Source organism: Streptomyces violaceorubidus, from assembly GCF_000717995.1.
In the GTDB taxonomy this organism is placed as follows: domain Bacteria; phylum Actinomycetota; class Actinomycetes; order Streptomycetales; family Streptomycetaceae; genus Streptomyces; species Streptomyces violaceorubidus.
In genome coordinates this window covers 1-52,469 of the sequence record NZ_JODM01000037.1, presented here as the reverse complement: position 1 = coordinate 52,469, position 52,469 = coordinate 1, and the positions used below count along the sequence as shown (strand labels likewise).

The following is a 52,469-nucleotide window of genomic DNA, read 5'->3' as shown; positions in this document are numbered from 1 at the left end:
CGCACCAGCGTCCTGTTCGCCATGCTCCGCGACGGAACCTTCTACGAACCCCGAACCCCACAGCTCGCTTGACGAAAGACATAGAGGCACCCCCCGGGGGATGCCCGTTCGTGTCTGTCTGTGCCCGAACACTTCTGCTTGCCGTTTACATTCCGGAAAACCGGGCGTAGCCTCCGAGCGAAACCACAGGTTCGGGCAGGTTCGGGCACAGGTCGGAGGTGAACGGTCATGTACGCACCGGAGCGGCAGCAGGAGATCCTCCGGCTCGCCCGGGACGGCGGTCGGGTGGACGTGGTGTCGCTGGCCGAGGAGTTCCAGGTGACGGCGGAGACCATCCGCCGGGACCTCAAGGCACTCGACCGCGCGGGTCTGCTCCGCCGGGTGCACGGCGGCGCGATCCCGGCCGGCCGGCTCGACTTCGAACCGGACCTCACCGAGCGCGAGTCCACGGCCGCCGACGAGAAGGACCGCATCGCCAGGGCGGCCCTCGCGGAACTGCCGACCGAGGGCACCCTGATCCTGGACGCCGGTTCCACGGTGGCCCGCATGGCCGCGGCGATCCCGCCGGAGGCCTCGCTGACCGTGGTCACCCACAGCCTGCCCATCGCGGCCCGCCTCGTCGACCACCCCGGCATCCAGCTCCACATCGTCGGGGGGCGGGTGCGGCACCGTACACGCGCCGCCGTGGACGCCTGGGCGCTGCGCGCGTACGGCGAGATCCGCGCCGACGTGGCCGTGGTGGCGGCCAACGGGTTCTCCGTGGAGCACGGCCTGACCACCCCCGACCTCGCCGAGGCCGCCGTCAAGCGGGCCGCCCTGACCGCCGCCCGGCGCGTGGTGCTGCTCGCCGACTCCTCCAAGTACGCCCAGGAGCACTTCGCCCGCTTCGGCGCCCTGAGCGATGTCGACCTGCTGATCACCGACCAGGGACTCACCCCCGAGGACGCGGGCGACATCGAGCGCGCCGGCACGGAAGTGGTACGCGCATGATCCTGACCGTCACCCCGAACCCGTCGCTGGACCGCACCTACGAGGTGCCCTCCCTCGACCGCGGCGAGGTCGTCCGCGCCACCGGCGAGCGGGTCGACCCCGGCGGCAAGGGAGTGAACGTCTCGCGCGCGGTGACCGCCGCCGGGCAGCGCACCGTCGCGGTGCTGCCGCTGGGCGGAGCTCCGGGCGCACTGGTCGCCGACCTGCTCGACGCGCAGGGCATCGAGGTCGCGCCGGTGCCCATCACCGGGCCCACCCGGTCCAACATCGCGCTCGCCGAGGCCGACGGCGTTCTCACCAAGATCAACGCACCGGGCCCCGAACTCTCCCCGGCCGAACGGGAACTGCTCCTGGAGACCGTACGGCGGCAGTCGCCCGGCGCGGACTGGATCGCCTGCTGCGGCAGCCTGCCCCGCGGACTCGCCCCGTCCTGGTACGCCGACCTGGTGGCCCGCGCGCACGCCGCCGGTGTCCGCATCGCCCTGGACACCTCCGGACCGGCGCTGCTGCGGGCCCTGCGGGAGCGGCCCGACGTCGTCAAGCCGAACGCCGAGGAGCTGGCCGAGGCCGTCGGGCGTCCGCTGGCCACGGTCGGCGACGCCGTGAAGGCCGCCGAGGAACTGCGAGAGCTGGGCGCCCGTTCGGTGCTCGCCAGCCTGGGCGCCGACGGGCAACTGCTCGTGGACGACGCGGGCACCTGGTTCGGCACCGCCCGCGTGGACACCGTACGCAGCAACGTCGGCGCCGGGGACTCCTCCCTGGCCGGCTTCCTCGTCGCCGGCGGCGCGGGCCCCGGTGCCCTCGCCTCCGCCGTCGCGCACGGCGCCGCCGCCGTCCGGCTGCCCGGCAGCGTGATGCCGACGCCGCACGACCTGGACCCGGCCGCCGTGACGGTCACGTCCGAGGTGCCGGTGAACCGCGTACTGAGAGAGCCGGTGTCATGAACCCCGGTCTCCTCCGCCGCCCGGCCCGCGGTTCTCTCCCCGGGGCCGTCCCCCGTCCCCACTGCTGTGCCCCCGTCCCCCTCCCCGCCCCCGCCCCTCACCCCACGTTCCGGGCGATACGCGAGCTAAGGAGCCCGCGATGAGCGACATGATCACCGCGGACCTGGTCGACCTCGACCTGTCCGCCGACACCAAGGAAGCGGCGGCGCGTGCCCTCGCGGAGCGCATGGTGGCCCTGGGCCGGGTGACCGACCTGGAGGGCTTCCTCGCCGACGTGGCCGCCCGTGAGGCGCAGATGCCGACCGGCCTCGACGGCGGCATCGGCATCCCGCACTGCCGCAGCGAGCACGTCACCGAGCCGACGCTCGCCTTCGGGCGCAGCGCGGCCGGCGTCGACTTCGGGGCGGCGGACGGCCCGGCCGACCTGATCTTCCTGATCGCCGCTCCGGCGGGCGCCGACGACGCCCACCTGACGATCCTCTCCTTGCTGGCCCGGCAGTTGATGAACGCCGACTTCACCGCGGCGCTGCGCTCGGCGGGCGACGCGGCGGCCGCCGCCGCGCTGATCCGCGGGGAGAAACCGACACCGGCCGCGGGCACGGGCGCGACCGCGGACACCACGGGCACGGGCGCGACTGCGCACACCACGGACCCAGTCGCGACCACAGACACCACGGGCACGGGCGCGACCGCGGACACCGCGAACACCGGCGCGGCCACAGACACCACGGACACCGGTGCGACCGCGGAAACCGCGAACACCGGTGCGACCGCGGGCACCACGGACACCGGTGCGGTCTCGGCGGCGGCCTCCGCCGAGACCGCACCGGGCAGCACCGGCCGGGATTCCGCGGGCGGGGCCGACCGCCCCTTCCGCATCGTCGCCGTCACCTCCTGCCCCACCGGCATCGCGCACACCTACATGGCGGCCGAGTCGCTGGAGAACGCGGGCCGCGAGGAGGGCGTCGAGGTCGTCGTCGAGACCCAGGGCTCGGCCGGGTTCACCCGGCTCGACCCCGCGGTGATCGCGGCGGCCGACGGCGTGATCCTCGCCCACGACGTCGCCGTGCGCGAGAAGGACCGCTTCGCCGGGAAGCCCACCGTCGACACCGGCGTCAAGGCCGCCATCAACCGGCCCGGCGAGCTGATCGGCGAGGTCCGCGACAAGGCGGCCCGCGGCGAGGTCACCTCCGCGTCCCCGGGCGCGACGCCCGTCGAACGCGGCGGGGAGTCCGGCGAGGGCTACGGCACCAAGCTCCGCAAGTGGCTGATGTCCGGCGTCAGTTACATGGTCCCGTTCGTCGCCGCGGGCGGTCTGCTGATCGCCCTGGGCTTCGCGATCGGCGGCTACGAGATCAACAAGGCGCCCTCCGTGACGGACCACTTCGTGTGGACCCAGGCGGACAGCTGGGCGGCGCTGCTCTTCCAGATCGGCGGCGGGGCCTTCGCCTTCCTCGTCCCGGTGCTGGCCGGGTACATCGCCTACGGCATGGCCGACCGGCCGGGCCTGGTCCCCGGCTTCGTCGGCGGTTCGATCGCACTGACCATCAACGCCGGGTTCCTCGGCGGCCTCGCGGCCGGTCTGATCTCCGGCGCGGTGGTGCTGGCGATCCAGCGGGTGCCGATACCGAAGGCGTTGCGCGGCATCATGCCGGTGGTGGTGATCCCGCTCGTCTCGGCGGCGGTCGTCGGGTTCCTGATGTTCGTCGTGATCGGCAAGCCCATCGCGTCCGCGCAGTCCGGGATGACCGACTGGCTGGGCGGACTGTCCGGCACCAACGCCGTCCTGCTCGGCGCGCTGCTCGGCCTGATGATGTGCTTCGACCTGGGCGGTCCGGTCAACAAGGTCGCCTACACCTTCGCCACCGCGGGCATCGCGGTCGCGGACCCCAGTGACTCGGCGATGAAGATCATGGCGGCGGTGATGGCGGCCGGCATGGTCCCGCCGCTGGCGATGGCCCTGGCCACCACGGTGCGCGGCCGGCTCTTCAACGCCGCCGAGCGCGAGAACGGCAAGGCCGCCTGGGTCCTGGGCGCCTCCTTCATCTCCGAGGGCGCGATCCCGTTCGCCGCGGCCGACCCGCTGCGGGTCATCCCGTCCTCGATGGTGGGCGGCGCGGTCACCGGCGCCCTGTCGATGGCCTTCGACGCGACGCTGCGGGCCCCGCACGGCGGCATCTTCGTGGTCCCGCTGATCGGCAACCCGCTGCTCTACCTGGTCGCCGTCGCGGCCGGTGTCTGTGTCACCACGGCCCTGGTGATCGTCCTCAAGGGGCTGCGCAGGCCGGTGACGGGCAGCGCGGCCCAGGGAGCGGGCGGGGGCACGGACCCGTCGGCGCCGACGCCGGGAGCCAAGGAGCCGGTGGCCGCGTAAGAGATGCCCGGGACGGGGGCGGGGCGGGCTACGGGGACACCTGTGCCGCGCGCCGCTCCATCGCCCGGCGAGCCGTGTCCTCGCTGTCGTACACCTCGCACATGTGGCGCCCGTCCGGAGTGGCGGTGTGCTCGACCTCCCACAGGGAGACCTCCACGCCGTCGCGCAGCAGGAACGCGTGCTCGTAGAGCGAGAAGCCGATCCGGGCCCGGCCCGCGCGGCCGGGCCCGCCGAAGGCCTGGACGATCTGGTGCCCGCACGCCGTCGACAGCCGGTCGGCCAGGTCGGCGTCGGGCCGGTCCGCGTTCTCCGCGCGGCGCAGCAGCCGGCGGGCGTGGTCCGCCGAGGCGTCGGGGACGTAGGCGTGGCGCGGGATGGGGACGGGTGAGAGCCGCACCTGTACCGGCAGCTCGAAATCGGGGGCGTCGGGCGGCAGGGCCAGCCGGGAACCGGCGGCGTGCAGCTCCTCCTCGTCCACGTAGACCTCGTGCTGCGGCTCGCTGCCCGGGGCGGTGTTGTGGACCAGCTCCCACAGCGTGAGCGCCGAGCCGTCGGCGAGCAGCCAGGTGTGCCGGTACGTCTCGCGGTGCAGCCCCGCGCTGTGGTGCGCGGAGTGCAGCGAACCGTCGTGCGCCAGCGCGCAGTCCAGTCGCCGCAGGATCTCGTCGGGCAGCTCGAACGAGTTCAGGGCACGACCGAGCAGCCGCATGAGGTGCTCCTCCGGAGACTCGGGCGACTCGGGTGGTTCGTACGCTGCCGTCTCGTACGGAACGCTCAAGGTTTCTCCCGGCGTTGCTGCATGTCACCTTGTGGGTGCATACCGTAGCCCCTCGGTCGGACATCATGTTTGGGAACCGAGAAAACGTCCGCACGAAAAACGCGTGGGCCGCGCGAAAAGTTTCCGCGCGGCCCGACGAACCGTCAATAATCCCTGCTCACCGACCGATCAGGCGGCGTCCTGGGTCCACTCGCTCCAGGGCATGTTCCAGCCGTTGAGACCGTTGTCCGGCGCGATCGTGTCGTCCGGGGAGTTCTTGACGATGACGACGTCCCCGATGAGCGAGTTGTCGTAGAACCACTTGCCCGGGGTGTCGCCCTGCGCCCCCTGTGCGTCCGCCAGTCCGACACAGCCGTGGCTGGTGCCCTGGGAGCCGAAGGGCGGATTGTCGGGGTCGTACCAGTAGTTGCCGTGGATGAAGGTGCCGGACTGGCTCAGCCGCATCGCGTGGGGCACGTCCGGTATGTCGTACTCGCCGCCGAACCCGACCGTCGAGCCGTTCATACGCGTCTGCTCGGACTTCTCCGAGATCACCATCTGCCCGTTGTACGTCGGGTTCGCGGCGCTGCCCGCGGAGATCGGGACCGACTTGAGGATCTCGCCGTCGCGCACCACCGTCATGGTCTGCGTGTTCACGTCCACCGTGGAGACCTGTGCGCGGCCCACGGTGAAGGTCACGGTCTTCTTCTGCACGCCGTAGAGGCCGTTCGCGCCCTCCACCCCGTCCAGGTCGATCTTCATCGTGACCTTGGAACCGGCCTTCCAGTACTCCTCGGGCCGGAAGTCCAGCCGCTGCGCGCCGAACCAGTGGCCGACCACCTCCTGCCCGCTGCTGGAGGTGACCGAGATGTGCGACTGCACGCTCTTCCTCTCGGTGATCGCCTTGTCGAAGGTGAACGACACCGGCATCCCCACCCCGACCGTGCTGCCGCCGTCCGGGGTGTACGTGCCGACGAAGCTGTTCTCCGACGAGACGGTCGTGAAGACCGAGTCGGCGGCGGCCGTGCGGCCGTTGGCGTCCTTCGCCTGTGCGGTGATCCGGTACTTCGTGCCCCGCTCCAACTGCTCCTTCGGCTTCCAGCTGCCCCCGTCGCCGGACACCGCGCCCGGTACGGCGGCCCCCGTCTCCGCGACGGTCATCCTCACCTCGGTCAGCTTGCCGTCGCTGACCTTCACGCCGGTCGCGTTGATCGAGGCGCCGGTCGACCCGTCCTTGGCCGAGATCACCAGCTTCGCGACCGAGGTGTCGGCGGACCCGGCGCCGCCCTTGCCGTCCTTCTCGTCGTCGGCGCTGGCGCTTCCGCCGCAGGCGGTGAGGGTGAGGGCGCCGACCACCAGGGCGGCACAGGCCCCCAGTACGCGCCGCGTGGCTATGTCCGGCGTTGTCACGGGCTGCTCCAGATTCGGGTGTGGTGCGGTGTTCGCTTCAGGCGTGTAGAGGTGCCCGGCCGCCCGTGGGGTTCCCACCGGCCGCCCGGAACGCCGACGCGTGACAAAACCCGGACAATCGCAACGCAGCCGGGTCAACTTCCCCTGGTCACAGCCCCGTACACCGTCGCGCGCCCCTCCTCACGGCGCTTCCCACGCCGCTTCCCCCACCATTTCTCTCACTGCTCCTCTCGCCGCTCCTCATCCCTCCCGTCGCACCTCGCCGTACAGCTCCCCGTACGACGGCCAGGCCCCGCCCGGACCGTCCACCGGGTCGGCGGCCCGGAGGGCGCGCACGATCGCGCGCGTCACCACGTCCGCGCCCGCCGCCAGCACCTCGTTCAGCGCGAGCGGCTGCCCGGCGTCGAGCGGACGCTCCCCGGTCGCGAGGGCGAACACCGTGTCTCCGTCGCTGAGCAGGTGAACGGGCCGCACGGCACGGGCGATGCCGTCGTGCGCGGTGCCGGCCAGCTTCTGTGCCTGCGCCTTGGACAGGTCGGCGTCGGTGGCGACCACGGCCAGCGTGGTGTTCAGCGGCGGCGGCGCGTTGCGCGCGGCGACCTCGGCCAGCCGCCGCCCCGCGGCCTCGTGGACGTCCGGCGCCGGGTACTCCACCCGACCGCCCCGGAACAACTCCCCGTACAGCACCCCCGTCTCCGGATCCGTCGCCGACCCCGCCGCGTTGGCCACCACCAGCGCTGCCACCGTGACCCCCGAGGCGAGCACGGTGCTCGCGGTGCCCACACCGCCCTTCAGCGTGCCGACCACGGCACCCGTGCCCGCCCCGACACACCCCTCGGCCACCTCGGCGCCCGGCGTGCTCGCGTGCGCCGCCTCCGCCGCCGCGTACCCGGTGGCCGCGTCCGGCCTGGCCCGGAAGTCGCCCCCGCGCCCCAGGTCGAAGACGCAGGCCGCGGGCACCACCGGCACCACGTGCGCCGGGTCGGGACCGACCCGCACGCCGCGGCCCCGCTCCTCCAGCCAGGCCATCACGCCCGAGGCCGCGTCGAGCCCGTAGGCGCTGCCGCCGGTCAGCACCACCGCCTGGACCCTCTGCACCAGGTTGCGCGGATCGAGGGCGTCGGTCTCCTTGGTGCCGGGTCCGCCGCCGCGCACGTCCACACCGGCGACGGCGCCGCCCTCCGGCGCGAGCACCACCGTCGTCCCCGTGAGCCACCCGTCCCCGGCCCGCGTCGCATGCCCCACCAGCAGACCGGCGACGTCCGTCAATGCGTCAACTGTCATTCCGCCAGTCTCGTCCAGCCACCGGCGACGGCACGGGAGCCGAGGGGGAGTCGACCGGAAGCCGCCTGGGAGCGAGCCGGGACCCGACCGGGACCCCGGCCGGGCTCCGGCCGCGCCTCAGGCCGTCGGCGCCTCCTCCCGGCGCTCCCGCTCGGTGCGCAGCGCGGTCAGCGCCACTCCGGCCGCCACGGTCAGGGCCAGGACGATCCCCGCCCCGAGCACCGCCTCCGCGCCGAGGAAGGTGCAGCCGAGCACCAGGAGCGCGCCCGCCGGCAGCACGACCTGCTCGGCGAGGCCCACCTTGAAGTGCCGTGCGTGCAGGGCCCACACCGTGAGCAGGAACACCGACGTGGGCAGGGTCACCGCGGCGGACGCCGCGACCTCGGAGATGTGCGCCTTGCCCACGGCCTGCTCCACCGCCACCTCCAGTCCCGCCCCGATCGCCGCCGCCGAGGCGAACACCAGATAGTGGCCGTAACCCCACAGGAAGGACTGTCTGCTGGACTTCAGATAGCTGTGGACGGGCACCACGAAGTAGATCCACCAGGCCGCGAAGACGATCAGCAGTCCGCCGGCCGCGATCGGGAGCACCTCGCCCAGCGCGTCGTTCTCCTCGATGCCCGACTTCACCGCGACCGTGGCCGCGGCGATGGTCTCGCCGAGGACGATGATCGTGAGCAGCCCGTACCGCTCGGAGATGTGGTGCGGATGCCACGAGGACGGGTGCTTGCGCTCGGCGTACGCCGGCACGCACAGCTCCAGCACCACCATCACCAGGAACAGCCAGCCGCGGTCGCCCTCCGGCAGGAACAGCAGCCCCAGCCAGCCGATCTGGCAGAGCAGCACGCCGACCGAGTAGCTCCGGGCCATGGTGCTCTCCGGGGCCGCGGCGGACCGGCCCGCTCTGAGCCACTGCGCCGCCATGGCGACCCGCATGATCACGTAGCCGATGACGACGGCCACCCAGTCGTGGTCCTCGAAGGCCCGGGAGACCCCGGCCGCCAGGACCAGCACACCGGCGATCTGGACCAGCGTGACGACCCGGTAGAGGACGTCGTCGTTGTCGTAGGCCGAGGCGAACCAGGTGAAGTTCATCCACGCCCACCAGATGGCGAAGAAGATCATCGCGTAGTTGAGGACGCCCTCGCCGGCGTGCCCCTCCGCGACCGCGTGCACCAGTTGGACGCCGGCCTGGGCGATGGCGACGACGAAGCAGAGGTCGAAGAAGAGCTCCAGCGGCGTGGCGACGCGGTGCGGCTCGTGCCGGTGGCGGGCCTTCAAGCGGCGCACCGGAGGGTGGCCGTCGGGCGGCGGGCCGGCGGGCGCGCTTGCGGAGGAGGAAGTGGACATCATGGCTCCCAGCACAGCAGACGACGGTGCGGATGTGCTCGCGGACTCCCTCCGCCGGGACGAGCGGGGCGGAGGGGACGCCGTCCACGGGGCGAGCCGTACCCTGGGAGCATGAGTACCACCCCCGAACCCGAGCCCCGCGCGCCCCGGCCCGCGCTGGTCTTCGACGACCCGCTGGACCAGCAGAGCTCGGACGACACCGACCGCGGCTGGGGCGAGCGGTCCGAGGGCGACAGTGCGGCCGACCTGAAGCGCTTCCTCGACGAGAAGCCGCCGCACCACCTGTGAACCGCGGGCGCGAGCGCTATGAGCGGTCGTGCCCCGAGCCGCGCTGGGCGATCAGCGCGTCGCGGATCTCCTTGAGCACCTCCAGCTCGGAGACCTCGATGATCTCCTCCGCGCTCTCCTTCGCCTTGCGGCGGGCCTCCTGCCGGGCCAGGTACTTCGACATGGGCAGCACCATCAGAAAGTAGACGACGGCCGCCGTGATCAGGAACGTCAAGGTGGCGCCCAGCACCGAGCCCCAGAGGATCCGCACGCCCGTGGCGCTGTCGCCGGTCCCCGTGCACGGGCCCTTCAGGCAGGAGCTGTAACTGTCCAGGCTCTGCGTGCCGAACGCCCCGACCAGCGGATTGATGACCCCTTCCACCACCGAATTGACGATCTTGGTGAAGGCGGCGCCGATGACGACCGCCACCGCCAGGTCGATGACGTTGCCGCGCATCAGGAAGGCCTTGAAGCCCTGCCAGACACTCGGCTCGTTCTTCTCGCTCACGGTGGGGGCACTCCTCGCTTGAACAGGTGCAGGAACCAAACGCTCCGCAACCTACGACAGCGTTGGGCCGTCCTGTCCAATCCTGTCCCTCGAACGAGGGACTTGACCCGCTCAGCACAGGGTCACCGCCAACCGTTCCGTGGTAGCCGCGCCGACCAGTCGGTGGGCGGTGGCGCGCGGCACCGAGACGACGACCAGCGCCCCGCCCACCGCCGCTTCCGCCACGGGCTCCGGCACCTTCGCCACCCGCACACCGCGCGCGAGCACGGAGGCGTCGCCCGCACCGCCGTCACCGGCGGCGACGACGTCGACCCGGTCGCCCGGCCTGAGCAGCCGCACCGTGCCCGCATCGGCGATGCGCACCGGCGCCGCCACGAGCCGGTCGCCCGGCCGCTCACCCACCGGACCGCCCACCGGGCCCCCCACCGGATCGGCCACCGGGTGTCCACGGGCCCGCCGCGTGTCCTGGCCGCCGGCCCCCGGATGCGGGCCCGCCGCCACCAGCGCGGCGGCGGTGACCGCGAGCCCGGCCGCCAGGGCCCGCCGTCGGTGTGCGACGAGCCGGTGCAGGGCGCGGCGCCCGCCACGCACCCGCACCGGGGCGAAGGGCGGCACCTCACGGGTGGGCGGCGCGTCGCCGCCGGGCGGAAGAGAGGAGCGAAAGGGAGAGACGGCGGAAGAGGGCGTGAAGGCGGGAGAGGGAGAGACGGCGGAAGAGGGCGTGAAGGCGGGAGAGGGAGAGAAGGCGGTAGCGGGGGCGAAGGCGGAAGCGGAAGGCACGGCGGAAGCGGGAGAGAAGGCGGGAGAAGAAGAGGGCGGGGAGGGACGGAACACGGTGACCACCACCTGTGACGAGGGACCGGCTTGCGCTCCCACGATGGGGCTTTTTGCCGCGGTCCGCCGAAACCCGTGGATCACGGACCGGTTGTGGACAACTCCCTCACCGGAACGGGTTGTTCCGAAGTCCGTTCACCCCCGCTGCCCCTACGGCAGCGTGATCCCCGGATCCATCCCGCCCAGCGCCGCCCCGCACGGGCAGTCCCGCTCCCCGGTCGACGGCAGCGCCGCCACCGCGTCGAACAGCACACCCCGCAGCCGGTCCACGTTGGCCGCGAACACCCGCAGCACCTCCTCGTGCGAGACGCCCTCGCCGCTCTCCGCGCCGGCGTCGAGGTCGGTCACGAGGGTCATCGAGGTGTAGCAGAGCTCCAGCTCACGGGCGAGGGCCGCCTCCGGGTGGCCGGTCATGCCCACCACCGACCAGCCCTGCGCCCGGTGCCACAGGGATTCCGCGCGGGTCCCGAAGCGGGGCCCCTCCACCACGACCAGGGTGCCGCCGTCCACGGGCTCCCAGTCCCGCCCCCGTGCCGCCTTCAGCGCGGCGGCCCGTCCGGTGGGGCAGTACGGGTCGGCCAGCGACACGTGCACCACGTTGGGCACCGTGCCGTCGGGCGTCGGCAGCCCGTCGAAGTAGGTCGACGGGCGGGACTTCGTGCGGTCGACGAACTGGTCCGGCACCAGCAGCGTGCCCGGCCCGTACTCGGGCCGCAGGCCGCCGACGGCGCACGGGCCGAACACCTGGCGCGCGCCCACCGAGCGCAGCGCCCACAGGTTGGCGCGGTAGTTGATCCGGTGCGGCGGCAGATGGTGGCCGCGACCGTGCCGGGGGAGGAAGGCGACCCGCCGGCCGGCGATCTCGCCGAGGAAGAGGGAGTCGCTGGGCGGCCCGTACGGGGTGTCGACCCGGACCTCGGTGACGTCGTCGAGGAACGAGTAGAACCCGGAGCCGCCGATCACACCGATCTCGGCCCGCACGTCCTTGGCCTGCATGTCCTGGGCCCGCATGTCCTGGGCCCGCACGTCCTGGGCCCGCATGTCCTGGGCCCGTACGTCCTCGACCCGTACGTCCTCCCCCCGGACATCGGCCCGCGAGTCCTCGGCCTTCACCTTGTTCGCCATGCCCGCACCCTAACCGCCCCGCGGCACGCCGAGGACCCCGCCGTCGGACGACGACAGGGTCTCGTGGGAACCGGGTGTGAACCGGGTGCTACGCGGCCGTGGAGCCCGCGGAGGAGCTGCCCGAGCCCGAGGACGACGACGCCGAGGACGACGAGGACGAACCCGAGTCCGAGGACGACGAAGAAGCCGAGGACGAGGCCGCCTTCGAGGACGACGACGCCGGCGAGCTGCTGGACGAGCTGCCGCGGCTGTCGTTGCGGTAGAAGCCGGAGCCCTTGAAGACGATGCCGACCGCCGAGAAGACCTTCTTCAGGCGTCCCTGGCAGTTCGGGCACTCGGTCAGGGCGTCGTCGGTGAACTTCTGCACCGCCTCGAGGCCCTCGCCGCACTCGGTGCACTGGTACTGGTACGTCGGCACTGTCTTCCTCCTGGCACTCTCACTCGATGAGTGCTAACGACGGTCTATAGTGACCTATTCCTCGGGATCAGTCCACTGTGGCGGGCGCGCGGTGACCGACACCACGTGCGACCGTGCGGCCGTGGGGCCGGGGTGCCAGCCGCGAGCGCAGCGCCACCAGGACCATCAGCGCCAGGACCGTGCCGCCCATCGGCACCAGGAATCCGGCGCCGTCCCGGAACCGGTCCTCCAGCTGTCCGGCGACGGTCACGGCCGCCGCCTGGCCCAGCGCGACGGCGCCGGTCAGCCAGGTGAAGGCCTCGGTGCGGGCCCCCGCCGGGACCAGGCCCTCGACCAGGGTGTAGCCGGTGACGATGGCGGGCGCGATGCACATGCCGACCAGCAGGCCGAGGCCCGCCAGCACGAGCACCGAGTGGGCGGCCCACAGGCCGGACGCGGTCAGCGCGAGGGCGGCGTAGCCGACCAGGAGGCGCCGCTGCGGGGCGACCTTCCAGGCGACGGCGCCGCAGGCCAGGCCGGAGATCATGTTGCCCGCCGCGAAGACGCCGTACAGGACGCCGTTCAGGCCGGGCTCGCCGATCGACTCGGTGAACGCCGCCAGCGACACCTGCATGCCGCCGAAGACGGAACCGATGCCCAGGAAGGCGACGATCAGTACGCGTACACCGGGGACCCGCAGCGCGGAAACGTGCTCCACGCGCGCGTGCTCGCCGTCGGCGCCGTCGGCGCCACCCACGACGGGCTGGGTGCTCTTGCGCGCGGCGAACAGCAGACCGCCCACCAGGGTGAGCGCGGCCTCCGTGACCAGGCCCGCGGCGGGGTCGACGGCGGTGCACAGGGCGGTCGCCAACAGGGGACCGAGGACGAAGGTCAGCTCGTCGGTGACGGACTCGAAGGCGGCCGCCGTGCTCAGCAGCGGGGAGTCCTTGAGCCGTGCGGCCCAGCGGGCCCGCACCATGGGCCCGACCTGCGGCACCGACGCACCGGTGGGCACCGCCGCGAGGAACAGCGCCCACAGGGGCGCGTCCGCGAGCGCGAGGACGGTCAGGGTGAGGCCGGACGCGGCGTGCACGAGCACGCCGGGCAGCAGGACGGCGCGCTGCCCGTAGCGGTCGGCGAGCCGGCCGCTGTACGGGGCGAACACGGCCATGGAGACGCCGGTGACGGCCGCGGCGGCGCCCGCGACGCCGTAGGAGCCGGTGGTGTGCTGCACCAGCAGCACGATGGAGAGCGTGAGCATGGCGAACGGCTGGCGTGCCGCGAAGCCGGGGAGGAGGAACGTCCAGGCGCCGCGGGTGCGCAGCAGCTGCCCGTATCCCGGACGGGTGACCGTGGATGCCACGGCCCGTGCCTTTCTGCCGCCTGGTAGCGCGGTCCCGCTGCATGGTGGTCGTCGTACGGGAGCGCCGAGAGCTGTCCACTCGCGCGGACTGCGGTAGATGCCGGAGCCCGCGTGGATGAGGGGGCGATCCGGCCGCCATACGGTCGCGCCAGCTCTGCTTCAGGCAGAGGTGGTTCGATCAGGTGCGGCCTTCATCGTACAGGGGGTGGGACGGTGTGACCTGTGAAAGAGAGCACCTTCCGTCCCGTCACCTGCGATTGCCGCGTGCGCCTTCGGTGTCGGTCGTGCCGAGCCAGCCGGCCAGCTTGCCGCCGTGGCCGACCGCGCGCAGCCGCGCCTCGGCGGCGTCCCGGACGGGGTCCGTGGCGACCACGAGGAGTTCGTCCCCGCGGCGCAGCCCCGTGGTCGGCAGCGGCACGAAGGACGTCCCGTCGCGGACGACCAGGGTGACCGCGGCCCCGGTGGGCAGCCGCAGCTCGTTGACCTCGACGCCGTGCATCTTCGAACCCTCGGGGATCGTCACGGACAGCAGGTGCCCGCGCAGCCGCTCCAGCGGCGCCGACTCGATGCCTAGGTCGGCCGTCTCGTCCCCCTTGCCCAGGTGCAGCTTGCGGGCCAGCCACGGCAGCGTCGGCCCCTGTACCAGGGTGTAGACGACGACCAGGACGAAGACGATGTTGAAGATGCGGCGGCTGCCCGCGACGCCCTCCACCATGGGGATCGTCGCCAGGATGATGGGCACCGCGCCGCGCAGCCCGGCCCAGGACATCAGGGCCTGCTCCTGCCACGGCACCCGGAAGGGCACCAGGCACAGCACGACGCTCAGCGGGCGCGCGACCATGGTGAGCACCAGCCCGATGACCAGGGCGGGCAGGATGTCGTCGCCCAGTTCGTGCGGGGTGACCAGCAGGCCGAGCAGGACGAACATGCCGATCTGGGCGAGCCAGCCGAGCCCGTCGGCGAAGCCCCTTGTGGCGGGCCAGTGCGGCAGCCGGGCGTTGCCCATGACCATCGAGGCGAGGTAGACGGCCAGGAAGCCGCTGCCGTGGGCCATCGCGCCGGCCGCGTAGGCGGCGATGGCGATCGACATGACGGCGATGGGGTAGAGGCCGGAGGCGGGCAGTGCCACCCGCTTCAGCCCCCACGACCCCAGCCAGCCGACCGCCAGTCCGATGGCCGCGCCGATGGCCAGCTCCAGGGCGATCTCGCCGATGAGCACGTACCAGTGCGTGATCGGGCCGGCCGTGGAGAAGGCGACCACGAGGATGACCACCGGGGCGTCGTTGAAGCCGGACTCGGCCTCGAGCGTGCCCGTTATCCGCTTGGGCAGCGGGATCCGACGCAGCACGGAGAAGACGGCCGCGGCGTCCGTGGAGGAGACCACGGCCCCGACGATCAGCGCCTGCCGCCATTCGAGACCGGTCAGGTAGTGCGCGCCCGCCGCGGTCACGCCGACGCTCACCGCGACTCCGCCCAGGGCCAGCGCGGAGGCGGCCGGCAGGGCCGGTTTCGCCTCTTTCCACTTCGTGCCGAGTCCGCCCTCGGCCAGGATCACCACGAGGGCCCCGTAGCCGATGACCTGGACCAGTTCGGCGTTGTCGAACTTGATGTCGCCGATGCCGTCCTGGCCCATGGCGACGCCGATGGCCAGGTAGACGAGCAGGCTGGGGAGCCCGCTGCGCGAGGAGATCCGGACCGCCGCCACGGCGATGAGCAGGACGAGCGAGCAGACGAGCAGGAGCTGGTTGAGGTGGTGGACAGTCAGCGGCCGTTCCCTTTCCCTGGCGCACAGCACGGATCACAGCACGGATCACAGCGCGGGTGAGCACGCCCGCGCGGCGCGCGAGGCGTACACCGGCGCACCCCTATGGCACACGAATCCGCCATGCTCTGCGGACAACTACTTCGTTACCTTACCTAACTCTTGACGCTTTCTTGACGCTCGGCTTGGCAAGATCGAACGCCCGTGCGTCCCTCTACCCGACTCCGCGTCATGGCGGAGTCGGGCCTGCGCCTACAGTTGCTCCAGCGCTCGGCGCTCAGCGCTCGGCGTCCAGCCTCGGTACGAAGCACAGCCCGCCCCTGCCGCTCGTGTTAGGACAGCAAGGACAGCGATGCCCCCCACCACCACCGCCCCCACGGGTCAGCAGCCCGGCACGTCCGGAAGGAAGAAGGCGCGCAAGGGGCGCAAGGGCCGCCTGCTCGTCCTCGTGCTGGTCCTGGCCCTCATCGGCGGCCTCGCCTACGGGGCGTACTGGTCGGTCAGCACCGTCCGCGCCTCCTTCCCGCAGACCAAGGGCTCGATCACGCTGGGCGGCCTGTCGGGTCCGGTCGACGTCAAACGCGACGGGTACGGCATCCCGCAGGTCTACGCCTCCAGCGAGGAGGACCTGTTCATGGCGCAGGGCTACGTCCAGGCGCAGGACCGGTTCTACGAGATGGACGTCCGCCGGCACATGACCGCCGGGCGCCTGTCGGAGATGTTCGGCAAGAGCCAGGTCGACAACGACGAGTTCCTGCGCACCCTGGGCTGGCACCGGGTGGCGAAGAAGGAGTACGACGAGAAGCTCTCGGACTCCACCAAGAAGTACCTCCAGGCCTACTCCAAGGGCGTCAACGCCTACCTGAAGGGCAAGGACGGCGCGGACATCTCCCTGGAGTACGCGGCCCTCGGGTTCACCAACGACTACAAGCCCCAGGAGTGGACCCCGGTCGACTCGGTGGCCTGGCTGAAGGCGATGGCCTGGGACCTGCGCGGCAACATGCAGGACGAGGTGGACCGCGCGCTGATGACCAGCCGCCTCGGCCCCAAGCAGATCGCCGACCTCTACCCGGCGTACCCGTACGACCGCAACAAGGCGATCGTCCAGGAGGGCCAGTACGACGAGCTCACCCGGACGTTCGACGGCGGCGACGGCGGTTCGTCGGGCAGCGGTGGCGGTGACGGCACCGGGACGGGCACGGGCACGGGAACCGGCACCGGCACGGGAACCGGCACCGGCACGGGAACCGGCTCCGGCAGCGCCCTCCAGGGCCAACTGGCGGGCCTCCAGGAGGTCCTGGACGACGTGCCCACCGCCGTCGGCGTGAACGGCAACGGCATCGGCTCCAACTCCTGGGTCGTCTCCGGCAAGCACACCATCACCGGCAAGCCGCTGCTGGCCAACGACCCGCACCTGTCGCCGTCCCTGCCCTCGGTCTGGTACCAGATGGGCCTGCACTGCCGCACGGTCTCCGACAAGTGCCGCTACGACGTGGCCGGATACACCTTCGCGGGCATGCCCGGGGTCGTCATCGGCCACAACCAGAAGATCGCCTGGGGCCTGACCAACTCCGGCGCCGACGTCACCGACCTCTACCTGGAGAAGATCACCGGCGAGGGCTACCAGTACGACGGCAAGGTGGTCCCCTTCGAGACGCGCGAGGAGACCATCAAGGTCGCCGGCGGCGACTCCAAGAAGATCGTCGTCCGCGAGACGAACAACGGCCCCCTGCTCTCCGACCGCGACGACGAGTTGGTGAAGACCGGCAAGAAGGCCGCCGTCGGCAGCTCCGCCCCCGACCGCGGCGACGGCTACGGCGTCGCCCTGCGCTGGACGGCGCTGGACGCGGGCACCACCATGGACGCCGTCTTCGCGATCGACCGCGCCCAGAACTGGGACGACTTCCGCGAGGCCGCCACGCTGTTCGACGTGCCCTCGCAGAACCTGGTCTACGCCGACAGCGAGCACATCGGCTACACGCTGCCCGGCCGGATCCCGGTGCGCGCCGAGGGCCACGACGGCTCGGTCCCGGCGCCGGGCTGGAGCCCCAAGTACCGCTGGACCGGCGAGTACATCGACCAGGACGAACTGCCCTACGAGTACGACCCGGACCGCGGCTACATCGTGACCGCCAACCAGGCCGTGGTCGACAAGGACAAGTACCCGTACACGCTCACCACGGACTGGGGCTACGGCGCCCGCAGTCAGCGCATCACCTCCCTGATCGAGCAGAAGATCAAGGACGGCGGCAAGATCTCCACCGACGACATGCGCCAGATGCAGCTCGACAACAGCAGCGAGATGGCCAAGCTGCTCGTGCCCCAGCTGCTGAAGATCGACATCGCCGACAAGGACGTCCGTGAGGCGCAGAAGCTGCTGGAGGGCTGGGACTACACCCAGGACGCCGACTCGGCCGCCGCCGCCTACTTCAACGCGGTCTGGCGCAACGTCCTCAAGCTCGCCTTCGGCAACAAGCTGCCCAAGGAGCTGCGGGTCGAGGGCCAGTGCCTGTGGGTCGACCCGGTCAACACCACCGGCCCGGCGGACGAGACCAACAAGGTCCGCGAGTGCGGCCAGCGCGAGGCGGGCCAGGCGCAGCCGGACGGGGGCGACCGCTGGTTCGAGGTGGTCCGCACACTGATGGAGAAGCCCAAGAGCGACTGGTGGACGACGCCCGCCTCGGGCACCCGCAAGGGCGCCGACCACAACCGCGACGACCTGTTCAAGCGCGCCATGATCGACGCCCGCTGGGAGCTGACCGCCAAGCTCGGCAAGGACATCGACAGCTGGAACTGGGGCCGGCTGCACCGCCTGTTCCTGAAGAACCAGACCCTGGGCACCGAGGGCCCCGGCTTCCTGAAGTACGCCCTCAACCGCGGCCCCTGGAAGCTCAGCGGCGGCGAGGCGGCGGTCAACGCCTCCGGCTGGAACGCGGCCGGCGGCTACGGGGTGATCTGGGTGCCGTCCATGCGGATGGTGGTCAACCTCGGGGACCTCGACAAGTCCCGCTGGATCAACCTCACCGGCGCCTCCGGACACGCCTACAGCGCCCACTACACCGACCAGACCGACAAGTGGGCGAACGGCGAACTGCTGCCGTGGTCCTTCTCCAAGAAGGCCGTCGACGAGAGCACGAGCGACACGCTGCTGCTCAAGCCGTAGCCCGCGTCCGTCGCACGGGAAACGGCCTCCACGCGCGCGTGGAGGCCGTTTCCCGTGCGCCCGCCGTCAGCGGAACCTGCGCACCCCCGACGGCGTCACCACCGCGTCCACCGGCCGGTCGTGCGGCTGGGCGGGGACGCGCGCGACGACCTCCCGGTCGTACAGCAGCACCAGCAGCGCGGGACGGGCGCCCGCCGCCTCCAGGCGGGCCAGAACCCGGTCGTAGGAGCCGCCCCCGCGCCCCAGGCGCAGGCCGCGGCCGTCCACCGCGACCCCCGGCAGCAGCACGACGTCCGCCCGCGTCACCGCGTCCGGCCCCAGCCGCTCACCGGCGGGCTCGTACAGCTCCATCCGCCCGCCGTGCCGCACGCGCGCGAGGGAGTCCTCTCCGGTGTACTCGCCCCAGTCCAGGTCGTTGTCCGGCAGCAGCGCGGGCAGCAGGACGCGCACCCCCCGCGCGCACAGCGCGTCCAGGAGCGCGAGGGTGCCCGGCTCGGCGCCCACGGAGACGTACGCCGCCACGGCGCGCGCCCCCGCCACCTCCGGCAGCCCGAGCGCCCGCGCGGCCAGCGCCTCGGCGGCTTCCCGCACGTCGTCGGGCGTCAACCCCTCCCTCGCCGCGAGGAAAGCCCGCCGCAACGTCCGCTTGTCAGGTTCGTCCACTGGGCCGAGATGAGACATCGGTGACTCCCGTACCGCGCTAATGCGCTCATATGAGCGCCTATGATCCCGAGTCACAGATTCTCCCTATAGGCACCGGATATGGTGGCGCGCATGACTCAGTCCCACCCCAGGATCAGCAAGGCTGTCATCCCAGCAGCCGGTCTCGGTACCCGGTTCCTGCCGGCCACCAAGGCCACTCCCAAGGAGATGCTGCCGGTCGTCGACAAGCCGGCGATCCAGTACGTGGTCGAAGAGGCCGTGGCCGCGGGCCTCGGTGACGTCCTCATGGTCACGGGCCGCAACAAGCGCCCCCTGGAAGACCACTTCGACCGCAACTACGAACTGGAGTCTGCCCTCCAGAAGAAGGGCGACGCGGGCCGCCTGGCCAAGGTCCAGGAGTCCAGCGACCTCGCGATGATGCACTACGTCCGCCAGGGCGACCCCAAGGGCCTCGGCCACGCCGTGCTGTGCGCCGCCCCGCACGTCGGCCACGAGCCCTTCGCGGTCCTGCTCGGCGACGACCTCATCGACCCGCGCGACCCCCTGCTCCAGCGCATGATCGACGTCCAGGAGCAGTACGGCGGCAGTGTGATCGCCCTCATGGAGGTCGCGCCGGAGCAGATCCACCTCTACGGCTGCGCGGCCGTGGAGAGCACCACCGACGGCGACGTCGTCAAGGTCGGCGGACTGGTCGAGAAGCCCGACCCGGCCGACGCCCCGTCCAACTACGCCATCATCGGCCGCTACGTCCTCGACCCGCACATCTTCGACATACTCCGCACCACCGAGCCCGGCCGGGGCGGCGAGATCCAGCTGACCGACGCCCTCCAGCAGCTCGCCGCGGACGAGTCCGTGGGCGGCCCGGTGCACGGCGTCGTCTTCAAGGGCCGCCGCTATGACACCGGCGACCGCGGCGACTACCTGCGTGCCATTGTCAGACTCGCATGCGAACGTGAAGACCTGGGCCCGGACTTCCGGACCTGGCTTCGCAGCTACGTAGCCGAGGAGATGCAGGGACGTTGAGCAGCAGCGCACACCGTGACACCGGCCACGACCACGCCGCCGCGGGCCCCGGTCCGGACCGGCTGTGGTCGGTGCAGGACCACCTGGACGACGTCCTGGCCACCGTCCGTCCCCTGGACCCGATCGAGCTGAACCTGCTCGACGCCCAGGGGTGCGTCCTGGTCGACGACATCACGGTGCCGCTGTCCCTGCCGCCGTTCGACAACAGCTCCATGGACGGCTACGCGGTGCGGGTCACCGACGTCGCGGGCGCCAGCGAGGAGTTCCCCGCCGTCCTGGAGGTCGTCGGAGACGTCGCCGCAGGCCAGGCCGACCCGATCACCGTGGGCCCCGGTCAGGCCGCCCGCATCATGACCGGCGCCCCGCTCCCGCCCGGCGCCGAAGCCGTCGTCCCCGTCGAGTGGACCGACGGCGGGCTCGGCGAGGGCCCCGTGGCGGGCATGCGCGCCCGCAGCCTCGCCCCCGAGGGCGCCGAGGGCCACGTCCACGTGTACCGGCCGGCCGAGGCACGCGCCCACGTCCGCGCGCAGGGCAGCGACGTCCGCTCCGGCGACCGCGCCCTGGCGGCCGGCACCGTCCTCGGCCCGCCGCAGATCGGCCTGCTCGCCGCGATCGGCCGGGGCACGGTACGGGTGCGCCCGCGCCCGCGCGTGGTGGTGCTCTCCACCGGCAGCGAACTCGTCCAGCCCGACGAGCAGCTGGCGGCCGGTCAGATCTACGACTCCAACAGCTTCGCCCTCACCGCCGCCGCCCGGGACGCCGGTGCCATCGCCTACCGCGTGGGCGCGGTCTCCGACGACGCCGAGACCCTGCGGGCCACCATCGAGGACCAGCTGGTGCGCGCCGACCTGATGGTCACCACCGGTGGCGTGAGCGTCGGGGCGTACGACGTGGTCAAGGAGGCGCTGGCCCACGTCGGCGACGAGGACGAGCCGGGCGGCGGCGTGGACTTCCGCAAGCTCGCCATGCAGCCCGGCAAGCCCCAGGGCTTCGGCTCCATCGGCCCCGACCACACTCCGCTGCTCGCCCTGCCGGGCAACCCGGTGTCGTCGTACGTCTCGTTCGAGCTGTTCGTGCGTCCCGCGATCCGCACCCTCATGGGTCTGCCCGACGTGCACCGCCCCACGGTCACCGCGTACCTGGCCGCGGACAAGGCGCTGACCTCGCCGAAGGGCCGCCGCCAGTTCCTGCGGGGCAGTCACGCCGACGGATCGGTCACCCCCGTCGGCGGCTCCGGCTCCCACCTCGTGGCCGCCCTCGCGCACGCGAACGCGCTGATCGTCGTCCCCGAGGACACCGAGTCCGTCGAGCCCGGTGCCGAGGTCGAGGTGGTCCTGCTCGGCTGAGCGGGCTCCGATGGCGGTACCGTGTCGCGCACAGCAGGCCCACGCGCCGCACCGCGCCGGGCCAGGACCGGGAGCCCCACACGAGCATGAGTACGCAGGACCGACCGCCGAGCAGCGGACAGGACCCGCAGGACCGGCTGACGCACATCGACGAGGCGGGCGCCGCCCGGATGGTCGACGTCTCCGGCAAGGACGTGACCGCACGCACCGCCCGCGCCAGTGGACGCGTCCTCGTCGCGCCCCGCGTGGTCGAGCTGCTGCGCGGCGAGGGCGTGCCGAAGGGCGACGCCCTGGCCACCGCCCGGATCGCGGGCATCATGGGCGCCAAGCGCACCCCCGACCTGATCCCCTTGTGCCACCCGTTGGCGGTCTCCGGTGTGAAACTGGACCTGTCGGTCGCGGACGACGCCGTGGAGATCACCGCCACGGTGAAGACGACGGATCGCACGGGCGTCGAGATGGAGGCGCTCACCGCGGTCTCCGTCGCCGCGCTCACCGTGGTCGACATGGTCAAGGCGGTCGACAAGGGAGCGGTCATCACGGACGTCCGGGTGGAGCAGAAGACGGGCGGCAAGTCCGGCGACTGGACCAGGTCATGACGCCGGACGACGGCGCCGGTGGGGCCCTTTCCGGGCCGTACGCCGCCCTGGTCGTCACGGCGTCCAACCGGGCCGCCGCCGGTGTCTACGAGGACAAGGGCGGACCGCTGGTCGCCGAGGGCCTGCGCCGCTTCGGCTTCGCGGTCGACGGACCCCGGGTCGTCCCCGACGGCGACCCCGTGGAGGCCGCCCTCCGCGCGGGCGCCGAGGCGGGCTACGACGTCATCGTCACCACCGGCGGCACCGGCGTCTCGCCCACCGACCGCACCCCCGAGGCGACCCGGGCGGTGATCGACTACGAGGTGCCGGGCATCGCGGAGGCGATCCGGGCGTACGGCCGGGACAAGGTGCCGACGGCGGCGCTCTCCAGGGGACTGGCCGGAGTGGCGAACGGCACGCTGATCGTCAACCTCCCGGGCTCCTCCGGCGGGGTGAAGGACGGCCTCGCCGTGCTGGAGCCGCTGCTGAGGCACGCCGTGGACCAGCTGCGCGGCGGCGACCACCCGAGACCCGCCAGCGGTGGGGGTGCGAGCTGAACAGCCCCTCCTGGCCCGCGGAGCTGAGGGACGGCGACATCGTCCTGAGGCCGATAAGGCTGCGCGACCAGCGGACCTGGCGCGAGGTCAACCGGCGCAACCGGGACTGGCTGCGCCCGTGGGAGGCCACCATCCCGCCGCCCGGGCCCGGCGGCCCGATCGCGCACCGGCCGACCTACCGGCAGATGGTGCGGCACCTGCGCTCCGAGGCCCACGCGGGCCGGATGCTGCCGTTCGTCATCGAGTACCAGGGGCGCCTGGTCGGCCAGTTGACGGTGGCCGGCATCACCTGGGGCTCGATGTGCTCCGGACACGTCGGCTACTGGGTGGACGAGGCGGTGGCCGGCCGCGGGGTGATGCCGACGGCCGTGGCGCTGGCCGTGGACCACTGTTTCCGCACCGTCGGACTGCACCGCGTCGAGGTCTGTATTCGTCCCGAGAACGCGCCGAGCCGCCGGGTGGTGGAGAAACTCGGATTCCGGGAGGAGGGCCTGAGGCCGCGATATCTGCACATCGACGGAGCCTGGCGGGACCACCTCGTCTTCGCGCTCACCGCGGAGGAGGTGCCCGAGGGCATGCTGCGGCGATGGCACCGGTCACGGCACCGCGGCACACCGAACGCCGGGAACAGCGGCAACACCGGTACCACCGGTGGTGCCGGCACCACCGGAAATTGAATAAACGTTCGAAATTGATCGGGTCACGACCATCCGAAAGCGGATAATTTCGCGGTCCTGGCAGTCTGCTGATCGGATCGATCACAAGAAAAGTTCGAAATATCAGCCAGATCGTGCGACACACCGGCTCAATTGGCGGATGGCCTCACGCAAACCCCTCTACCGTGTGAGACGTGAGCAGCAGCGGCCTCATCTACGCAGTCATCGTCGGGGCCTGGGCCGCCTACTTGGTGCCGATGTGGCTCCGTAGGCAGGACGAGCTGAACGAGGCCCGTCCAACGGAACGCTTCAGCACCGCCATCCGGCTCCTGTCCGGACGGGCGGGCATGGAGCGCCGGTACGCCAAGGACCTGCGGTCGCGCTCCGCCGACGAGGCGGAGTCCGACGCCGACGCTCCGGACGCCGTCACCGACTCGGTGGACGTCCGGGCCTTCGCCGTGTCCAGGACCCGACGGCACACCCGACCGGTCCCACCGCGGCAGACGGCGGAGCGGCCCGAGGCGGCACGCCCGCAGACGGGCGGCCCCGAGCGCGGCCCGAGACCCGGACCGTCCCCGGAAGCCGGCGACTCCTCCGGCACCGGCGCCGCACCGGCGCGGGCACGGGTGCCGCAGGCCCGGCGCGCACCCGTCTCACCGGCGGCCGCGGCCCGGGCCCGGCGCAGCAAGGTGCTCGCACGCCGCCGGCGCACGACCGTGATGCTGTTCCTGGCCTTCACCCTCGGCGCGGTCGTCGCGGCGGTCGGCGGGCTCGCCTTCCTGTGGGCACCAGGAGTGCCCGCGGTGCTGCTCAGCGCCTACATCGCCCACCTGCGCGCCCAGGAGCGCCGCCGCTTCGCCTTCCAGATGGACCGCCGCCAGGCCGAGGCCGCCGCGCAGCGACTGCGCGACCGCGACCCCCGCCCGCGCCGGCGCGGGCCCGCCCCCTCGGCCCCCGGCACCGTCGGCGACCTCGACGCCGAGGAGCCGGACGAGGGGCCCGAGGCGGAGCCCGCCGCCGGGATGTCGGCGCTCGCCGCGGACCGGCGGGCACTGGTCGAGCAGACCGACCACGCCGAGTGGGTGGACCAGCAGCGAGAACGCCGAGGGCGCCCGCAGGGCGACAGCTGGGACCCCGTCCCGGTGCCCCTGCCCACCTACGTCACCGCCCCGGTCGCCCCCCGCGCCACACCCGACGTGGACCTCGCGGCGCCGGACGCGTGGAGCTCGGCCCGCTCCAGTGCCGTGGCCCCCGACCGGGAGGGCGCCGCCCCCGCCGCCGGGCCGGACCGGGACCGCCCGGCGGACGCACCGGCCGAGGAGCGTCCCGAGACCCCGGGCCGCAGCGACGCCCGCCGCGCCGCGTCGGCCCGCCGGGCCAGGGAGCGGGGCCGCACGCCGCTCTTCGACCAGTACGAGGACGGCGACCGTCCCCGCGCGGCCAACGAGTAGCCGTAAGGGATTTTTGAGCAGGCCGGACGGGGTGCTAGAGTTTCACTCGTTGCAAGGGCCTGTGGCGCAGTCCGGTAGCGCACCTCGTTCGCATCGAGGGGGCCAGGGGTTCAAATCCCCTCAGGTCCACGCACATTGACGAAGGTCCCGTCCGATCATCACGATCGGACGGGACCTTCGTCGTTCCCGACAACCGTCCCGGGAGCGGTTCCGTTCTCGTTCTCGGGACGGCCCTGGCCGGGTGTCCGCGCCGCCGCCGTGGGCCCGGGCGGCCCGGCGGTGGCGGGAGGGCCTCAGCGGACCTGGAGGGCCTTCGCGTAGCAGAGGCTCTCCTCGTGGAAGCGGTAGTAGCCGAACTTTTCGCACGGCTCGTACCCGCTCGATGTGTAGAGGGCCACGGCCTCCGGCTGCTTGGTGCCGGTCTCCAGCACCATCCGGGTCCTGCCCGCCGCGCGGGCGTCCTCCTCCAGGGCGGCCAGGATGCGGCGCGCCAGCCCGCGCCCGCGCACCTGCTCGATCACGAACATCCGCTTGAGTTCGGCGTCCCCGTCGAGATTGCCCTCGTCGTTGGCGTCCTGGCTGCGCCAGCCGCCGGAGGCGACCGGGGTGTCGTTCTCGTCGTACGCGATCAGGTACAGGCCGTTCGGCGGGGTGAAGTCCGCCGGGTCCAGGTGCGTGGCGTCGCCGCCGTCGCCGTAGCGCAGGTCGTACTCGGCCTGGACCTCGTCGTTGAGCTTCACGGCGTCGGGGTGGTCGAAGGGGACCCGGCGTATGTTCATGCTTCCTACCGTATGTCGATGCGTAGTCCGGAGGGGGACATCGTCCAGTGTGCCGGTATCGTGCCGGGATGCTCACCGTGACCTCCGTCAACGTCAATGGCCTGCGCGCCGCCGCGAAGAAGGGCTTCGTGGAGTGGCTCGCCGACACCTCCGCCGACGTGCTGTGCCTCCAGGAGGTGCGGGCCGAACCCCACCAACTGCCCGAACACGTCCGTACGCCCGAGGGCTGGCATGTGACGCACGCTCCCGCCGCCGCCAAGGGGCGCGCGGGTGTCTCCCTCTACACGCGCCGTGAGCCCGACGCCGTCCGCGTCGGTTTCGGCTCGGCGGAGTTCGACACCGCCGGCCGCTACGTCGAGGCCGACCTGCCCGGTGTGACGATCGCCTCGCTCTACCTGCCCTCCGGCGAGGTCGGCACCGAGCGCCAGGACGAGAAGGTCCGCTTCATGGGGGAGTTCCTCGCCCACCTCAAGGGCCTGCGCGAGCGTGCCGCCGCCGAGGGGCGCGAGGTCGTCGTCTGCGGCGACTGGAACATCGCCCACCGCGAGGCCGACCTGAAGAACTGGCGCGCCAACAAGAAGAACTCCGGGTTCCTGCCGGAGGAGCGGGAGTGGCTGAGCCGCGTCCTCGACCCGGCCGAGGGCGGGTACGTGGACGTCGTGCGCGCGCTGCACCCGGACGTCGAGGGGCCGTACTCGTGGTGGTCGTACCGGGGGCGGGCCTTCGACAACGACAGCGGGTGGAGGATCGACCTCCACGCCGCCACCCCGGGCCTGGCCGCCAGGGCCGTCAAGGGGTACGTCGAGCGGGCCGCCACGCACGCCGAGCGCTGGTCGGACCACGCGCCGGTCACGGTGGTCTACGGCCCCTGACCACCGGGGCCAGGGCCTACTCCGACCCCTTCCGTATCCGCCGGTCCAACGCCAGCGACAGTTCCGCCTCCACCACGCTGCGGGCCAGTGGGCGCAGGCGGTGGAGTTCCCGTTCGGGGGCGTGGCGCAGGATCAGGTCGGCGAAGAGTGCGGCGAGGGCGTCGGCGTGTTCGCGGACGCGGGCGCCGGCCTGGAGGACCTCGCCGAGCGGGATGCCCTCGCGGACCAGGGCCGAGGAGACCTCCAGCAGGCGGTGGCTGATGTGGACGAGTTCGTCGCCGTCGGTGCCGAGGTAGCCCAGCTCCATCGCGGCGGCCAGGTTCTCCGGGGTGACCTCGCCCTCGAAGCGGGCGGCGAGTTCCTCGGGGGTGAGGCGGACCGGGGTCTCCTCGGTCGGCTCGCCGAGGCCGAGCAGGTCGCCGACGTCCCGGCCGTGGTCGAAGGCGTCGGCCAGTTCCGCGATGCCGTTCAGGGTGTGGCCGCGGTCGAGCAGCGCCGCGATGGTGCGCAGCCGGGCCAGGTGGTGGTCGTCGTACCAGGCGATGCGGCCCTCGCGGCGGGGTGGCGGGATCAGTTTGCGTTCGCGGTAGAAGCGCAGGGTGCGCACCGTGATGCCGGCCAGCCGGGCCAGTTCCTCCATGCGGTATTCGCGCTTCTCGGTCACGCCGTCGACCCTATGGCGTACCGCCGGTAACTTTCTTCCGCCCGACCCCTACCCATGAGTACGGAGCTGCTCTACGCTCCCATTGCGCCAGTGTTCACTGGCAAGGTTCCAGACGGTTCCAGGTTCCAGACGGTCCAGGCAAGCGTGGAGGCTCAGGGATGGCCGAGCACGAGCAGGTTCACGAACACGTACGGGTGGCGGTGATCGGGTCCGGCTTCGGCGGGCTGGGGGCCGCCGTGCGGCTGCGGCACGAAGGGATCACCGACTTCGTCGTACTGGAGCGGTCCGGCAGCGTCGGGGGCACCTGGCGGGACAACAGCTACCCCGGCTGCGCCTGCGACGTGCCGTCCCACCTCTACTCCTTCTCCTTCGCCCCCAACCCCGAGTGGCCGCGCACCTTCTCCGGGCAGGAGCACATCCGCGCCTACCTGGAGCACGTCACCGACACCTTCGGGCTCCGTCCCCACCTGCGCTTCGACTCGGAGGTGAAGCGGATGGCGTGGGACACCGAGCAGCTGCGGTGGGAGATCGAGACCGTGCGCGGCACGCTCACCGCCGACGTCGTCGTGTCCGCCACCGGGCCGCTGTCCGACCCCAAGATCCCGGACATCCCGGGGCTCGACTCCTTCCCCGGCAAGGTCTTCCACTCCGCCCGCTGGGACCACGACTACGACCTCACCGGCAAGCGCGTCGCGATGATCGGCACCGGCGCCTCCGCCATCCAGATCGTGCCGTCCATCCAGCCGAAGGTGGGCCGGCTCACCCTCTTCCAGCGCACCCCGGCCTGGGTGATGCCCCGCATGGACCGGGCCATCAGCGGCGTCGAACGCGCCCTGCACCGGGCGGTGCCCGCCACCACCAGGCTCCGCCGCGGGCTGCTGTGGGGCATCCGGGAACTCCAGGTGCAGGCGTTCACCAAGCACCCCAACGAGCTGGGCTTCGTCGAGCAGATCGCCAAGCGCAACATGGGCGCCGCGATCAAGGACCCGGCCCTGCGCGCCAAGCTCACCCCCGGCTACCGCATCGGCTGCAAGCGGATCCTGCTGTCGAGCACCTACTACCCGGCGCTCGCCCGGCCCAATGTGGACGTGGTCGCCGGGGGCCTGAGCGAGGTGCGCGGGTCGACGCTCGTCGCCGCCGACGGCACCGAGGCCGAGGCGGACGCGATCATCTTCGGCACCGGCTTCCACGTCACCGACATGCCCATCGCCGAGCGCGTCGTGGGCGCGGACGGGCGGACGCTGGCCGAGACGTGGAAGGGCGGCATGGAGGCGCTGCGCGGCGGCACGGCGGCCGGCTTCCCCAACTTCATGACGGTCATCGGGCCCAACACCGGCCTCGGGAACTCGTCCATGATCCTGATGATCGAGTCCCAGCTGAACTACATGGCGGACTACCTGCGGCAGTTGACCGTCCTCGGCGGCCGCACCGCCCTCGACCCGCGCCCCGCCGCCGTGCGCAACTGGAACCACCGGGTGCAGGAGCGCATGAAGCGCACCGTGTGGAACACCGGCGGCTGCACCAGCTGGTACCTGGACGCGAGCGGCCGCAACACCACCGTCTGGCCCGGCACCACCGCCGAGTTCCGGCGCGAGACGCGCCGCGTGGACCTCGCCGAGTACCAGGTGCTGCGCCCGGCTCCCGCGAAGGCCGCCGACGCGGACGCCGCGGCGAGGGCCGCCGACGCGGACGCCGAGGTGAGCGCGTGAGCCGCCTGCTGCACGTCGCCGACGGGCCGTACGCCCCGCCCGTGCCCGCCCGCGAGCTGACCGTCACCGCCGCCGACGGCGCCCGGATCCACGTCGAGGTGCACGGCCCCGAAGGCGCGCCCGCGGTCGTCCTCGCGCACGGCTGGTGCTGCTCCACCGCCTTCTGGGCGGCGCAGATCCGCGAACTGGCCGCCGACCACCGCGTCATCGCCTACGACCAGCGCGGCCACGGACGCAGCCCGGCCAACCCGGCCTACGGCACCGAGCCGCTCGCCGACGACCTCGAAGCCGTCCTGGACGCCACCCTCGCGCCGGGCGAGCGGGCCGTGATCGCCGGGCACTCCATGGGCGGGATGACGCTGATGGCCGCGGCGGGACGGCCCGCGGTGCGCGAGCACGCGGCGGCCGTCCTGCTGTGCAGCACGGGCAGCGCGCGGCTGGTGGCGTCCGCCACCGTGCTGCCGATGCGGGCGGGCCGGGTACGCACCTGGCTGACCCGGCGGATCCTGGGCTCCCGGGCGCCGCTCGGGCCGGTCACACCGCTCGCCCGCCGGATCCTCAAGTACGGGACGATGGGCCCCGGTTCGGGTCCGGACATGGTCGAGGCCTGCGCCCGGATCGTGCACGCCTGCCCGAGCCGGGTGCGGCACGGCTGGTCCCAGGTGCTCGACCTGCTCGACCTCGACCACGGCGTACGGGAGTTGCGGATGCCGGTGGAGATCGTGGTCGGTACGGCGGACCGGCTGACCCCGCCCGTGCAGGCCCGTGCGCTGGCCGCCGCGCTGCCCGACTGCGTGGGCCTGACGGAACTGCCGGGGCTCGGCCACATGACGCCGGTGGAGGCCCCGGACCTGGTCAGCGGCAAGATACGGGCCCTCGCCGCCACCTACATACCCAGCGCACGCGGTGAGCGTGCCGTACCCGTCGAGGAGAGCGCATGAGCAGGGTGAGCCTGGAAGGACGGGTCGCCGTCGTCACCGGAGCGGCGCGGGGCGTCGGGGAGTTGATGGCCCGCAAGCTGTCGGCGCGCGGGGTGAAGGTGGCCCTGGTCGGGCTGGAGCCCGACGAACTCAAGCAGGTCTCCGCCCGGTTGCACAGCGACAGCGACCACTGGCACGCCGACGTCACCGACCACGAGGCGATGGCCCGGGTGGCGGCGGAGGTCCAGGAGCGGTTCGGCAAGGTCGACATCGTCGTCGCCAACGCCGGTGTGGCCACCGGCGGTCCCTTCGTCGACTCCGACCCGGAGTCCTGGCGGCGGGTCATCGAGGTCAACCTGATCGGCTCGGCCGTCACCGCCCGCGCCTTCCTGCCCGCGCTGCTGGAGAGCCGCGGCTACCTGCTCCAGATCGCCTCGCTGGCCGCCCTCACCCCCGCCCCGATGATGAGCGCCTACTGCGCCTCCAAGTCCGGTGTGGAGGCGTACGCGCACAGCCTGCGCGGCGAGGTCGGGCACCGGGGCGTGAAGGTCGGCGTCGGCTACCTGTCCTGGACCGACACCGACATGGTGCGCGGCGCCGACCAGGACGACGTCATGCGGGAGTTGCGACAGCGGCTGCCCTGGCCGTCGAACAAGACGTACCCGCTGGGCCCGGCGGTCGACCGGCTCGTGGAGGGCGTCGAGCGCCGCTCCGCGCACGTGTACGGGCAGTGGTGGCTGCGCGGCATGCAGGGCGTGCGCGGCTGTCTGCCGGCCGTCATCGGCACCGTCGGGCAGCGCGAGATGCGGCGCTTCGGCGACCGGCTCAACGGCCTGCGGGTGGGCCTGGTCGGGGCCGGTGGAGCGGCCGACGAACAGCGCCGGACCAGTACGACTACGGTCCGTAAGTGATCGACATGCGCACGGTCACGGCCCGTGTGAATCTGATCGAGCGCCCGGCCGATCCGGTCGGGCCCGATCACCACAGGAGTGAGCCCACATGGGTATGAAGGACCAGTTCCAGGACAAGGCCGAGCGCATGCAGCAGCAGGGCAAGCAGCGTGCCGAGCAGGCGCGGGACCAGTTCCAGAACCGCGACCGCCGTCGCGACGAGGACGACATGGACCCGTCCTCCCCGGCCGCGCGCCGCCGCGAGTCGGAGCACCCGAACCCGTCCTCGCGCCGCCGCGACGAGGACGAGCGCCTCCAGGACAGCTTCGACGCCTGACGCGCCGCCGCTGAGGTGAGAGGGCGCCCCCCGGTCGTCACGGGTGGGCGCCCTTTCCCGTGCTCCCAGGGGTTTCACGGGGCGATTCCCACTCCCGCGGCGGCAGCGGCGGACGCGAGCGGTCCGGTACGGCGTCATAACCGGGCGGCGTGGCGGGCGGGTTGGTCTCCAGCAGCTCCAGGGCCAGCCGCACCGCCTCGTCCAGGACCGGATAGCGGCCCTCGGCCCAGTCCAGCGGTGTGCGCAGCGCCTCGACGTCGGGGGCGACGCCGTAGTTCTCCACGGACCAGCCGTAGGCGTCGAACCAGGCCGCGTTCATCGGCACCGTGATCACCGAGCCGTCGCCGAGCCGGTGCCGGCCGGTCATGCCGACCACGCCGCCCCAGGTGCGCTGCCCGACCACCGGGCCGAGGCGCAGCAGCTTGAACGCGGCCGTGATCATGTCGCCGTCCGAGGACGTCGCCTCGTCGGCGACCGCGACGACCGGACCGCGCGGCGCGTTGGAGGTGTACGACACCGGCTGGGCGTCCCGCGTCAGGTCCCAGCCCAGGATGGTCCGGGTCAGTTTCTCGATGACCAGCTCGCTGATGTGTCCGCCCGCGTTGCCGCGCACGTCCACGATGAGCGCGGGCCGGGACACCTCCATGCGCAGGTCGCGGTTGAACTGCGCCCAGCCGGAACCGCCCATGTCGGGGATGTGCAGGTAGCCGCACCGGCCGCCGCTCAGCTCCCGCACCACCTCGCGGCGTTTGGCCACCCAGTCCTGGTAGCGCAGGGGGCGTTCGTCGACCAGCGGGACGACGGCGACCCGGCGGGAGGGGCCCCGGCATCCCTCGCCGGGCGAGAAGGTCAGCTCCACCGTCGTACCGCCCGCGCCCGCCAGCAGCGGGGAGGGGCCGAGGACCGGATCGACCGGGCGGCCGTCGACGTGGGTCAGGACGGCTCCGTCGCGGATGCCCGTGCCGGCCAGCGGGGAGCGGGCCTTGGAGTCGGAGGAGTCGCCCGGCAGGATCCGCTTGGCCACCCACCGCCCGTCCCGGCAGACGAAGTTGGCGCCGAGCAGGCCCTGCCAGCGCTGGTAGTGCGCCGGGCCCTCGTTGCGCCGGGCGGCGACGACGTAGGCGTGCGAGGTGCCCAGCTCGCCGAGCACCTCGCGCAGCAGGTCGGCGAACTCGTCGGGGGAGGCGACCCGTTCGAGCAGCGGGCGGTACTGGTCGAGGACCGCGTCCCAGTCGATGCCGCACATGCCGGGGTCCCAGAAGTAGGCGCGGATCAGCCGCCCCGCCTCGTCGTACGCCTGGCGCCACTCGGCGGCCGGGTCGACCTCGTGCAGGATGCGGCGCAGGTCGATCCAGGTGGTCGAGTCTCCGTCGCCCGCCTCGGTCGCCGGTACGGCGCGCAGCTCGCCCTCGTCGAGCACGACCAGGCGGCTGCCGTCGCCGCTGACCCGGAACCAGTCGAGGTGGTCGACCAGTTCGGACTTCTTCGCCTTGGCCAGGTTGAAGTGTTCCAGCGTGGGCCGTTCGCTCGGGTCGGCCGGGTTGGCGAAGGTCTCGCCGAGCGCGCCCGAGATCGGCCAGCGCAGCCAGACCAGGCCGCCGCCCGCGACCGGCTCCAGCGCCGAGTACTTGGAGGCGGTGACCGGGAACGGCGTCACCCGGTTCTCCAGCCCCTCGACCTCGACGGTGACCGCGCCGCCCTCGCCGGGCTCGTCCTCCAGGGGGTCGAGGCCCCCGGCCGCGGGGCGGCCCTCGGGGTTGAGGGCGAAGGGGGAGGGGGTGGCGGAGGACAGCGGCACCAGGTAGGGGCGGCAGCCCAGCGGGAAGGACAGGTCGCCGGTGTGCACGTCGTACACCGGGTCGAAGCCGCGCCAGGACAGGAAGGCGAGGTAGCGGCCGTCCCGGGTGAACACCGGGTTCTCGTCCTCGAAGCGGCCGTTGGTGACGTCGACGACGAGGGTGCCCTCCGGGCCGTCGATCCGGGCCATCTTGATCTGCCGCAGGGTGCGTCCGATGCCGGGGTGCGACCAGGTGAGCCAGGTCCCGTCGGGGGAGAAGGCGAGGTCGCGCACGGGGCCGTTGACGGAGCGGATCAGCTCGGTGACCCGGCCTCCGGCGGTCGCGGGGGTGCCGGGGGCGCCCGGTGCCGCGGTGCCGCCGATGCGCGGGTCCGCGTCGGCCGGTCCGATGCCGGGGTCCGCGTCGGCCGGTCCGGCCGGTCCGGAGCCGGGGCGGGCGTCGTCGCGGGGGATGCCTGGGCGGGGGGCTTCGGCCGGGGGGCCGCCTGCCGTCGTGTCTCCTGCGACGGGGCCGCCTGCCGTCGTGCTGTTGACCGGCGTGCCGCCGGGCGTCGGCTCGCTGCCCGGGGGTTCGCTGCCCGGGGGTGCGCTCGGGGTCGGGTCGCTGTCCGCGGGGTCGCTTGCCGTCGGCTCGCTGTTCGTCGGTTCGCTGTTCGTCGGCTCGCCTTCGGCGGGGCTGTCTCCCCCCGTACCCGTACCCGTACCCGTGCCCGTGCCCGTGCCCGGCTCGTTGCCCTCCGCCGCGTCCGCCGCGTCCGCCGCGTCCGCCGCGTCCGCCGCGTCCGCCGCGTCCGCCGCGTCCGCCGCGTCCGCCGCGTCCGCCGCGTACCCGGCGTCCACCGCCTCCAGCGTCCGTGTCACCTCCGTGTCCGGCTCCGCGACGTCGAGGATCAGCAGCCGTCCGTCGTGCGAGGCGACGGCGAGGCGGTCGCCCGCGGGGTCCGAGACCAGCTCCAGGACCCGGCCGAGGCGTCCGGAGGCCAGCCGTCGGGCCGCGCGGCCTCCGGTCGCCCGGGGCAGGTAGGAGATCTCGACGGCGTCCTCGCCCTCCGCGTCCGTCACGTACGCGATCCGTCCGCTCTCCCCGAGCATCTCCGGCAGCCGCACCCGTACCCCCGGGGTGTCCGCGATGGTGCGGGCCGGGCCGTCGCGGTGGGTGAGCCAGTACAGGCTGCCGCGTACGACGACGGCGCTCGCGCGGCCCGTCTCGTCGACCGAGACGCCGCCCACGTGCTGCGCAGCGGGCACCTGGTACGTACGCCGTCCCGCGCGCGGCCCGCTCAGCCGCACGTCGAGCCGGCGCGGGGCCGAGCCGGGCGCGAGGTCCTCCACGATCCACAGGTCGCCCGCGCACTGGTACACCACCCGGGTGCCGTCGCTCGACGCGTTGCGGGCGTAGAACGCGTCGTGGTCGGTGTGGCGGCGCAGGTCGGTGCCGTCGTGGGCGCAGGAGTAGAGGTTGCCGACGCCCTCGTGGTCGGAGAGGAAGGCGATCCGGCCGCCGACGAACAGGGGGGCGGCGAGGTGTCCGCCGAGGTCGGGCAGGAGCCGCTCGCCGTGCAGCCAGAGCCGGCCGGTGGCGCCGCCCCGGTAGCGCTTCCAGGCGGCAGGCTCGTGCGGCGGGGTGCCGGTCAGGAGGAGGATTTTGCGCTCCCCGTCGAGATCGGCGGCCTGGATGTCGGTGACCGGCCCCCAGGGCAGCTTGCGGCCGGGGTCGCCGTCGGGGGTGACCTTGTAGGCCCATGTGAGGTGCGAGAAGGGCTCGCCGTGCGAGGCGACGGCGAGGACGGCGGTGCTCCCGTCGGGATCCGGGGGCGACCAGCCGCAGACCCGGGTGTCGAAGCCGCCCCAGTGGGTGAGCTGCCGTCCGGGGCCGCCGTCCACCGGCACCAGGTGGACCTCCGGCACCAGACTGCGCCAGCTGGTGTACGCGATGTGGCGGCCGTCGGGGGAGAAGCGCGGGGGACCGGCCTTGGTGCGGTCGACGGTGAGCCGCCAGGCCCGGCCCGGACCGTCGAGGGAGGCGAGCCAGAGGTCGTCCTCGGCCACGAAGCACAGCCGGTCGCCACTGAGGTGCGGAAGGCGCAGATAACTCACCCACCCCATGCTTTTCCGGGCGCCGGGTACCGGCAACTTATGCGGTGCCGACAACCGTGACCCACGCCACGAACGAAACCGTTTCGTTTCGTTAGGGGGTGGGGTACATTCGTCGTGTACGAAACGGTGTCGTTCTGGTCCGGGGGACCGGGCCGAACGGGACGGAGAGGAGTGAGCGAGATGACGGAGACCGTCACCGCGCGCCGCAGCCGGATCACTCCCGAGCGCGAGGCCGAGCTGTACGAGGCCGTGCTCGACCTGCTCCGCGAAGTCGGTTACGACGCCCTCACCATGGACGCCGTGGCCGCCCGCACCCGGTCCAGCAAGGCGACGCTCTACCGCCAGTGGGGCGGCAAGCCGGAGCTGGTCGTGAAGGCCATCCGGCACAACAAGCCGGGCGAGATCGGCGACGTCGACACCGGCTCGCTCCGCGGCGACCTGCACGCCCTGATGGTGCGCGAGGACGACTGCACCATGGAGCAGAACTCCGCGCTGATGCGGGGTGTCGCCATGGCGCTGCACCAGAACCCGGACCTCCGCCAGGCGTTCCGGGAACAGCTCATCGAACCGGAGATGGCGGAGTTCCAGCGTGTGCTGCAACGCGCCGTCGACCGCGGTGAGATCAGAGCGGACTGTCCGGCGCTGGACTTCCTCGTGCACATGATGGTCGGCGGTTTCGCGACCCGCACGCTGCTGGACGACCAGCCGCCGACCCGGGCGTTCCTCGCCTCCTACATCGACGCCGTGATCCTCCCCGCCCTCGGCGTCTCCACCCACTGACACGTCCCTGCACCCCAGTGACACCGAGCCCCACCTGACGTATCCGCTCACGTCGTCGGGCTGATCACCCCTGCCCTGAAGACCCACGACCTGACCGGGAGTACGCCCTCGTGGCCACGTTCCTCTACAAACTCGGCCGGCTCGCCTTCCGCCGACGGCACTTCGTCGCCCTGATCTGGGTGGCCCTGCTGACGCTCGCCGGCGTCGGCGCGGCCAGCGCCCCGCCCGCCGGCAACTCCTCCTTCTCCATCCCCGGTACGGAGGCCCAGAAGGCCTTCGACCTGCTGGAACAGCGCTTCCCCGGCCAGAGCGCCGACGGGGCGACCGCACGCGTCGTCTTCAAGGCACCGTCCGGCCAGAAGATGACGGACGCCGGCAACAAGGCGACCGTCGCGAAGACCGTCGACGAACTCGCGGACGGCTCCGAGGTCGCCTCGGTCACCAACCCCTACACCGGCGACGCCGTCAGCAAGGACGGCACGATCGCCTACGCCTCGGTGAAGTACGACGTCTCCGGCATGGAGTTGGAGGAGTCCACCAAGGACGCCCTGGAGGACGCCGCCCAGCAGGCGCGCGACGCCGGGCTGACCGTCGAGATCGGCGGTGACGCGCTCCAGGCCGTCCCGGAGACCGGCGCCACCGAGGTCATCGGCATCGCGGTCGCCGCGGTCGTCCTGGTCATCACCTTCGGCTCGCTGGTCGCGGCCGGGCTGCCCCTGCTCACCGCCCTGATCGGCGTCGGCATCGGCGTCTCCTCGATCACCGCGCTGGCGAGCGCGCTCGAACTGGGCTCGACCACCTCCATCCTGGCGATGATGATCGGCCTCGCGGTCGGCATCGACTACGCCCTGTTCATCGTCTCCCGCTACCGCGCGGAACTCGCCGAGGGGCGCGAGCGCGAGGAGGCCGCCGGACGGGCGGTCGGCACCGCGGGCTCGGCGGTCGTCTTCGCCGGCCTCACCGTCGTCATCGCCCTGGTGGGCCTCGCGGTCGTCAACATCCCGATGCTCACCAAGATGGGCGTCGCGGCGGCCGGCACCGTCGCCATCGCGGTCCTGATCGCCCTGACGATGATCCCCGCGCTGCTCGGCTACGCCGGCCGCCGGGTCAAGCCGGCGGGTGCGAAGGGCAAGCGGCTAGGCCGCCTCCGCAAGGGCGAGCCGAAGACCGACGAGCCGGACGGCCGGCCCAAGGCCAACCTGGGCACCCGCTGGGCGAGCTTCGTCGTCCGCCGGCCCCTGGCCGTCCTCCTCCTGGGCGTCATCGGCCTCGGCGCCGCCGCGGTCCCCGCGACCTCCCTGGAACTGGGCCTGCCCGACGACGGCTCCCAGCCCGCGTCCACGACTCAGCGCCGCGCCTACGACCTGCTGTCGGAGGGCTTCGGCCCCGGTTTCAACGGCCCCCTGGTGGTCGTCGTGGACGCCAAGGGCAGCGACGCCCCCAAGGACGCCTTCACCGACGTCGAGAAGCGGATCAAGGACCTCGACGGCGTCGTGGCGGTGACCCCGCCCTCCCCCAACAAGGGCGGCGACACCGCGACGATCACCGTGATCCCGGACTCCAAGCCGTCCTCCGTGCAGACCGAGGACCTGGTGCACGCCATCCGTGACGCGGGCGGCGACATCGAGGCCAAGACCGGCGCCGAGACCCTGGTCACCGGCTCGACGGCGATGAACATCGACGTCAGCCAGAAGCTCAACGACGCGCTGGTGCCTTACCTCGTCCTGGTCGTCGGCCTGGCCTTCCTCCTGCTGATCGTGGTCTTCCGCTCGATCCTGGTCCCGCTCAAGGCGGCCCTCGGCTTCCTGCTCTCCGTCATGGCGGCCCTCGGCGCGGTCGTCGCGGTCTTCCAGTGGGGCTGGCTGGCCGGCCTGATGGGCGTCGAGGAGACCGGACCGGTCATGTCGATGATGCCGATCTTCATGGTCGGCGTGGTCTTCGGCCTGGCCATGGACTACGAGGTCTTCCTGGTCACCCGGATGCGGGAGGCCTACGTCCACGGCGAGAAGCCGAACCAGGCCGTCGTCACCGGCTTCAAGCACGGCGCCCGGGTCGTCACCGCCGCGGCCGTGATCATGATGGCGGTCTTCGCGGGCTTCATCGGCTCCAGCGAGTCGATGGTGAAGATGATCGGCTTCGGCCTCGCGATCGCCGTCTTCTTCGACGCGTTCGTCGTCCGCATGGCCATCGTCCCCGCGGTCCTCGCCCTGCTCGGCAAGAAGGCCTGGTGGCTGCCGAAGTGGCTGGACCGCGCGCTGCCCAACGTGGACGTCGAGGGCGAGGGCCTGCGCACGGCCGAGGAGCGGGGCGCCGGCCCCGACGAACGGGAGCTGGTGCGCACCTGACCGTCCGCACCCGACCGTCCGCACCTGAGCGTCCGCCTCTGACGGAGGACGGCACAGACCAGCCGGTGAGGGTTCCGTGGGGACGGGGCTGCCCTCACCGGCTTCCTCCGTCGCGGGGCACCCGACGGCCCCGTAACCCGGTCGCCTGTGGGCTACACGTACCGCTACGGTGCGGTCCATGACGACGACCGACGACGCCTCCGCCTCCGACTCCGCCGCCCACCCGCGCTTCGCCGCCGCCCTGGGCGAAGTGGGCCTGGGCGAACTGGCCGGACGGGCCCGGCGCTTCCCGGAGGCCACGCGCACCGCCACCGAGGCCGCCGCCGCCATCGGGTGCGAGCTGAGCCAGATCTGCAAGTCGCTCATCTTCGCCGCCGACGGCGTGCCCGTCCTCGTCCTCATGGACGGCGCCTCCCGCGTCGACCTGGACCGGGTCCGCGAGGAACTCGGCGCCGACCAGGTCACCCGGGCCAAGGCCGACGTCGTCCGGGAGACGACCGGGTACGCGATCGGCGGCGTGCCGCCCTTCGGGCACCGCACCAGGACCCGGGTGCTGGCCGACCGGTCCCTGCTCGCCCACGACATCGTCTGGGCCGCCGCCGGCACCCCGTACGCCGTCTTCCCGATGGAGCCCAAGGACCTCGTCGCCACCGCCGGCGCCACCCTCGTGGACGTGCGCGAGCGCTCCGCGTGACCCCGCTGGTCACCGCCGCCGTCCTGCTCGCGGCGGTCACCCACGCCAGCTGGAACGCCATCGCCCACCGGATCGCCGACAAGCTGACCGGCTTCGCGCTGATCTCCGGCGGCGGGATGCTCATCGGCCTCGCGCTGCTGCCGTTCACGGCGTTCCCGGCGGCCGGGGCATGGCCCTACCTCCTGGTCTCCGCCGCCGTCCACATCGCGTACTACGCCCTGCTGATGCGCTCCTTCCGGCTGGGCGACTTCGGCCAGGCCTACCCGATCGCCCGCGGCAGCGCACCGCTGCTGGTCACCGTCCTCGCCGCCGTCTTCGCCCACGAGGTGCCGGACGGCTGGGCTACCGGGGGCATCCTGGTCTCCTGCGCGGGACTGACCGGCGTCGCCCTGTGGGGGCTGCGCGGCCGCCGGCCCGACTGGGCGGCCATCGGCGCCGCCCTGGCGACCGGCGTGACCATCGCGGCGTACACGGTCGTCGACGGCCTCGGCGTGCGCGCCTCCGGCTCCTCCCTCGGCTACATCGCCTGGCTGATGGCAGTGCAGGGGACGGTCCTGCCGGCGTACTTCCTGTACCGGCACCGCGCCGGGTCCTGGGCGCTGCTGCGGCCGCAGGCCGGTCTCGGACTGGTCGGCGCGGCGCTGTCCGTCACCGCCTACGCCCTGGTCCTGTGGGCGCAGACCCGGGCCGAACTCGCGCCCATCGCCGCCCTGCGCGAGTCGTCGATCCTGGTCGGCGCCGCGATAGGGGCCCTCTTCTTCAAGGAGCGGTTCGGCGCGCCCCGGATCGCGGCGGCCGGCCTGCTGGTCGTCGGGATCGGGCTGATGCTGCGCACGGGATAGCCGAGCCCGCCCGGATGGTGCGTACGGCCGTCGCGAGGCGCACCCTGGAAGGAGGTGTTCCGGAGGTGATCGTCATGATGCACACCACAGTGGGATGGCATGTCGAGCTGGAGTTCACGGAGGACGACCAGCACACGCGGGCGGTCGCGATGGTGCGGCTCCCCGACGGCACCGAGGTCCGCGCGCACGGCCACGCCAGCCGGCACCGGGTCGACTCCCAGCAGCCACGCGTCGGTGAGGAGGTCGCGGGCGCGCGGGCGTTGAACGAGCTGGCGATGCAGCTGCTCACCAAGGCCCACGACGAGATCGACGCGGCGTCGGGGCGGACCTCGCACCCCATCCACGTCTGAACCGGGGTCGGGGTCCGTCGCTAGGACGGGGACGAACCCTGGCCGAGCGACGCGCGCACCGCCCGCACCAGCGCCTGCGCCCGCGGGTCCGCCGTCACGGACTTGCGGAAGCCGTTGGTGACGTAGCCCAGGGCGATGCCCGCCTCCGGGTCGGCGAAGCCCAGGGAGCCGCCGCGGCCCGGGTGGCCGAAGGAGCCGGGGGACAGGAACGGGGACGCGCCGCCGTGCAGCATGTAGCCGAGGCCGAACCGGGTGCCCACGACCAGGACCCGGTCGGGCCCCGCGGACTCCTCGGCGCGGGCCAGCTCCATGGTCGCCGGGTCGAACAGCCGCACCCCGCGCGTCACCCCGCGCGTCACCCCGCGCGTCACCCCGCGCGTCACCCCGCGCGTCACCCCGCGCGTCACGCCGTCGACCTCGCCGATCAGCGCCGCGTAGAAGCGGGCGAGACCGTCGGCCGTCGCGATGCCGCCCGCGGCCGGGAGCGCGGCCGCGCGGTACGCCGGGTCGTTCTGGTCGGGGGACGGGGTGATCGCGGCGAAGGCGCGGCGGGTGAGGGAGTCCGGGTTCCCGTAGGCCTCGGTGACCGAGCGCTTGGGGCGCAGCCGCGGACCGGTGCCCGACGGGCCGGTCCCGGAGGGCGGGGGGTCCGGCAGGGGCCCGACGCGACCGGCCCGCCCGGCCGCCTCCTCCGCCGCGGGCAGCCCCACCCACAGGTTCAGGTCCAGCGGCGCGGCGATCTCGTCCGCGATCCACTGTCCGGCGCCCCGCCCGCCCGTCACCCGGCGGACCAGCTCGTCGAGCAGCCAGCCGTAGGTCAGCGCGTGGTAGCCGTGGTCGGTGCCCGGCTCCCAGACCGGTGCCTGCGCCGCGACGGCCGCGGGGCCCCGCAGCGGGTCGAGGGCGTCGGCGGGGGTGAGCGGACGGTCCAGGACCGGCAGCCCGGCCCGGTGGTTCAGCACGTGCCGGACCAGCACCCGCTCCTTGCCGTGCGCCTTGAACTCCGGCCAGTACTCGCCCACCGGCGCGTCCAGGTCCAGCTCCCCGCGCCGGTGCAGCAGCAGCGGTACGGCGGCGGCGACGCCCTTGGTCGCCGAGCGGACCACCTGGGCGGTGCCCCGGCGCCACGGTTCGGCGCCGGTGGTGTCGTCGACGTTTCTGGTGCCGCCCCACAGGTCGACGACCTTGCGCCCGTCCCGGTAGACGGCGACGGCCGCGCCCCGCTCGCCGAGCGCGGTGAAGTTCCGTGCGAACGCGTCCCTCACCGGCTCGAAGCCCTCGGCCACCGTGCCGTGCACGTCCACGCTCCCGTCCGCCTCCACTCTTCCGCGCTCCTTCCGCTCGCCCGTGACCGTGGGGTGCAACCGCCACCGGCCGTCCGCGATTCCTCAGCCGCTCGCCGGGACCGATCGCGGGTCGAAGCCGAAGGGCAGTTCCAGGCGGTGGGCGCGCATCAGCTCGTCGTCGGAGAGCAGCGCGGCGGTCGGTCCGTCCGCCGCGATCACGCCGTCGCTGAGGATCAGCGCGCGCGGGCACAGCTCCAGGGCGTAGGGCAGGTCGTGGGTGACCATCAGGACCGTGACGTCCAGGGAGCGCAGGATGTCGGCGAGTTCGCGGCGGGAGGCCGGGTCGAGGTTGGAGGAGGGCTCGTCCAGGACCAGGATCTCCGGCTCCATGGCGAGCACGGTCGCCACCGCCACCCGGCGCCGCTGGCCGAAGGAGAGATGGTGCGGCGGCCGGTTGCCGAACTCCGCCATGCCGACCAGGGTGAGCGCCCGCTCCACACAGGCCTCCAGCTCCGCCCCCTTCACCCCGGCCGCCGCCGGTCCGAACGCCACGTCCTCGCGCACGGTCGGCATGAACAGCTGGTCGTCGGGGTCCTGGAAGACGATGCCGACCCGGCGCCTGATCTCGGCCATGTTCCGCTTGTCGACCGGCAGCCCGGCGACGGTGACCGTGCCGGTGCCGCCGGTCAGGATGCCGTTGAGGTGCAGCACGAGCGTCGTCTTGCCCGCGCCGTTCGGCCCGAGCAGCGCGACCCGCTCGCCGCGGGCGACGGAGAAGTCCACGCCGAACAGGGCCTGGTGCCCGTCGGGGTAGGCGAAGGCGAGGCCGCGGACGTCGAGGGAGGCGGGGGTGTTGGGCACGGCGTCTGGCGCGGGGTCGGCGACGGGGCCTGTCAGTGGGTCGGTCACAGGGTCCATCCCAGCAGACAGACCACCAGCGCCGCACACGGGAGGGTCAGCGCGTACGACCACTGCGCCCGGGACGCGGTCACCTCGTCGATCACCGGCATCGAACCGGCATACCCGCGGCTGACCATGGCCAGGTGGACGCGTTCGCCGCGCTCGTAGGAGCGGATGAACAGCGCCCCCGCGGACTTGGCGAGCACGCCCCAGTGCCGTACGCCCTTGGCCTCGAAGCCCCGGGACTCCCGGGCGATCCGCATCCGCCGCATCTCGTCCGCGATCACGTCGCCGTACCGGATCATGAACGAGGCGATCTGCACCAGCAGCGGCGGCAGCCTCAGCCGCTGGAGGCCGAGGAGGAGTTCCCGCAGCTCGGTCGTGGAGGCGAGGAGCACGGAGGCGGCGACGCCCAGGGTGCCCTTGGCCAGGACGTTCCAGGCGCCCCACAGGCCCTCGACGCTCAGGGACAGGCCGAGCACGTCGACCCGCTCGCCCTGCGCCACGAAGGGCAGGAGCACCGCGAACGCGACGAACGGCACCTCGATCAGCAGCCGTTTGAGCAGGAAGGGTGCCGGGACCCGGGCCGCGTGGGCCACCGCCGCGAGCAGTACGGCGTACAGGCCGAAGGCCCACATCGCCTCGCGCGGCGTCGACACCACGACGACCACGAAGGCGAAGGACGCGGCGAGCTTGGTGTGCGGCGGCAGGCCGTGCACGGCGGAGTGGCCGTGCCGGTAGAGCCGGTGGGCGTGGCCCGCGCCCACGTCAGACGGCCGTTTCGGTGGTGCTCGGGGAGACGTCGTCGCCCCGCCGCCTGCGCACCGCCCAGAACACGGCGCTGCCCGCGACGACGGTGACGCCGACGCCGATCACGCCCGCCAGGCCCCCGGAGACCCGGGCGTCGGTGATGTCCTTGACGCCGTAGTCGGCGAGCGGGGAGTCGGCGGAGGCGTGCTCCTCGGCCTTCGCGTCGATGCCCTTGTCGGAGGCGACCTTCTCCAGGCCGTCGGGGTCGGCGGAGGCGTAGAAGCTGACGAAGCCGGCGAGGACCAGGGAGGCGACGAGCCCGGTGATCCACACCGTGCGGTGCGAGCGGGCGGCGGCGGGCGCGGGGGCCGGGGCGCCGCCGGAAGGGGCGCCGGAGGGGGCGTCGACCAGTTCGCCGTTCACCCGCAGCCTGAGCTTCCGCTGAAGCCCGCGCGCCCCGTACACCAGGTCCGGGCGCACGGCGATGACGGCGCCGACGGTCAGCGCGGTGATCGCGGCCTCGCCGATGCCGATCAGCACGTGCACGCCGACCATCGCGGTGGCGACCTTGCCGATGGAGACGTCGGTGGTGCCGCCGATCCAGTACAGGAGCGTGAAGGCGAGGGCGGCGGCCGGGACGGAGACGAGCGCGGCGACGAACGAGGCGACGGTGACCGAGCGGCGGGTGCGCGGCAGGACCTTCACCAGGCCCCGGAAGAGGGCGTAGGCGACGACCGTGGTGACGATCGCCATGTCGGTGATGTTCACGCCGAGCGCGGTCAGGCCGCCGTCGGCGAAGAGGATGCCCTGCATGAGCAGGACGACGGAGACACACAGCACGCCGGTGCAGGGCCCGACGAGGATGGCGGCCAGCGCGCCGCCGAGCAGATGCCCGCTGGTCCCGGCCGCGACCGGGAAGTTCAGCATCTGCACGGCGAAGATGAAGGCCGCGACCAGCCCGGCCAGCGGCGCCGTCCGCTCGTCCAGTTCCCGGCGCGCGCCGCGCAGGCTGACCGCGATGGCGCCCGCGGCGACGACTCCGGTCACGGCGGAGGTCGGGGCGTTGATGAATCCGTCAGGTACATGCACGGTTCGATGATAGAGACCAATTGCAACTCGTTCGCAAGAGCGAGGTAAAGGCTGATCTCACATGTGATATCCGGCTCACAGGGCGTGAGCCGGGAAATATGGGACATTGGAGTGGGGGTGGACGCACAGCTTCACCACAGGTGGCACAGCGTAAGGGGCGACCCCATGTCCGTAGTCGAACAGTACGCACGAGCCCACATCCTGACGGACGCGGACCTCCCCGACCAGGACGACGGCGGAGCGATACCCGTCGTCCTGCGCTACGACCCCGAGCTGGACCCCGCCAAGGTGTGCGTCGCCCTGCCCGGCAGGGGCGGCCGGGCGTCCCGCTCCCGCGAGTGGACCTTTTCCCGCGCGCTGCTGGAGCAGGGCCTGCGGGCGCCCGCCGGGAGCGGCGAGGTGCGGGTGTGGCCCTGCGGCCGGGTGCAGGCCGTGGTCGAGTTCCACTCCCCGCAGGGCTGCTCGGTGGTCCAGTTCGAGAACAAGGCACTCATCCGCTTCCTGCGCCGTACCTACCAGGCGGCCGCGCAGCCGGTGGCCCACTGAGCACCCGGTGGCGGACGGTGGGTGTCAGCCGCCCGCCTTGAGCAGCGCCGCGACCATCGGACCCGCGGTGTCGCCGCCGTGCCCGCCCTGCTGGACCACGCCCGCCGCCGCCAGGTCTCCCCGGTACGCGGTGAACCAGCCGTTGGGCTTCTCCTGGCCGTCGACCTCGGCCGAGCCGGTCTTCGCGCCGACGTCGCCGCTCACCCCGGCCATCGCCTCCGCGGCCGTGCCGTACGCCGCCGTGTAGGACATCAGCTCGCGCAGCGCGCCGAGCGTCTGGCCCGACATGGTGCGCGAGGCCGTGGCGAGCGCCCGCCCGTCGACCGACGGGGCGACCAGGTACGGCTGGTGGAAGCTGCCCGACTTCACGGTCGCCGACACCGACGCCATGTTCAGCGGGTTCATCCGCACCCCGCCCTGGCCGATGAGGGAGGCGGCCATCTGGGCCTTGCTCTCCACCGGCACCCTGCCGTCGAAGGTGGACACGCCGACCGACCAGTTGTTCATGGACAGGCCGAAGACCTCCTTCGCCTGCCTGGTCAGGTCGTCGTCCTTCAACTCGGGGGCCTGGCTGATGAAGGCGGTGTTGCAGGAGCGGGCGAAGCTCGCCTTGAAGGTGCCGTCCTTGATCTCGAACTTGTCGTCGTTCTGGAACTTCCAGCCGCCGTAGCTGAAGAACTTCGGGCACGGGTGCTTCTCGTTCACGGACGCCAGGTTCTTCTCCAGCAGCATCGAGGCCGTGATGACCTTCATGGTGGAGCCGGGGGCGAGTGAGCCGAGGAAGGCGGTGTTGAAGCCGTGCCCGCCGTTGGCGACCGCGAGGACCTCACCGGTGGAGGCGCGCAGCAGCACCACCGACGCGCCCTTCCTGCCGTCCACCTGCTTCTCGGCGGCGGCCTGGAGGGCGGGGTCGAGCGTCGTCCTGAGCGTGCCGGGGGTGCCCTTGCTCAGCTCCAGCAGGGTCTTGTCGGAGACGTCACCGGCGCCGGACTCCTTGGAGCCCTTCCCGTCACCGTCCGCCCCGCCGCGCACCACGCGCAGTTCGACGCCGGGGGTGCCGCCGGACTTCTTGCCGTACTTGTCGCGCAGGCCGTCCAGGACGGTGCCCAGGGAGGGGTACTTCTTGGCGGTGAGCTCAACGCCGTTGCGGTCCAGCGCCTTGACCGGCGGGTCGCCGGCCTTCCCGGTGACCAGCTTGTCGCCGTCCCTCAACTCCGGGTGCACGACGGCGGCGTGCCAGTCGACGCGGGGTTCGCCGTCGCCCTCCCGGCGGACGACGGTGAGCGCGCTGTCGTACGCCAGCGGCTCGGCCGCCTGCCCGTAGGCGACGGTGGCCTTCACGGCGAACGGGACCTTCTCCCCGGCCGGGGTGCCCGCGGTGAAGGTGGCGTCCTTGATGCGGGCGTCCTTGGTGTAGCCGGTGAGCAGCGCCTTCGCGGCCGCGGCGTCGTCGGTCGCGGCGGCCGCGCCGGCCACGTCGCCCCGCTGCCAGGCGGTCAGGAACCGCTGGGCGGTCGAGGTGACCTCGGCCGCCGTCAGCGGGCCCGACTTCACCTTCTCCGCCGCCGCCGCGGACTTCGTGCGCGCGCTGTCCTCGCCGTCGGCCCCGCCGCCGTACATCGCGTAGGCACCGAATCCGGCCCCGGCCACGACCACGGCGGCGACACTGCCGATCACGGCGGGTTTCGTCCTGCGCCGCTCGGTGGCGGCGTCCCTTCTGCTGCCCACTGCGTCCCGTTCCTCGGTGCGTTCGGTGCGTTCGGTGCGTTCGGTGCCTTCAGCGCCGGATGCCTCCGGCAACGCGGACCACAGTAGGGCCACCCATGGCCAGTGGTCTGCCTCAGCCGCCGACTCGTAGCACGTCTGCGACGATCGGCCCGGCCGCGTCGCCACCGTGGCCGCCCTCCTCGGTCATCGCCGCCGCCGCGACGTCGTCGCGGAAGGCGGTGAACCAACTGTTGGAGACCGCCTGCCCGTCGACCTCGGCCGACCCGGTCTTGGCACCGATGTCGCCGCGGAGCCCGGACATCGCCTCGACGGCGGTGCCCTGGGTGGCGGTGAGCCGCATCATCTGCCTGAGCTGGGAGGCGGTGCCCTGCGGCAGCCCCTTGGCGGTGGCCGGCTCCCGGTCGTCCAGGTCGAACGGGACCAGATAGGGCTGGCGGAACTCGCCGGTGATGGCCGTCGCGGTGACCGAGGCCATGTTCAGCGGGTTCATCTGGACCTGGCCCTGCCCGATGGCGTTGGCCGCGCGGTCCGGGCCCCCGGAGGCGGGGACGCGGCCGTCGAAGGACACGATGCCGGTCTGCCAGTTGTCCTGCCCGAGCCCGAAGCGCTCCTCGGCCTCCTGCGTCAACGAGGCGTCCGTGAGCGGCTTCTCGTCGATGAGCTTGATGAATCCGGTGTTGCAGGAACGCAGGAAGGTGTTGGCCAGCGTGGCACCCGGGTTGGGCTTCATGTTGGTCAGGTTCTTGAAGGTCTGGCTCTGCCAGGTCGCCGTGTCGGGGCAGGGCGCCGGACCGTTCATCGAGGTCACGCCGTTGTCGATGAGCATGGCCGCGGTGATGATCTTCATGGTGGAGCCGGGGGCGACGCGTCCCTGGAAGGCCGCGTTGAAGCCGTCCGCGCGGTTGTTGGCCACGGCCAGGACCTCACCGGTGCTCGGCTTCACCGCGACCACGGAGGACTCCCCGTACCGCTTCACCGCCTTCTCGGCCGCGGCCTGGACGCTCGCGCTGAGCGTCGTCCTGAGCTTCCCGGGCTCGCCCTCGGTCAGCGTCAGCAGCGGGGTGTCCGGCGCCTGCGTGCTCGTGTGCCGGACCACCAGCTCGACGCCGGGGGTGCCGCCGGCCTCGGAGCCGTACCGCTCCCGCAGGGTGGCGAGGACCGGCCCGAGCGAGGGGTACTTCTCCTTCGTCAGCACGGTGCTGCCGTCCCGTCCGACGGCCTGGATCTGCGGGGTCGCGGACTCCTCGGTGACCAGGGTGTCCCCGTCCTTCAGCCCGGGATGCACGACGGAGGGCGTCCAGTCCACCAGTGGCCGCCCGCTGGTCTCCCCGCGCACCACGGTCAACCGGCTCTCGTAGCCGAACGGCTTGGTCGTCCCCTCGTACGACACCTTCGCCTTCACGGTGAACGGTACGGAGGTGCCGGTCGCCCTGCCCGGCGTGATCTCGACGCCGCCGATGTGCGCCTCCTCGCCGTAGGCCGTCAGCAACGTCCCGGCGACCGAGGCGTTGTTGGTGTACGACGCGGCGGTCGTGGCGTCGCCCTTCTCCCAGGCGGCGAAGAACTTCTCGCTCGCCTCCGCGACCTCGTCCGCACTCGGCGGCCCGCTCTTGGCCTCCGTCCCGGACCCGCCTCCGTCCAGCGCGGACACCATGTTGTAGGCGCCGTACCCGGCACCGCCCACCATCACGGCCAACACCCCGCCTATGACGGCGACCTTCACCCCCCTGCCCATGGGCAGTCCCCTCCCCGTCAGACCTTCCGCACGCTTTCTTGAACGCGTTCAGAAGTAGTTGTAGGTGCACTCTATGTGCCGGGGGTGACCAGCGGTACGGGTGTTTCCGATTGGTGGCCAAAAGGAGACCCGGGGCGTCTCGGGTCGCACTCGAGTCGTGATGTGTACGTGTACGTGTGCGTACACGGGTAAAGTGAGAGGTCTGGATCCAGCCCTACACCCGGGAAGGGGCAGAGCATGTCAGACGCCACCATCCGAGCACGGTCCGAGACCCGTGACCGCCTTGCCTCCGTCGCCGAAGCCGAGGGGATGAGCCTGCGCGCCTGGCTCGACCAGCTCGCGGAGGCGGTCAGGACTCCGGCCGAGCGGGCCGAGGAAGCCGAGCGTACGCGGCAGATCCTCCAGGAGTGGACCGGGTACGACCCTGCCGCACCCGACGCCGAGGCGGATGCGATCCTCGCTCGCCGTATCGCGGAGGCCAAGTTCGCGTGAACGAACTGCACATGGTGCTGGACACCGGCGCGCTGGTTTCCCTACGAGGCAACCCGCTGGTGTCCCGCTTGGTCTACCAGGCCACCAGCAGCCCCGGGACCCGCCTTTACGCGGCGGCGTGCGCGCTGGTGGAGGCGGACCGGACATATCCGGGGCTGGCTGAGCATGTGGCACAGCTCCCGGCAGTCGACATCCTCCCTCTGGATCTGAGCGCTGTGCTGAGCCTGTCGGGCACGGACGGGTGGGGCCTCCCTCACACGCAGCATGTCGCCCAGCCGTCGGAGGAACGCCCGCACGGCGCTGTGGTGGCGACCGTCAGCCCCGAGGACTGGAAGGGGCGTCCGGTGCGGTTGCTGTCCCTCGCCCTGGACGAGTGATCGGCTGGCTTCTCATCCCCGCTCGGCGGCAGTGGCATCTCCTGGAAAGCCGTAGCCCCTGTTGAGGGCAGCGTGCAATGGGAGCGGAGCCGCTGCTGCCCACCGGCCGGAAGACGGGGGAGACCGAGGAAGTGGTCGGGGCGGCCGCCCCTAGCCATCATGTAATGCACATCTCCTTGAGGCCGACCATGGGGGCACGGAGTGCCGCTGTGCCCCCGCGACCCTTTCTGCCCGGCTACACCCACGTATCCAGCCACATGCGCGCCCGCCACTCCTCCATAGGAATCGCCGTGCCCGTGTACAGGGGCCAGAAGTAGATGAAGTTCCAGGCGATGAGGAGGACCAGGACGCCCGCTCCCGTCGCGCCCGCGACCCGGCGGGTGTCGGAGCAGCCCGGGGGGCCGATGATCGCGCCCAGCAGCATCGCCACCGCCAGGCACAGGAACGGGACGAAGACGACGGCGTAGAAGAGGAAGATCGTGCGCTCCTGGTACAGGAACCAGGGGAGGTAGCCGGCGGCCACGCCGCAGGCGATGGCGCCCGCGCGCCAGTCGCGGCGGAAGAGCCAGCGCCACAGGACGTACAGCAGGGCGAAGCAGCCCACCCACCACAGCAGGGGCGTGCCCAGTGCCAGCACTTCGCGGGCGCACTTCTCGCCCGCGTCGACCGGGCAGCCGTCCGAGCCGGCCGCGGGCGACTCGTAGAAGTAGGAGACCGGGCGGCCCAGGACGATCCAGCTCCAGGGGTTCGACTGGTAGGTGTGCGGCGAGGTGAGGTGGGTGTGGAATTCCAGCACCTGGTTCTCGTAGTGCCACAGGCTGCGCAGCCAGTCCGGGAAGAGCCACGACCAGGAGCTGTGCGCGCCGTCCTTCGCGGCCCAGTCGCGGTAGTAGCCGCCGGTGCCGTCGGAGGGGGAGAGGATCCAGCCGAGCCAGGAGAGGAGGTACGTCGCCAGGGCCACCGGGACCGTGGAGAGGAAGGCCAGGCCCAGGTCGCGGCGCAGTACCGCGCGGTAGGGGCGGTGGGCGCCCGCCACGCGGCGTGAGCCCGCGTCCCACAGCACGGCCATCACGCAGAAGGCCGCCATCACGTACAGGCCGTTCCACTTGGTGGCCGCCGCCAGGCCCAGCATCAGGCCCGCCGCCAGGCGCCAGGGGCGCCACCCGAGGCGGAGGGTCTCCGCGACGTGCGCGTCGGGGCGGACGCGGCCGTCCTCGTCCACCGGGAGCGCCGCGGCGAGTCTCCGCCGGGCCTTGTCGCGGTCGACGACCAGGCAGCCGAAGGCGGCCAGCACGAAGAACATCAGCACGCCGTCCAGCAGCGCGGTGCGGCTCATCACGAAGTGCAGGCCGTCCAGCGCCATCAGGGCGCCCGCCAGGCACCCGAGGAGGGTCGAGTGGAACAGCCGGCGGCCGATCCGGCACAGCAGCAGCACCGACAGCGTGCCGAGCAGCGCCGTCATGAAGCGCCAGCCGAAGGGGTCGAAGCCGAACAGCAGCTCGCCGAGGCCGATGACGTACTTGCCGACCGGCGGGTGCACGACGTACGCCGCGTCGGTCGGGATCGGGACGTTCCCGCCCGAGTTCAGGATCAGGTCGTTGGCGTTCTTGTCCCAGTTGACCTCGAAGCCGCGGTGGATCAGCGCCCACGCGTCCTTGGCGTAGTACGTCTCGTCGAATATCACCGCCTTCGGGCTGCCCAGGTTCCAGAACCGCAGCACCCCCGCGAGCAGCGCCACCAGCAGCGGTCCGCCCCACGCCGACCAGCGCACGACCCGGTCGGCGAGCGGCTTCGACAGGCCCAGGAAGACCCACAGGCGCGGACTGGGGCTCGTGTACGGCGGCACCAGCCGGTCGCGGACGTCGCCGGCCGCGGGCCCCGCCGTGTAGCCGAAGCGGCGCAGCCGCTGCTGCCAGGTGGGCGGCTCGTCGTGCGGGGCCTGGCCCTGCCGGGTGTCCGTGGAGGACGCGGTACTGGTCACCGCGCCATCGTAGGGAACCGCGCTGTGCGCGTCCCGCGCATGGGGCTGACGGGTGCGGATACGTTCCCCTTCCGGGCGGACTGGGAGGATGGGGGAGTGACTGGAACCCTTGTACTCGCGGGCACCCCCATCGGCGACGTCCAGGACGCCCCGCCCCGGCTCGCCGCGGAACTGGCCGGCGCGGACGTCGTCGCCGCCGAGGACACCCGGCGGCTGCGCCGGCTCACCCAGGCGCTCGGCGTCGCACCGGCGGGGCGGGTCGTGTCGTACTTCGAGGGCAACGAGTCCGCCCGTACGCCGGAACTGGTCGAGGAGCTGGTGGGCGGCGCCCGGGTGCTGCTGGTCACCGACGCCGGGATGCCGTCGGTGTCCGACCCCGGGTACCGGCTGGTCGCCGCCGCCGTCGAGCGCGGCGTCCGGGTCACCGCGGTCCCCGGCCCCTCCGCCGTGCTGACCGCGCTCGCCCTGTCCGGGCTGCCGGTCGACCGGTTCTGCTTCGAGGGCTTCCTGCCCCGCAAGGCCGGCGAGCGGCTGACCCGGCTGCGCGAGGTCGCCGGGGAGCGGCGGACCCTCGTCTACTTCGAGGCCCCGCACCGGCTCGACGACACCCTCGCCGCCATGGCCGAGGTCTTCGGCGCCGACCGGAGGGCCGCCGTCTGCCGGGAGCTGACCAAGACGTACGAGGAGGTCCGGCGGGGCGGGCTCGGCGAACTGGCCGCGTGGGCCGGTGAAGGGGTGCGGGGCGAGATCACCGTCGTCGTCGAGGGAGCGCCGGACACGGGGCCGGAGGAGATCGGCGCCGAGGAGCTGGTGCGCAGGGTGCGGGTGCGCGAGGAGGCGGGGGAGCGGCGCAAGGAGGCGATCGCCGCGGTGGCCGCCCAGGCCGGCGTGCCCAAACGGGAGGTGTTCGACGCGGTGGTGGCGGCGAAGAACGCGGGGAGCTGAGGGGATCCGGGGTGATCCGCGGAGATAGGAGGTGATACGAGGTGATACGAGGTGATCGGAAGGGCTCGGCTTGACCTCGGCCACCCCCGTCCTTGGCCCGCTCCTGACCTAGCGGGCACTCCTGCCAAGGGCAGCCCAAATCGGCACAAACACTCGGCAGCGGCTGGTGCTTTCCCGCTGGTGGAGGAGTCCACTGGAGGAAGGAACCAAACGAACCGAAGGAGCCGGGATGAGCATGAGTGAGAGCACCGTGCGGACCCGAGTACGTGCCGGTGCCACCGCCGTCGTCCACGAGTCGTACTCCTTCGCCTGCATGCGCTGCGGGCACGGCTGGGAGCAGTCGTTCGAGATCGAGCACCACACGGACACCGACGGCCACGCGTTCGTGCTCTACGTCGCGGACGGCCGCGTCGTACCCTCTCCGCTGACCCGGCCGACCTGTGCGGCCTGCGACAGCCACGTCATACGCATCCTGCGCCCGGGCCGGGTCGCCTCCGTGCGCGGCACCACCCACGGCGCCCACCAGGTGCCCCCGGCCGGCCCCCTGGAGGTGCCGCGGGTGCCCGAGGCGCCGGGGCCGATGGCGCCGGGACTGTCCGGCGAACGCCGGCACTGGCACGTGGCCGACCTGCTGCACGTCCTGCACCTCCACCGCAGGGCGAGCTAGGGCCTGTTGCGAAAGTGGATCTTGTTCGTTGATGATCACGTCCTGTGAGACGTGGGGATCTGACGAATGGCCAGTGGGCCCGGCTTGAGCCTCT

47 protein-coding genes and 1 tRNA gene are annotated in these 52,469 nt (G+C 72.5%); 27 read left to right on the top strand and 21 right to left on the bottom strand.

Annotated features, from left to right (window positions below; genetic code table 11):
* Positions 1 to 228 precede the first annotated feature (228 nt).
* The 3 genes from IE94_RS0130650 to IE94_RS0130640 all read left to right on the top strand — a co-directional run bounded on the left by IE94_RS0130650 (position 229) and on the right by IE94_RS0130640 (position 4,308).
* A complete protein-coding gene (locus IE94_RS0130650; protein ID WP_030190728.1) occupies positions 229 to 990 on the top strand; it encodes a DeoR/GlpR family DNA-binding transcription regulator in 762 nt (253 codons plus the stop codon).
* Positions 987 to 1,934, top strand: coding sequence for a 1-phosphofructokinase (gene pfkB / locus IE94_RS0130645; protein ID WP_030190726.1), 948 nt, complete (start codon positions 987 to 989; stop codon positions 1,932 to 1,934). Before IE94_RS0130650 ends, pfkB begins: the two co-directional genes overlap by 4 nt.
* A gap of 139 nt (positions 1,935 to 2,073) precedes the next feature.
* Complete coding sequence (locus IE94_RS0130640; protein WP_030190723.1) at positions 2,074 to 4,308, top strand: PTS fructose transporter subunit IIABC; 2,235 nt, start codon at positions 2,074 to 2,076, stop codon at positions 4,306 to 4,308.
* 28 nt (positions 4,309 to 4,336) lie between these two features.
* On the opposite strand, the gene IE94_RS0130635 is transcribed toward IE94_RS0130640, so the two are convergent.
* The 4 genes from IE94_RS0130635 to IE94_RS0130620 all read right to left on the bottom strand — a co-directional run bounded on the left by IE94_RS0130635 (position 4,337) and on the right by IE94_RS0130620 (position 9,109).
* Positions 4,337 to 5,086, bottom strand: coding sequence for a DUF6227 family protein (locus tag IE94_RS0130635; RefSeq protein WP_030190721.1), 750 nt, complete (start codon positions 5,084 to 5,086; stop codon positions 4,337 to 4,339).
* 168 nt (positions 5,087 to 5,254) lie between these two features.
* Positions 5,255 to 6,475 (bottom strand): L,D-transpeptidase, encoded by a 1,221-nt coding sequence (locus IE94_RS0130630; RefSeq protein ID WP_030190719.1) that lies wholly within the window; start codon positions 6,473 to 6,475, stop codon positions 5,255 to 5,257.
* 240 nt (positions 6,476 to 6,715) lie between these two features.
* Positions 6,716 to 7,759, bottom strand: coding sequence for a P1 family peptidase (locus IE94_RS0130625; protein ID WP_030190716.1), 1,044 nt, complete (start codon positions 7,757 to 7,759; stop codon positions 6,716 to 6,718).
* 117 nt (positions 7,760 to 7,876) lie between these two features.
* Entirely contained in the window at positions 7,877 to 9,109 is a 1,233-nt protein-coding gene (locus tag IE94_RS0130620) for a low temperature requirement protein A (RefSeq protein ID WP_030190713.1), read from the bottom strand.
* A 111-nt stretch (positions 9,110 to 9,220) separates the two neighbouring features.
* Here IE94_RS0130620 and IE94_RS39575 point away from each other — a divergent pair, with 111 nt between their 5' ends.
* A complete protein-coding gene (locus IE94_RS39575; RefSeq protein WP_037923974.1) occupies positions 9,221 to 9,397 on the top strand; it encodes a hypothetical protein in 177 nt (58 codons plus the stop codon).
* A 16-nt stretch (positions 9,398 to 9,413) separates the two neighbouring features.
* Here IE94_RS39575 and mscL read toward each other — a convergent pair whose 3' ends face one another.
* From mscL to IE94_RS0130585, 6 genes are all read right to left on the bottom strand, one after another.
* A complete protein-coding gene (gene mscL, locus IE94_RS0130610) occupies positions 9,414 to 9,884 on the bottom strand; it encodes a large conductance mechanosensitive channel protein MscL (RefSeq protein WP_030190710.1) in 471 nt (156 codons plus the stop codon).
* Between the two features lie 111 nt (positions 9,885 to 9,995).
* A complete protein-coding gene (locus IE94_RS0130605; RefSeq protein ID WP_030190708.1) occupies positions 9,996 to 10,499 on the bottom strand; it encodes a hypothetical protein in 504 nt (167 codons plus the stop codon).
* A gap of 369 nt (positions 10,500 to 10,868) precedes the next feature.
* Positions 10,869 to 11,714 (bottom strand): S-methyl-5'-thioadenosine phosphorylase, encoded by an 846-nt coding sequence (locus IE94_RS0130600; protein WP_030190706.1) that lies wholly within the window; start codon positions 11,712 to 11,714, stop codon positions 10,869 to 10,871.
* 217 nt (positions 11,715 to 11,931) lie between these two features.
* Positions 11,932 to 12,261 (bottom strand): FmdB family zinc ribbon protein, encoded by a 330-nt coding sequence (locus IE94_RS38495; RefSeq protein WP_030190704.1) that lies wholly within the window; start codon positions 12,259 to 12,261, stop codon positions 11,932 to 11,934.
* Between the two features lie 67 nt (positions 12,262 to 12,328).
* Positions 12,329 to 13,603, bottom strand: a complete 1,275-nt coding sequence (locus IE94_RS0130590) for an MFS transporter (RefSeq protein ID WP_030190701.1) — start codon at positions 13,601 to 13,603, stop codon at positions 12,329 to 12,331.
* Positions 13,604 to 13,850: 247 nt separating this feature from the next.
* Positions 13,851 to 15,398, bottom strand: coding sequence for a potassium/proton antiporter (locus IE94_RS0130585; protein WP_030190698.1), 1,548 nt, complete (start codon positions 15,396 to 15,398; stop codon positions 13,851 to 13,853).
* 319 nt (positions 15,399 to 15,717) lie between these two features.
* Between IE94_RS0130585 and IE94_RS0130580 the strand changes: the two genes are divergently transcribed.
* A complete protein-coding gene (locus IE94_RS0130580; RefSeq protein ID WP_030190695.1) occupies positions 15,718 to 18,528 on the top strand; it encodes a penicillin acylase family protein in 2,811 nt (936 codons plus the stop codon).
* 66 nt (positions 18,529 to 18,594) lie between these two features.
* Here the strand turns inward: IE94_RS0130580 and IE94_RS0130575 are convergent, their stop codons facing one another.
* The gene (locus tag IE94_RS0130575) at positions 18,595 to 19,209 is read right to left on the bottom strand and encodes a 5-formyltetrahydrofolate cyclo-ligase (RefSeq protein ID WP_030190693.1); all 615 of its coding nucleotides are present in this window, start codon (positions 19,207 to 19,209) and stop codon (positions 18,595 to 18,597) included.
* A gap of 93 nt (positions 19,210 to 19,302) precedes the next feature.
* On the opposite strand from IE94_RS0130575, the gene galU reads away from it, so the two are divergent.
* The 7 genes from galU (at position 19,303) to IE94_RS0130540 (ending at position 24,931) form a co-directional block, all read left to right on the top strand.
* Positions 19,303 to 20,214 (top strand): UTP--glucose-1-phosphate uridylyltransferase GalU, encoded by a 912-nt coding sequence (gene galU / locus IE94_RS0130570; RefSeq protein ID WP_030190692.1) that lies wholly within the window; start codon positions 19,303 to 19,305, stop codon positions 20,212 to 20,214.
* Complete coding sequence (gene glp, locus IE94_RS0130565) at positions 20,211 to 21,560, top strand: molybdotransferase-like divisome protein Glp (protein ID WP_030190690.1); 1,350 nt, start codon at positions 20,211 to 20,213, stop codon at positions 21,558 to 21,560. The genes galU and glp overlap by 4 nt, the downstream gene beginning before the upstream one ends.
* A gap of 86 nt (positions 21,561 to 21,646) precedes the next feature.
* Positions 21,647 to 22,159 carry a cyclic pyranopterin monophosphate synthase MoaC gene (gene moaC, locus IE94_RS0130560; protein ID WP_030190688.1) on the top strand — a complete coding sequence of 171 codons (513 nt, stop codon included), beginning with the start codon at positions 21,647 to 21,649 and terminating at the stop codon, positions 22,157 to 22,159.
* Entirely contained in the window at positions 22,156 to 22,695 is a 540-nt protein-coding gene (locus tag IE94_RS0130555) for a MogA/MoaB family molybdenum cofactor biosynthesis protein (protein WP_030190685.1), read from the top strand. The genes moaC and IE94_RS0130555 overlap by 4 nt, the downstream gene beginning before the upstream one ends.
* Positions 22,692 to 23,372: a GNAT family N-acetyltransferase gene (locus IE94_RS0130550; protein WP_030190683.1), complete on the top strand. Its 681-nt coding sequence runs from the start codon at positions 22,692 to 22,694 to the stop codon at positions 23,370 to 23,372. Before IE94_RS0130555 ends, IE94_RS0130550 begins: the two co-directional genes overlap by 4 nt.
* A gap of 173 nt (positions 23,373 to 23,545) precedes the next feature.
* Positions 23,546 to 24,802 (top strand): divisome protein SepX/GlpR, encoded by a 1,257-nt coding sequence (sepX, locus tag IE94_RS0130545; RefSeq protein WP_030190681.1) that lies wholly within the window; start codon positions 23,546 to 23,548, stop codon positions 24,800 to 24,802.
* A 55-nt stretch (positions 24,803 to 24,857) separates the two neighbouring features.
* Positions 24,858 to 24,931 (top strand) — tRNA-Ala (locus tag IE94_RS0130540).
* 164 nt (positions 24,932 to 25,095) lie between these two features.
* Here IE94_RS0130540 and IE94_RS0130535 read toward each other — a convergent pair.
* Positions 25,096 to 25,581 (bottom strand): GNAT family N-acetyltransferase, encoded by a 486-nt coding sequence (locus tag IE94_RS0130535; RefSeq protein WP_030190679.1) that lies wholly within the window; start codon positions 25,579 to 25,581, stop codon positions 25,096 to 25,098.
* Positions 25,582 to 25,649: 68 nt separating this feature from the next.
* Here IE94_RS0130535 and IE94_RS0130530 point away from each other — a divergent pair, with 68 nt between their 5' ends.
* The gene (locus IE94_RS0130530; RefSeq protein ID WP_030190677.1) at positions 25,650 to 26,453 is read left to right on the top strand and encodes an exodeoxyribonuclease III; all 804 of its coding nucleotides are present in this window, start codon (positions 25,650 to 25,652) and stop codon (positions 26,451 to 26,453) included.
* A gap of 16 nt (positions 26,454 to 26,469) precedes the next feature.
* Here the strand turns inward: IE94_RS0130530 and IE94_RS0130525 are convergent, their stop codons facing one another.
* Positions 26,470 to 27,117 carry a MerR family transcriptional regulator gene (locus tag IE94_RS0130525; RefSeq protein ID WP_030190675.1) on the bottom strand — a complete coding sequence of 216 codons (648 nt, stop codon included), beginning with the start codon at positions 27,115 to 27,117 and terminating at the stop codon, positions 26,470 to 26,472.
* Positions 27,118 to 27,275: 158 nt separating this feature from the next.
* Here IE94_RS0130525 and IE94_RS0130520 point away from each other — a divergent pair, with 158 nt between their 5' ends.
* From IE94_RS0130520 to IE94_RS0130505, 4 genes are all read left to right on the top strand, one after another.
* Positions 27,276 to 28,826 (top strand): flavin-containing monooxygenase, encoded by a 1,551-nt coding sequence (locus tag IE94_RS0130520; RefSeq protein ID WP_030190673.1) that lies wholly within the window; start codon positions 27,276 to 27,278, stop codon positions 28,824 to 28,826.
* On the top strand, positions 28,823 to 29,767 hold the full coding sequence (locus IE94_RS0130515; protein ID WP_030190670.1) for an alpha/beta fold hydrolase: 945 nt from the start codon (positions 28,823 to 28,825) through the stop codon (positions 29,765 to 29,767). The genes IE94_RS0130520 and IE94_RS0130515 overlap by 4 nt, the downstream gene beginning before the upstream one ends.
* Entirely contained in the window at positions 29,764 to 30,657 is an 894-nt protein-coding gene (locus IE94_RS0130510; protein WP_030190668.1) for an SDR family oxidoreductase, read from the top strand. The genes IE94_RS0130515 and IE94_RS0130510 overlap by 4 nt, the downstream gene beginning before the upstream one ends.
* A gap of 88 nt (positions 30,658 to 30,745) precedes the next feature.
* A complete protein-coding gene (locus IE94_RS0130505; RefSeq protein ID WP_030190666.1) occupies positions 30,746 to 30,973 on the top strand; it encodes a hypothetical protein in 228 nt (75 codons plus the stop codon).
* Positions 30,974 to 31,010: 37 nt separating this feature from the next.
* Here IE94_RS0130505 and IE94_RS36255 read toward each other — a convergent pair whose 3' ends face one another.
* A complete protein-coding gene (locus IE94_RS36255; protein WP_063829750.1) occupies positions 31,011 to 34,877 on the bottom strand; it encodes a S41 family peptidase in 3,867 nt (1,288 codons plus the stop codon).
* A 171-nt stretch (positions 34,878 to 35,048) separates the two neighbouring features.
* On the opposite strand from IE94_RS36255, the gene IE94_RS0130490 reads away from it, so the two are divergent.
* The 5 genes from IE94_RS0130490 to IE94_RS0130470 all read left to right on the top strand — a co-directional run bounded on the left by IE94_RS0130490 (position 35,049) and on the right by IE94_RS0130470 (position 39,879).
* On the top strand, positions 35,049 to 35,648 hold the full coding sequence (locus tag IE94_RS0130490) for a TetR/AcrR family transcriptional regulator (RefSeq protein WP_030190664.1): 600 nt from the start codon (positions 35,049 to 35,051) through the stop codon (positions 35,646 to 35,648).
* A 110-nt stretch (positions 35,649 to 35,758) separates the two neighbouring features.
* Positions 35,759 to 37,993 carry an MMPL family transporter gene (locus tag IE94_RS0130485; RefSeq protein WP_030190661.1) on the top strand — a complete coding sequence of 745 codons (2,235 nt, stop codon included), beginning with the start codon at positions 35,759 to 35,761 and terminating at the stop codon, positions 37,991 to 37,993.
* Between the two features lie 178 nt (positions 37,994 to 38,171).
* On the top strand, positions 38,172 to 38,687 hold the full coding sequence (locus tag IE94_RS0130480; protein ID WP_030190659.1) for a YbaK/EbsC family protein: 516 nt from the start codon (positions 38,172 to 38,174) through the stop codon (positions 38,685 to 38,687).
* On the top strand, positions 38,684 to 39,529 hold the full coding sequence (locus tag IE94_RS0130475; RefSeq protein WP_030190657.1) for a DMT family transporter: 846 nt from the start codon (positions 38,684 to 38,686) through the stop codon (positions 39,527 to 39,529). Before IE94_RS0130480 ends, IE94_RS0130475 begins: the two co-directional genes overlap by 4 nt.
* A gap of 74 nt (positions 39,530 to 39,603) precedes the next feature.
* Positions 39,604 to 39,879, top strand: coding sequence for a DUF1876 domain-containing protein (locus tag IE94_RS0130470; protein WP_030190655.1), 276 nt, complete (start codon positions 39,604 to 39,606; stop codon positions 39,877 to 39,879).
* Positions 39,880 to 39,899: 20 nt separating this feature from the next.
* On the opposite strand, the gene IE94_RS0130465 is transcribed toward IE94_RS0130470, so the two are convergent.
* The 4 genes from IE94_RS0130465 to IE94_RS0130450 form a co-directional block, all read right to left on the bottom strand.
* The gene (locus tag IE94_RS0130465; RefSeq protein WP_030190653.1) at positions 39,900 to 41,183 is read right to left on the bottom strand and encodes a serine hydrolase domain-containing protein; all 1,284 of its coding nucleotides are present in this window, start codon (positions 41,181 to 41,183) and stop codon (positions 39,900 to 39,902) included.
* Between the two features lie 84 nt (positions 41,184 to 41,267).
* Positions 41,268 to 42,083, bottom strand: coding sequence for an energy-coupling factor ABC transporter ATP-binding protein (locus IE94_RS0130460; protein WP_245235340.1), 816 nt, complete (start codon positions 42,081 to 42,083; stop codon positions 41,268 to 41,270).
* Positions 42,071 to 42,832 carry a cobalt ECF transporter T component CbiQ gene (cbiQ, locus tag IE94_RS0130455; protein WP_030190650.1) on the bottom strand — a complete coding sequence of 254 codons (762 nt, stop codon included), beginning with the start codon at positions 42,830 to 42,832 and terminating at the stop codon, positions 42,071 to 42,073. The genes IE94_RS0130460 and cbiQ overlap by 13 nt, the downstream gene beginning before the upstream one ends.
* Position 42,833: 1 nt before the next feature.
* On the bottom strand, positions 42,834 to 43,904 hold the full coding sequence (locus IE94_RS0130450; protein ID WP_030190648.1) for an energy-coupling factor ABC transporter permease: 1,071 nt from the start codon (positions 43,902 to 43,904) through the stop codon (positions 42,834 to 42,836).
* A 165-nt stretch (positions 43,905 to 44,069) separates the two neighbouring features.
* On the opposite strand from IE94_RS0130450, the gene IE94_RS0130445 reads away from it, so the two are divergent.
* Positions 44,070 to 44,450, top strand: a complete 381-nt coding sequence (locus IE94_RS0130445; protein ID WP_030190646.1) for an SsgA family sporulation/cell division regulator — start codon at positions 44,070 to 44,072, stop codon at positions 44,448 to 44,450.
* A gap of 24 nt (positions 44,451 to 44,474) precedes the next feature.
* Here IE94_RS0130445 and IE94_RS0130440 read toward each other — a convergent pair whose 3' ends face one another.
* Both IE94_RS0130440 and IE94_RS0130435 read right to left on the bottom strand, forming a co-directional pair.
* Positions 44,475 to 46,178 carry a penicillin-binding transpeptidase domain-containing protein gene (locus tag IE94_RS0130440; RefSeq protein ID WP_030190644.1) on the bottom strand — a complete coding sequence of 568 codons (1,704 nt, stop codon included), beginning with the start codon at positions 46,176 to 46,178 and terminating at the stop codon, positions 44,475 to 44,477.
* Between the two features lie 112 nt (positions 46,179 to 46,290).
* The gene (locus IE94_RS0130435) at positions 46,291 to 47,913 is read right to left on the bottom strand and encodes a penicillin-binding transpeptidase domain-containing protein (RefSeq protein ID WP_030190642.1); all 1,623 of its coding nucleotides are present in this window, start codon (positions 47,911 to 47,913) and stop codon (positions 46,291 to 46,293) included.
* A gap of 237 nt (positions 47,914 to 48,150) precedes the next feature.
* Between IE94_RS0130435 and IE94_RS0130430 the strand changes: the two genes are divergently transcribed.
* The gene (locus tag IE94_RS0130430) at positions 48,151 to 48,405 is read left to right on the top strand and encodes a hypothetical protein (protein ID WP_030190633.1); all 255 of its coding nucleotides are present in this window, start codon (positions 48,151 to 48,153) and stop codon (positions 48,403 to 48,405) included.
* On the top strand, positions 48,402 to 48,782 hold the full coding sequence (locus IE94_RS0130425) for a PIN domain-containing protein (RefSeq protein ID WP_342450765.1): 381 nt from the start codon (positions 48,402 to 48,404) through the stop codon (positions 48,780 to 48,782). Before IE94_RS0130430 ends, IE94_RS0130425 begins: the two co-directional genes overlap by 4 nt.
* A 235-nt stretch (positions 48,783 to 49,017) precedes the next feature.
* On the opposite strand, the gene IE94_RS0130420 is transcribed toward IE94_RS0130425, so the two are convergent.
* Positions 49,018 to 50,763 carry a dolichyl-phosphate-mannose--protein mannosyltransferase gene (locus tag IE94_RS0130420; protein WP_030190628.1) on the bottom strand — a complete coding sequence of 582 codons (1,746 nt, stop codon included), beginning with the start codon at positions 50,761 to 50,763 and terminating at the stop codon, positions 49,018 to 49,020.
* A gap of 96 nt (positions 50,764 to 50,859) precedes the next feature.
* On the opposite strand from IE94_RS0130420, the gene rsmI reads away from it, so the two are divergent.
* Both rsmI and IE94_RS0130410 read left to right on the top strand, forming a co-directional pair.
* Positions 50,860 to 51,708 (top strand): 16S rRNA (cytidine(1402)-2'-O)-methyltransferase, encoded by an 849-nt coding sequence (gene rsmI / locus IE94_RS0130415; RefSeq protein WP_030190626.1) that lies wholly within the window; start codon positions 50,860 to 50,862, stop codon positions 51,706 to 51,708.
* Between the two features lie 229 nt (positions 51,709 to 51,937).
* Positions 51,938 to 52,375, top strand: coding sequence for a hypothetical protein (locus IE94_RS0130410; RefSeq protein ID WP_030190623.1), 438 nt, complete (start codon positions 51,938 to 51,940; stop codon positions 52,373 to 52,375).
* Positions 52,376 to 52,469 lie beyond the last annotated feature (94 nt).

Bases quoted from the DNA above. Each gene is read 5' to 3' on its own strand.
- IE94_RS36255 (WP_063829750.1), bottom strand. From the start codon at position 34,877: ATGGGGTGGGTGAGTTATCTGCGCCTTCCGCACCTCAGTGGCGACCGG.
- IE94_RS0130625 (WP_030190716.1), bottom strand. From the start codon at position 7,759: ATGACAGTTGACGCATTGACGGACGTCGCCGGTCTGCTGGTGGGGCAT.
- IE94_RS0130650 (WP_030190728.1), top strand. From the start codon at position 229: ATGTACGCACCGGAGCGGCAGCAGGAGATCCTCCGGCTCGCCCGGGAC.
- IE94_RS0130435 (WP_030190642.1), bottom strand. From the start codon at position 47,913: ATGGGCAGGGGGGTGAAGGTCGCCGTCATAGGCGGGGTGTTGGCCGTG.
- IE94_RS0130460 (WP_245235340.1), bottom strand. From the start codon at position 42,083: ATGGACCCTGTGACCGACCCACTGACAGGCCCCGTCGCCGACCCCGCG.
- IE94_RS0130575 (WP_030190693.1), bottom strand. From the start codon at position 19,209: ATGTCTCATCTCGGCCCAGTGGACGAACCTGACAAGCGGACGTTGCGG.
- IE94_RS0130535 (WP_030190679.1), bottom strand. From the start codon at position 25,581: ATGAACATACGCCGGGTCCCCTTCGACCACCCCGACGCCGTGAAGCTC.
- IE94_RS0130530 (WP_030190677.1), top strand. From the start codon at position 25,650: ATGCTCACCGTGACCTCCGTCAACGTCAATGGCCTGCGCGCCGCCGCG.
- IE94_RS0130430 (WP_030190633.1), top strand. From the start codon at position 48,151: ATGTCAGACGCCACCATCCGAGCACGGTCCGAGACCCGTGACCGCCTT.
- IE94_RS0130600 (WP_030190706.1), bottom strand. From the start codon at position 11,714: ATGCAGGCCAAGGACGTGCGGGCCGAGATCGGTGTGATCGGCGGCTCC.
- IE94_RS0130490 (WP_030190664.1), top strand. From the start codon at position 35,049: ATGACGGAGACCGTCACCGCGCGCCGCAGCCGGATCACTCCCGAGCGC.
- IE94_RS0130410 (WP_030190623.1), top strand. From the start codon at position 51,938: ATGAGCATGAGTGAGAGCACCGTGCGGACCCGAGTACGTGCCGGTGCC.
- IE94_RS0130555 (WP_030190685.1), top strand. From the start codon at position 22,156: ATGACGCCGGACGACGGCGCCGGTGGGGCCCTTTCCGGGCCGTACGCC.
- IE94_RS0130620 (WP_030190713.1), bottom strand. From the start codon at position 9,109: ATGTCCACTTCCTCCTCCGCAAGCGCGCCCGCCGGCCCGCCGCCCGAC.
- IE94_RS0130580 (WP_030190695.1), top strand. From the start codon at position 15,718: ATGCCCCCCACCACCACCGCCCCCACGGGTCAGCAGCCCGGCACGTCC.
- galU (WP_030190692.1), top strand. From the start codon at position 19,303: ATGACTCAGTCCCACCCCAGGATCAGCAAGGCTGTCATCCCAGCAGCC.
- IE94_RS0130505 (WP_030190666.1), top strand. From the start codon at position 30,746: ATGGGTATGAAGGACCAGTTCCAGGACAAGGCCGAGCGCATGCAGCAG.
- pfkB (WP_030190726.1), top strand. From the start codon at position 987: ATGATCCTGACCGTCACCCCGAACCCGTCGCTGGACCGCACCTACGAG.
- IE94_RS0130445 (WP_030190646.1), top strand. From the start codon at position 44,070: ATGTCCGTAGTCGAACAGTACGCACGAGCCCACATCCTGACGGACGCG.
- IE94_RS39575 (WP_037923974.1), top strand. From the start codon at position 9,221: ATGAGTACCACCCCCGAACCCGAGCCCCGCGCGCCCCGGCCCGCGCTG.
- IE94_RS0130480 (WP_030190659.1), top strand. From the start codon at position 38,172: ATGACGACGACCGACGACGCCTCCGCCTCCGACTCCGCCGCCCACCCG.
- IE94_RS0130640 (WP_030190723.1), top strand. From the start codon at position 2,074: ATGAGCGACATGATCACCGCGGACCTGGTCGACCTCGACCTGTCCGCC.
- IE94_RS0130520 (WP_030190673.1), top strand. From the start codon at position 27,276: ATGGCCGAGCACGAGCAGGTTCACGAACACGTACGGGTGGCGGTGATC.
- IE94_RS0130470 (WP_030190655.1), top strand. From the start codon at position 39,604: ATGATGCACACCACAGTGGGATGGCATGTCGAGCTGGAGTTCACGGAG.
- IE94_RS0130510 (WP_030190668.1), top strand. From the start codon at position 29,764: ATGAGCAGGGTGAGCCTGGAAGGACGGGTCGCCGTCGTCACCGGAGCG.
- moaC (WP_030190688.1), top strand. From the start codon at position 21,647: ATGAGTACGCAGGACCGACCGCCGAGCAGCGGACAGGACCCGCAGGAC.